This window comes from Streptomyces sp. NPDC055254, assembly GCF_053606025.1.
In genome coordinates this window covers 43,041-100,480 of record NZ_JBSGQV010000014.1, presented here as the reverse complement: position 1 = coordinate 100,480, position 57,440 = coordinate 43,041, and the positions used below count along the sequence as shown (strand labels likewise).

Genomic DNA, 57,440 nt, shown 5'->3' with positions numbered 1-57,440 from the left:
GTGGGGCCGGTGAGCCAGTGCCGGAGCCGGTGGGGCGGGACCGTTGGTGGGACGGGTGGAACCGGTGAGCGGCGCCGCCGGTGAGGCGACGCCGCCGGGTGGGGCCGGTGGTGCGGGCGCTCAGAACTGCAGGGACTTCGTCTGAAGGTACTCGGCCAGGCCGTGCGGGCCCAGCTCGCGGCCGACGCCCGACTGCTTGTAACCGCCGAAGGGCGCGAGCACGTTGAAACGGCCGCCGTTGATGTCCACCTGCCCGGTGTCCATGCGGCGCGCGAAGGCGACGGCCGTCTCCTCGTCCGCCGCCCATACCGCGCCGCCCAGGCCGTAGACGGTGCCGTTCGCGATGCGCAGGGCGTCCTCCTCGTCCTCGTACGGGAGGATCGACAGGACCGGACCGAAGATCTCCTCCTGGGCGATGGTCATGTCGGGCGTGACGTCCGCGAACACGGTCGGGGCGACGAAGTACCCGCGCTCGTGCGGCGCGTCGGGGCCGCCGGCGACGAGGCGGGCACCCTCCTCGATACCCGTGGCGATGTATCCCCGCACGCGTTCGTGCTGCTTGGCGTTGACGACCGGTCCGAGGCGGGTGGCCGGGTCGCGGGGGTCGCCGGTGACGTACTTGGCGACGGCCGCGGCGGCCAGCGCCACGGCCTCCTCGTGCTGGTCCCGGTGGACGAGCATCCGGGTGAGCGCGTTGCAGCTCTGGCCGGCGTTGTTCATGACGTGGCCCACGCCCGCCGTAACGGCCTTGGCCAGGTCGGCCCCGGGCAGGATGACATTGGCCGATTTTCCGCCCAGTTCGAGAGCGACCCGCTTGACGGCGGCGCCCGCCGTGGCACCGATCTTGCGACCGACGGCGGTCGAGCCGGTGAAGGAGACCAGGTCGACCCCTTCGTGCGCGGCCAACGCCTGACCGGCGACCGGGCCCGTACCGGTCACCAGGTTGAAGACTCCGGCCGGGACGCCCGCCTCGTGCACGGCCTCGGCGAAGAGCTGCGCGGTCAGCGGGGTGTCCTCGGCCGGCTTGAGGACGAGGGTGCAGCCGGCGGCGAGAGCGGGTGCCACCTTGGCAACGACCTGATGCAGCGGGTAGTTCCAGGGAGTGATCGCCCCGACCACACCCACCGGCTCCAGCAGCACGGTGGAGTTCCCCATCCGCTCCTCGAAGGCGTAGGTGGCGCCCAGCTCGGCGTACGAGGCGGACACCGCGACCGGCGATCCGACGTGGATCATCTCGGCGAAGCCGAGCGGGGAACCGAGTTCGGCGGTGATGACCTCGGCGATCTCGCTCTTGCGAGCGGCCAGTACGCCGCTCAGCGCTCCGATCAGGGCCGCCCTCTCGGCCGGGGGCGTGGCCGCCCAGCCGGGGAGGGCGGCCCGGGCCGCGTGCACGGCCGCGTCGACGTCCTCGGCGGTTCCGGCCGGGACCTCGGCGATGACCTGTTCGTCGGTGGGGTTGACGACCGCGATCCGCTCGCGGCCGACCGCGGGCCGCCACTCCCCGCCGATGTACATCCCGTCGTGGGCCTTCATGACGTTCCTCCCGAGCACGCACCAGCGCGTAGACCTGACCTCGCGGACACCCTACAAACTAGCGTCGGTAGTTTTCTGCGCGCCAGGGGCACGGGCATCAGATGATGCCGAAAACCATCCCTGCCGCGAGCACCACCAATGAGGTCAGAGCCGCCCATTTCACGGTGAACCGGGTGTGGTCCCCGAATTCGACCTTGGCCATGCCGACGAGGACGTACACGGCCGGAACCAGCGGGCTGGACATGTGCAGCGCCTGCCCGACCAGGGACGCGCGGGCGATTTCGAGCGGGGAGACCCCGTGCGCGGCCCCGGCCTCGGCCAGGACGGGCAGGACGCCGAAGTAGAAGCCGTCGTTGGACATGAAGTAGGTGAGCGGGAGGCTGAGCAGGCCGGTGACCAGGGCCATGTGCGGTCCCATGCCCTCGGGGATGGCGCCGACGAGCCAGTCGGCCATGTGCTTGACCATGCCCGTGCCGGTGAGCACACCGGTGAACACGGCCGCGGCGAAGACCATGCCGGCGACGTTGAGGACGTTGTCTGCGTGGGCGGCGATGCGGGCCCTCTGGTCGGGCATGTGGGGGAAGTTCACCGTGAGGGCGAGGGCGGCGCCGAGCAGGAACAGCACCGGGATGGGCAGCAGCTCCATGATCATCGCGGCGAGAAGGGCCACGGTGAGCCCGGCGTTGAACCAGTAGAGGCGGGGCCGCAGGGTGGCGCGGTGCGGGTCGAGGCCCTGGAATCCGCCGTCCTCGGCCGCGGCGACGGGAGCAGGCGTGGGGGCGGGAGCAGGCGTGGGGGCGGGGGCGACGGCGGGTCCGCTACCGGCGGAGCCTTCGGAACCGCCACCACCGGCCGATCCGCCCGGCACCCCTGCGTGCGCACCCGGCTGCGTGTCGGCCTGCGTGTCGGCCTGCGCGCGGACCTCCGCAGCGGCCTTCGCGCCGACCGGGGCGCCGGCCGCGGAGTCCGCCGTGGCGCCGGCCGGGGCGCCGGCCCGGGTGGCTACGTCGGCGGCGGGCGCACCGGCGGTGACCAGTACGGTCCGGGAGGCGCCCACGCGCCCGGGTTCGTCCCCCGTGTCCGCGGCCCCGTCCGACGGCAGCGCCAGCGTGCCGACCCGGCGGCGCTCCTTGAGTCCCAGGACGTACGCGAGCACGAACACGAAGAGCAGACCGACGGCGAGGGCCGGGATCATCGGGACGAAGATGTCGGCGGCGTCGAGCTTGAGGGCGGTGGCGGCGCGCGCGGTGGGGCCACCCCAGGGCAGGGTGTTCATGACGCCGTTGGCCGTCGCCGCGACGCCCGTCATCACCACCAGGCTCAGACCGAGCCGCTTGTACAGCGGATACATGGCCGAGACAGTGATCATGAAGGTGGTGGAGCCGTCGCCGTCGAGCGAGACGATCGCGGCGAGGACCGCGGTGCCTACGACGACCCGCAGCGGGTCGGCCTTGCAGAAGCGCAGGATGCCGCGGACGATCGGGTCGAAGAGGCCGACGTCGATCATCACGCCGAAGTAGACGATGGCGAACATCAGCATGGCGGCGGTCGGCGCGAGCTTGCCGACGCCGTCGATGACGTAGTCGCCGAGCTGCGCGCCCTGTCCGGCGAACACGCAGAAGAGCGCGGGGATGAGGACGAGCGCCGCGATGGGCGACATTTTCTTCATCATGATCAGAACCAGGAAGGTCGCGATCATGGCGAAGCCGAGGAAGGTCAGCATGCTGGGAACGTAGGCGCCGCCTCCCGGGGCCAACAAGACGTCCGACCGTGAGCAATACGAGCAAAACCCCAGCTCAGAGCAGTGGTGCGAGCTCGACCGGGAAGCCGTTGAGCACCGCCGTGCCGGACAGCGGGTCGAGCCGGGTGCCGTCGAGCAGCTGGTTGACGTTCACGCCGGGCTCGGCGGAGGCCACCGAGAGCCGGGTCCCGGGCCGGTCGTGGCCCCAGCCGTGCGGCAGGCTCACGACGCCCGTGCGCACGGCGTCGGTGACCTCGACCGGTACCTCCAGGCTCCCGCCGTCCGCGGTGACCCGGGCCCGACCACCGTGGGTGAGGCCCAGCCGGGCGGCGTCGAGGGGGTGGACCTGCAGGGTGCAGCGGTTGGAACCTCCGACGAGGGCCGGGACGTTGTGCAACCAGCTGTTGTTGGACCGCAGGTGGCGGCGGCCCACGAGCACCAGGGCGGCGGGGCGGTCGGCGAGCGTCGCGCGCAGCCTGGGGAGCTCGGCCGCGATCGGGTCCGGGAGCAGCTCGATCCTGCCGCTGCGGGTCTTCAGCACGCCCGGGAGCCGGGGCCGCAGCGGGCCCAGGTCGATGCCGTGCGGGTGCGCGAGCAGCTGCTGCAGGCAGACGTCTCCCCCTTCCGTGCCGGCCTCGGCGCCGGGAGCGGCGCCGAACAGGTCTCCGTACGGCCCGAGTCGGAGCATCAGGTCGAGCCGGCGCTCCGGGCCGTTCTCCCCGGTCAGCAGGCCGGCGAGGCGCACCGGGTCCTGCCCGTGCAGGGGTGAGCCCGGATCGGTGGTCTCCCGGGAGAGAGCCGCGCTGATGGCCAGTTCGTCGACGGCTTCCGGTCCCGCCGTGCCGTGCATGCCGGAGACGGCCAGCACCAGGCGCGCGTGGATCTCGCACTCGTCGAGCCGGTCCGGCTCCAGGGGGACGGCCGGCCGCGAGTAGCGCACCTGGTTGCGGATGGCGAAGCCGTTGAAGGCGAAGTCGTGGTGCCCGCTCTGCGAGGGCGGCGGCGGCGGCAGCACGACATGGGCGTGGCGCGAGGTTTCGTTCAGGTAGGGATCGATGCTGATCATGAAGTCGAGTCCGGCCAGGGCGGCGTCGAGCCGTCGGCCGTCCGGGGCGGACAGGACCGGATTCGCGGCGATGACGATCAGGGCGCGGATCCGGCCCTCCCCCGGGGTCTCGATCTCCTCGGCCAGGGCGGCGGTGGGCAGTTCGCTCTTGGCCTCGGGGTGGCCGCTGACCCGGCTGTGCCAGCGGCCGAGGGTGAAGCCCTTCCCGGGCCCGGCGGTTCGCGGGCGCGGTCCGGCGGCCGGGAGCGGGAAGAGGGCTCCGCCCGGCCGGTCGAGGTTGCCGGTAAGGATGTTCAGTACGTCGACCAGCCAGCTGGCGAGGGTTCCGTACGCGACGGCGCTGCTGCCGAGCCGCCCGTACACGGCGGCGGTGGGCGCGGCTGCGAGATCGCGGGCGAGGGTGCGGATCTCGGCGGCCGTGAGGTCGCAGGCGGGTGCTACGGCCTCAGGAGTGAAACTCGCGAGCGCGCCGGCGAGTTCCCCGAATCCTTCGGTCTGTTCCTCCAGCGCCCCGGGGGCGGTGAGCCGCTCGGTCAGCAGGGTGTGCGCCAGAGCGGCGAGCAGCAGCGCGTCGCTGCCGGGGCGCGGTGCGAGGTGGCGGTCGGCGAGCCGCGCGGTGCGGGTGCGGCGCGGGTCGACGACGACGAGGGTGCCGCCGCGGGCGCGCAGGGCCTTGAGCCGGCCGGGGAAGTCGGGGGCCGTGCACAGGGAGCCGTTGGACTCGACGGGGTTCGCGCCGATCAGCAGGAGGAAGTCCGTACGGTCCAGATCGGGGACCGGGATGGCGAAGGGGTCGCCGAAGAGCAGGCCGCTGGAGACGTGTTTGGGCATCTGGTCGAGCGTGCTGGCGGTGAAGAGGTTGCGGGTGCCGAGGGCCTTGACGAGCAGCGGCGGGTAGAGGGCGCCGGCCATGGTGTGGACGGTCGGGTTGCCCAGGACGACGCCGACCGACTGGGCCCCGTACTCCCGGACGAGGGAGGGGACGGCGGCGGCGATGGCGTCGTAGGCCTCGTTCCAGGTGGCCTCCTGGAGCCGGCCGTCCTTGCGGACGAGGGGGGTGCGCAGCCGGTCCGGGTCGGCGTCGAGGGCGCCGAAGGCGGCGCCCTTGGGGCAGATGAATCCGCGGCTGAAGACGTCGTCGCGGTCGCCCCGGGCGCCGGTGACGGCGCTGCCCTCGATGGTGAGGGTGAGGCCGCAGGTGGCCTCGCAGAGCGGACAGATGCGCAGGGCGGTGCGGGGCATGGGCCCTCCAGGGCGACAGGCTGCGGCTCGGGCACGCGGGCGCACTGAGCATACCGACCGGTAGGGACGGTGGGGAGGGGGTTGGACGGAGAGTCTGCCCGCGCGCGGTACGAGGCGGTGCGGGCGCGTGGCGGGCGCGCCCCTCCGGGCCGGGGCCGGCACGGGGACGGGCCGGGGCCGGCACGGAGCGGTTCAGTCCAGGAAGCGCGCCAGGTAGGCCTGCATCATGGCGCGGGTTTCGGCGACGATGCCGGGGTCGCCGTTCGGATCGCTCCGGAACGCCAGCTGGATCAGGGCGTCGGTGGCCTCGACCGCGACGAGGACCCCCCGCTCCAACGTGGCGTCCGGGGTCAGTCCGAGGTGGCCGCCGAGGAGTTCGGTGAGGCGCGCGGCGACGAGGTGGTTGGGGTCGGCCGCCGGCCGCTCCGCGGGCGGTGCGGGGACCCCGAAGTCGACGAGGGCGAAGCCGGGGACCGTGCGCTTCATGGCCAGGTACTCGTCCAGTACGGCGTCCACGACGGGCCGCCAGTCGGTGGCGGGGAGTCCGGCGAGGCGGTCGGCGATGCCGTCCGCGTAGCGGTCGAGGTTCCGGTGCGCGAGGGCGGTGGCCATGGCCCGCTTGTTGCCGAAGAACCGGTAAACGGAGCCGATCGGCACACCGGCACGCAGGGCGACGGCGCGGGTGCTGAGGTTCTCGTACCCGGTCTCGTCCAGGAGCTCGGCGCAGGCGTCGAGGATCCGGGCGAGCCGGTCGGCGCTGCGCTGCTGGACGGGAGTACGGCGCAGGGAGTGGGCGGGAGGCACGGGGTCCATCATGCCGCTCCTCCGTTCTCAGTTCAGCAGGAGGCTCAGTCCTCCGATGGTGTACGTGATCATCAGCGCGAGCAGTGGCAGTTGGCCGGCCACCGCCTTCGCGGGCGGGAAGAGCCGTACGGAGCGGTCGTGGGCGGCGACGACGCCGAGCACATGGCCGGTGACGACGGCGAGGACCTGGAGGGCGGCGAGGCCGCCGGGGGCCAGTGGTGGAGCGGATTCGGGGGCGTTGTCAGTGCCGAGTGCCATGCTTACCGTGCGTGGTCCTTCGGTTACCAGGAGGGAGAAGTAATGGGCGACGAGATAGCCGAGTGCGATCGGCACGAGTGAGTGCGCGAAGGCGGTCAGCGGGCCGGGGTGCGGGCCGCTGACGAGTCGGGTGGCTGCCGCGCAGAGGCAGTAGAGGGTGGCGACGAGGGCGACGGAAGCGAGAAGTCCGAGCGTGGCCGTGGGGGTGCGGCCGAGGGGGGAGGTCTGTACGGCGTTGATCCACGCGGGGTTGTCGGAGAAGCCGTCGTAGGCGGTGGAGCCGAGCAGGACGCAGACGGTGGCGACGAGTCCGGGCCGCTCGGGCGTCGCGTCGAGTCCGTGGAAGGGGTTGCGCAGGACCAACTGGCCGTCGTCGCGGCGGCCGAGAGGGGAGAGCCGGGCGAGGAGGGCGGAGTACACCTCGAATGCGTCTCCCTCGTCGAACCAGCGCTCGCCGAAGAGGGCGGCGAGCAGGAGCTGGAGGGCGGCGTAGACGGTGAGGGCGATCAGGAGGGTGGTGGTGGATGCGGGATCGGGAGCGACGAGTTCGAGCCAGGTGAAGCCGAACAGTCCGGCAGCGGCGGGCCATTGCCCCAGGCGGGCGGGCAGGGTGCGGACCGGCCGGCGGGGGTGGGGGCCGGGGCGGTGCGGGGCTCGGGCGAGGAGGCGGTGGAGGGTGCGGAGCGGGTTGACCAGGCGCCAGACGGGGCCGAGGAGAAGGGAGACGGGGACGAGTCCGACCCAGAACAGGACGTAGACGGCGCCGGCGGCGGGGTTGCGGGCGGGGTCGTCGGGACCGAGGAGGAGGTGCAGGAGCAGAGCCAGTGCGGCGGCGAGTCCGAGTCCGCGCAGGACGGTACGGGTGGCCGGCGCGTCGGCCACCCGCCGGACGGCAGCGGGCAGGGCGAGCCCGGAACGGTCGCCGCGGAAGCGGGAGCTGGACCAGAGCAGGCCGAGTGCGAGGAAGGAGACGAACAACGCGGCGAAGGCACCGGCGAAGGCGTAGAAGGGCGATATCGGGAGGTCGTGCCGGGACCCGATCCCGTGCGCGAGGGTGGTGAGCGGATCGGCCAGGTGAGGGACCACGTCCTGGCGTCCGCCGCCCCCGGCGCCCGGTCGGGGGCCCGGCCCGGAGGGGCTCAGCACCGACCCTCCCGAAACGATGCCCCGCACCGACCTCGCCCCGACACCCCGGACTCGGGCCCGAGTCCGGACTCCAGGACGAGGCGGGCACGGGACCCGGGCCCGCGCGGCGCGGGGCCGCGGGGCGGGGTCCTTCGGGGTGCGGTCCCCCGGGACGCGGCGATGCGGGGCGGGGTCCCCGGGGACCCGGCTTCGCGGGGTGCGGCTCGCTGGGGCGCGGCCCCCTGGGACGTGGCGTCACGGGTCACGGCTCGCTGAGGCGCGGCCCCTCGGGACGTGGCGTCGGGAGGTGCGGCTTCCTTGCACGCGGCTGCGTCGGACCTGTTCGCGCGGGGCGGGGCTTCGTGCGGCTTGGCTCTTAGGGGCCCGGCACCCTCGGGCGTGACTGCGTGAGGTGAAGCCGCACGGGGCGGGGTCACCGGACGAGGAGTTGGGTCAGGAGGAGGTCGGACTCGTGGGTCTCGACCTCGAAGAGGCCCGTGCGGTCCGCGGTCAGGATCAGGGTGGCCTCCTGGCCTGCGGGCAGGGCGAGTTCCTGGTCGTAGCCGTGGACGTGCAAGGTGTCGGCGCGGTCGCTGGTGACGCGCAGGGCAACGCGTTCGCCCCGCTTGAGCTCGGTGCGGGTGGGCGCGGGGTTGACCTTGCCGTCCCGGACACTGACGGTCACTGTCCGGTCCGCCTGTTCCGGCGCCTGCCCCGAGGCCTGCGGGGCAGGCGAGGCGGGCGGTGGGGTGCCGTTGTGGCTGTGGCCGCCGGACCGGCCCGGGGCGGGGCCGGGGAGCTGGGCCGCGTTCTCGATCGGTTTGCCGGACACCGCCCAGGCGGTGTGGTCGTCCGCGTACAGGCCGACGGTCAGGGTGCGCGCCCCCTCGGGCACCTGCGCGGCGGGCAGGTGGAACCAGGGGCCGTACAGCCGTGCCGTCTTGCGGCCGTCGATCTCCAGGTGGGCGTGGCCCGCCCCCGGGAGCGCGGCGCCGCCGGCGCTGTCGGGGGTGAAGCGGAAGTTCTGCACGTCCAGTTGGAGGTTCCAGCCGTCCTCGGAGTCCGGGCGGACCGTGAGCCGCACCTCCGGTGCGCCCTCGGCCGGGACCTCGCGGAGCCGGTGGCCCGCGCCGTCATCGGTCGCGAGCAGGGTGCCGACGGTGCCGGAAGCCTGCTCGTGGGTGGTACCGGGCTTGTGGTGGGTGGTGGCCCGCCCACCGCAGCCGGTCGCCGCGCCCCCGGCGAGGATCAGGGCGAGGGCGAGCAGCGCGGCGGTGCGGGCGGTTCGCCGTGCGGTTCTGCGGCGCACGGGCGGCGTTGTCCCGCAGACGTCGCAGGCGACGCGGCGGTCGGGACGCACGGTCACAACTGGCCTCCAATGATCGATACGGCCGGAAAGCGCGCTCCGGCCGGGCCGCCCGTGCGGGGCTCGTGCTCGGGCCGAGCCTCGCCGTTCCACCGGCCGCGCGGGCCGGACCGGAGTCGGCGACGCCGCTTGCGGCGGGCGGGTCCTGGGGCGGGCCTCCCCGTGCCGCCGGCCGGCGGGGGGGTGAAGCGGACCGGGTCGACAGGCCCAACGGGCGGCGCAGCTCGCAACGAGCGAATCCGAGGGCGCGCCCCGCCCGGCGCTCGGTGAGCCGGACGGCCGGCCCCGCCGGGCCGCCGGGCGGCCGGACTGGTCCGGGGCTCGGCGACGCCGGTTGCGGCGGGCGGGGTGGGGCGGGGGCGGTCATGCGGTGGGGGTGGTCATGCGGTGGGGGTGGAGAGGGGCGGGGTGGGAGTGGGGGTGGGAGCGGCGGTCGGGCGGGGGGTGGGGCGGGCCGAGGCAACGACGGACCACAGGACCCAGGCGACCGCCACGAGGGCCCGGACCCAGGCGGGGCTCAGGGGGGTCCAGGGGATCATCAGGACCGCCTTGTCGAAGGCGTCCAGCAGGGTCAGCCCGGCCAGTAGCAGCGTCAGGCGGGCCAACCAGGGGCGCGTGGGCCGCAGGGCCAGACCCGCGCCCGTCCACCACAGGCCGAGGAGCAGGAGCGCCAGGGCCGGTACGAAGGTGGGGACCAGCCCCGTCGTGGAACCGGCCACGTCCAGCGCCAGTCCCGCGAGGCCCAGCAGCGAGGCCGCCGTGCCCAGCCGGGTGCCGCGCAGCCGGCGCCACCACAGCACTCCCCCGACCAGCAGCAGGACCGCCGCGACGGCCAGCGCGAGCTGGGTCTCCACCCGCTCGATGCCGCGCGCGCCGTACCAGTCGCAGCCGGCCGGCAGTTTGCGCGCCTGGACGCTGTAGTCGGCGCAGACGAGGAGTTGGACCAACTTCACCGGTTCACCGACGAGCCGGGCCGAGGCTCCCGACACGTCACCGCGCCGCTCGCCGCACTGCGGCACCGTGCCGGGGCTCGAACCGTCGGGTCCGGCCTGCCAGCAGTTGCCGCGGCCCTGGCCGTCCCACCACACGTCCATGCCGTTGGGGCGACTGGCTCCGGACCGGTCCTTGCCCAGGGTGTTCGCGGCGTACCGGTTGTAGTGGGAGGTGTCGGTCTGCTTGTCCCACGCCTCCTCGCCCCGGATGAAGGCCGGGACGGCACTGAGGTAGAAGCCGGCGCGCCGGTGTCCGTACACCCAGTTGTCCTCGTACAGGTTCCAGTTGCCGCCCGCGGTGATGATGCCGGTGCCCGGTGGCATGGAGATCTGCGGGCAGACGACCCCGCGCTCGTAGCCGCGCTCGATCGGCGGCTTGGCACAGGTGCCGTCCGCGACGTGGCGGTAGTAGTCCTGGTTGTTGTCGTGGATGAGGTTCCGCTCGAACTTGGCGTGGTTCTGCGGGAGCCCCGGGTGGCCGGGGAAGGCGCTGTCCATGGAGGCGCCGCCCATGTTCTGGTCGAACTCGTTGTCGTGCACCCACACGGAGTCGCCCGCGGTGCCGGAGTAGCCGACCATGTTGTGGTGGCTGCGGCAGCCGGTGATCTCGATGGAGTAGCGCGGGACCTCGTAGCCCCGTCCCTCGTTGATGTTGGAGGCGCTGCCGGGGTAGATGCCCGAGTCGCCGTTCCCGTACGACTCGCAGTTCTTGTACAGCCCGTGGTCGCTGGCGAAGGTCAGGAAGCCGTACTCGTCGTTCCACCGGGTCAGTACGTCGTCGATGACGAACCCGTCGCCCGCCAGGACGTAGAGCGAGTTGAAGGTCGTGCGCTGCGCCGTGAAGTTGCGGAAGTAGATGCCGTTGGAGCCGTCGGCCCGGATGCCGTTCAACTTTTGGTACTTGGCGTCCACGATCACGTCGAGCCGGGTGGCTCCGGTGCCTTCTATCTGCAGGTTCGTCTTGCCGAGGATGGCGACGAGGTTCTGGTTGTGGCGGCACCGGACCTGCTGCTCGTAGCTGAGGATCTGGTACCCCAGCGAGGAGTTGGGGGCTTTCAGGGCCGCGCACTCGCCGGTCGGAGCGGGCAGCGAGGGCTCCTCCTCGTAGAGACCGGGAAGGATCGCGATGTTCATCCCGGGCCGGTCGACGGCGTCGACGGCTTCCTGGAGGTGCCGGAACCCGTTCTTCTCGCACCGCTCGTAGAGGGCGAGGTTGCGCTGCTTGAGCTCGTCCGGGAAGCCGGATATCCGGCGTTCGAAGGCGGGCCGGTCGGTCTTGCACACGATCAGGTCGGGCTCGGCCGGGCGGTACTCGGGCACGGATCCGGAGCCGTCCGGGAAGGTGACGGGGCGTTCCTCGTGGGCGCGCGCGGCGGGCGCGGCGACGAGGAGGGACAGGAACGCGAGAAGGGCGGCGAGGAGCGCCGCCGGCACGGCAGGGAACCTGCGGGTCCACGACATGCGCGTGAGAGTAGAGCATTGTTCATCTTTTGTGAGCCCCCCGTGCACGAATCCCCCGTGGCCGTCCCCAGCCGGAGCGGAAACCGGGCTGCGGCCGAGCCGCAGCCGGGCCGCTGCCCCGTCGGGGCCGGCCCGCCCCGCCCGGCGCGGGAATCTCCCCGTTGACGCGAGGGCCGCGGAATCCTACTGTCACCCATAGGATTCCTTCGACGGAGCGGGAGCAGCCCATGAGCGAGCAGGCCGGCAGCGAGCAGGCCAGGAAGACGGCGGAGGCACTGACGTACCTCACCGGCTTCGGCAACGAGCACAGCTCGGAGGCCGTCCCCGGCGCGCTTCCCCTCGGCCGGAACTCGCCCCAGCGCGCCCCCCTCGGCCTCTACGCCGAGCAGCTGAGCGGCAGCGCCTTCACCGAGCCGCGCACGCACAACCGCCGCTCCTGGCTCTACCGGATCCGCCCCTCCGCGGCCCATCCTCCCTTCGCCCGGATCGACAACGGGGCCCTGCGCACCGCGCCCTTCACCGAGGCTCCGGCCGACCCGAACCGGCTCCGCTGGAACCCCCTGCCCGACCCGGCCCCCGGCACCGACTTCCTGGCCGGCCTGTGGACCCTCGGCGGCAACGGCGACGCGGCCCAGCGCGCCGGCATGGCCATCCACCTCTACGCCGCCGACACCTCCATGACCGACCGGGTGTTCAGCAACTCCGACGGCGAGCTGCTGATCGTCCCCGAGCGCGGCGGACTGCTCCTGCGCACGGAGTTCGGCCTGCTCGCCGCCCGCCCCGGCGAGGTCGCCCTCGTTCCGCGCGGCGTCCGCTTCCGCGTGGAGCTCCTCGACACGGAGGAGGGCCCCGCCCGCGGCTACGTCTGCGAGAACTACGGCCAGCCCTTCGAGCTGCCGAACCTGGGCCCGATCGGCGCCAACGGCCTCGCCGCCGCGCGGGACTTCCGGGCCCCGGTGGCGGCGTACGAGGACCCGGCCGCCGGCGAGCGCCCCACGGAGGTGGTCAACAAGTTCTGCGGCAACCTCTGGGCCGCGACCTACGACCACTCCCCGCTCGACGTCGTCGCCTGGTACGGCAGCCACGTCCCGTACGTCTACGACCTGCGCCGCTTCAACGTGCTGGGCTCGATCAGCTACGACCACCCCGACCCGTCGATCTTCACCGTCCTGACCTCGCCCTCCGACACCCCCGGGCTGGCGGGCGTGGACTTCGTGGTGTTCGCGCCGCGCTGGCTGGTCGGCGAGGACACCTTCCGCCCGCCGTACTTCCACCGCAACGTGATGAGCGAGTACATGGGCCTGATCGAGGGCGCCTACGACGCCAAGGCCGAGGGCTTCGTCCCCGGTGGCGGTTCGCTGCACAACATGATGTCCGCGCACGGTCCGGACCGGGAGACCTTCGACCGGGCGAGCGCCGCCGAGCTGAAGCCCCAGAAGATCGAGGACGGCCTGGCCTTCATGTTCGAGACCCGGTGGCCGATCGTCTCCACCTCCCAGGCCGTCGGCGCGGAGCACCTCCAGCGCGGCTACGACGACGTGTGGAGCGGCCTGCAGCGCCACTTCCGCGCCTGACCCCGCTCCGCATAGCCTGCATCAGCCGCACGCCACCCCTGCCCAGCCGTTCGGAGAACCATCCGTGACCGCCTTCGCCCCCGACTCGCTGGTGCTGAACCGGAAGCTGCCCCTCTGGTACCAGGTGTCACAGTCGTTGCGCGCCTCGATACTCGGGCGCACCCCGGACGACTCGCTGCGCCTGCCCACCGAGGAGCAGCTGGCCGAGCACTACGGGGTGAGCGTGCTGACCATGCGGCAGGCGCTCAAGGAACTGGAGGGCGAGGGGCTGATCAGCAGGCACCGGCGGCGCGGCACGTTCATCGAACCGGGCGCGCTGCGCAGCGCGCCGGTGCGGCTGCTGGGCTCGGTCGACGCGATCGTGGCCCAGCAGTCGGGCGAGCGCACGACGGTGCTGGGCCATGGCCGGACCGCCGTGTCCGGGGAGCTGCTGGAGTACTTCCCGGACACACCGGAAGTGGTCACGTACCGACGGCTGCGGCGCGACCCCGAGAGTGGGGAGCCGACCAACTGGGCGGAGAACGCGGTCCTGCCGGAGTTCGCCGCCGCGGTGGAGCCGGCCGATCTCGAACGCTGGCCGATGACCAAGGTGCTGCGTGACGTGGTGGGCGTGCGCATCAGCCGGATCACGGACACGGTCGAGGCCCGGCTCGCCGACCCGGAGACGGCCGAGCTGCTCCAGGTCCCGCTGCTCAGCCCGATCCTGCACTACACGGGCGTGACCTACGACGAGGACGGCCGGGTGGTGGACGTGGCACGCATCCGGTACCGGGGCGACCGGTTCTCCTTCACGGTGACGGTCGACGCGCACTGAGCCCGAGCGCGGGCGGGGACCTGCCTCGCATCGCACCGACCGGCGGAACGTTCAAGCGCCGCACCGGCCCGCCCCGGCAGAACACCTCAAGCGGTGCCCGGTGTCGCCGCCGTCGCGGCCCGGCGCGAGGCGGTTACTCCTTCGGCTCGTCGCCCTCCGTCCGGCGCTCCCCCTCGGCCTCCGCCCCGCGCTCGCCCTCGGCCTGGGACGGCGTGGTCCGCATCGTGTCGGGGTGCCGCTGCTGCTTCTGGCGCTCGTCCATGTCCTCGTCCAGCCGCTCGCCCTCGGCCTGCGACGGAGTCGAGTATTCGTCGTACTGACTCATGGCCGTCTCCTCGGTCGGCACGCGTGCGCGTCCGCGCACCCGCCTCTACAAGGAGCGTAGCTCTTCGGCCTCGGGGCGGCCCGGCCGTCGGGCCCGTCGCTACCATCGGCCGGGTGAGCGCTGACGCACCCGTGCCGAACCCGCTGCTGGACGATCTGATGCCCTGGGCCGTGGGCGGTCTGCGCCTGGGCCGGGACTGGGTGGCCGCACCCGATCCGGGGACCCTGCGCGCCCGCTGGACGGCGCTGACCGGCGCCGAGGGAGCCGAGCGGGACCGGCTGTTCCGGCCCAGTCGCAGCCGTACGCCGGCCGCGGGCGCGGCCGCGCTGCCGGGTCGGCGCCCGGCCGCCACCGCCCGCTTCGCGGACGCCCCCGGGCCCTTCCCCGACCCCGTCCGGGTGCTCCGCGACCCCTTCGACGAGCAGTGGCTGCTGCCCGACCAGCGGTTGATCGACAGGGCCCGTCCGGAGCTCTGGCGGGTCCGGGACGAGCACCAGCTGTATCTGGTCGAGACCCCGGACCTGCTGGTCACCTCCCACCTCCCGGCCGGCCGGCTCGGCCGGATCCGCCCGCTCCACCGGCGCCCCGGCGGCGCCGAGCCGAACCTCGCCCCCGGCCTGCTGCCCCTGCTCGGCGGGCGCCACGGCGGCCGGGTCACCCCCGAGGACGTGCTGTGCTGGATCCTCGCGGCGGGCCGATCCGGCCCCCGGGGCCACGAGGTCCCGCTCGCCGCCGACCCCGAGCGCTGGCGGGCCGGGCTGGAGCTGGGCCACCGGCTGCTGCGCGTCCAGCTGCGCGGGGCGCGCGGCGGTGAACCGCCGCGGTTGCCCGGGGGCCGCCGGCCGTACGTCCGCTCCGCGGTCACGGCGTGGCCGCGTGCCCTCGACTACGACGCCGAGAGCGAGACCCTGACCCTCGGGAGCGGTACCGTCTCCCCCGTGCCGCCGGGTGCCTGGGCGTACGAGGCGCTGGGCGCACGGGTGCTGGAGGCCTGGTTCGCGGCCCGTGTCGCGCACCGGGGACCGGACGCCGACGGGCTGGAGGCGCTGGGTCCGGACCGGTGGCCGCAGCACTGGACCTCGGAGCTGGCGGCCCTGGTGACCACCCTGGCCCTGCTGGCGGACCTGGCTCCCGAGCGGGCGGCCTTCGAGCCGGGCCCCGCCCTGCCGGTGGCCGAGCTGCGGGCGGCCGGGGTGCTGCCGCCGCCCCGCTGGGCCCGGCGCCCGGCCTCGGTGCTGGACCACCAGGAGGAGGGCCCGGGCGGGCAGTTCGCGCTGCTGTAGCGCGCCCCGCCCGCACACCGCCCGGTCCGCGGCGGTCCGCCGTCAGCCCCAGGCGTTCAGCAGCCGGGCCAGGGAGCGGTCGAAGACCGCGCTCATGTCCAGTCCCGCACCGGGCACGGACTCGACGGCCGGCGCCGCCACCGGAGCCCCTCCCCCCGCCGGCCCCGCGTCGGGAGCCGGTGCGGGCGCGCCCGTGAGGGCCGCGGTGAGCCGCGGGTACTGCCCGGTGGCCAGGCGCGACCCGAGCCAGGCCGCCCGTACGGCGTGCTCCTCGGCCTCGCTCCACGGCAGCGAGCGGGCCCGCTCGGCCAGCGCCAGCTCGCCCGCCACGTACGTGGCCACCGTGCCGTTGACGGCCGCGACGAGCTCCAGCTTCTCCCCGTCCGGCGCCTCCAGCGGAGCGAGCAGGGCCAGGCTGTGCTCCAGGTAGCGCAGGGCGTTGGGGCCGAAGCCGTAGACGGGGCTCAGCAGCCGGGGCAGCCACGGGTGCCGGTGCATCAGTGCCCGGGTCTGGCGGGCGAGCGCGAGCAGGTCGGCCCGCCAGTCACCGGTCGGCGCGGCCAGTTCGTACTCGGCGCTGACGGCGTCGACCATCAGCTCGTACAGGTCCTCCTTGCGCGGCACGTAGTTGTACAGGGACATCGTCCCGGCGCCGATCCCGGCCGCCACGCGCCGCATGGAGACGGCCTCGATCCCCTCCGCGTCGGCGATCCGCACCGCCTCGGCCGCGATCGACTCGCGGCTGTGCGCGGGCCGGGGCCCGCGACCGGCCCGCTGCGGGCGGGCCCAGATCACTTCGGGTTCAGCGGGGCGCCCGCTGGGTGTCATCGCTCATCACCTTCGTCCGTCTCGCCCACCATCCTAGTTACGTACGGCGTACGTAGTGAGGTAGGGTGCGCTGCATGACAACTACGTACGCTGTACTTAGTGAAGGTCTGGAGAAGAGCTACGGTCAGGTCCACGCCCTGCGGGGCCTGGACCTCGCCGTGCCCCAGGGCACGGTCTGCGGCCTCCTCGGCCCCAACGGCGCGGGCAAGACCACGGCCGTCCGGATCTTCACCACCCTCTCGCCGCCCACCGGCGGCCGCGCCCTCGTCGCGGGCCACGATGTCGCGCGGGAGCCGGCCGCCGTCCGCCGCGCCATCGGCGTCACCGGCCAGTACGCCTCCGTGGACGGGGATCTGACCGGCCGTGAGAACCTCCGGCTCTTCGCCCGGCTGACCGGACTGCGCGGCTCCGCGGGCCGGGCCCGCGCCGACGAGCTGCTGCAGCGCTTCGGTCTCGGCGACGCGGCCGACCGGGTGACCGGGACCTGGTCCGGCGGCATGCGCCGGCGCCTCGACCTGGCCGCCGGCCTCATCGTCCGGCCCCAGGTGCTGTTCCTCGACGAACCCACCACCGGGCTGGACCCGGCGGCGCGGGACCACATCTGGACGGCGGTACGGGCGCTGGCCGACGAGGGCACCACGGTGCTGCTCACCACCCAGTACTTGGAGGAGGCCGACCGCCTCGCCGACGACGTGGTGGTCGTCGACCGCGGCCGGGCCGTCGCCACCGGCACCCCCGGCGAACTCAAGGCGCGGATCGGGGCCCACGCCGAGGTCACCGTCCCGGCGGCGGAGGCACTGGCGGGCGCCGCCGCCGTGCTCGACCGGCTCACCGGCGGGCGGCCCGTGCTCGACGCAGAACGCCTCACCGTCGGCGTGACCGTGCTGGACCCGGGGCTCACCCTGCCGCGGATCGTCCGGGAGCTCGACGGTGCGGGCGTCCCGGTCACCGACGCGAGCCTGCGCCCGCCCACCCTCGACGAGGTGTTCCTGCGCCTCACCCGGGTCCGCACCGCCGACGGGACCGTCCCCGCCACCGCCACCGCCGCGAAGGAGCACGCCGCATGAGCACCCTGCTGACCGACGGGAGCGCCGTCCTCGTCCGCCAGTTGCAGAAGGCCCGGCACGCCCCGGCCCTGCTGATCCTCACGCAGACGATGCCGATCACCATGCTGCTGTTCTTCGGCTACGTCTTCGGCAGCGCGCTCGCCATGCCCGGTACCGAGTACCGCGAGTTCCTGGTGCCCGGACTGCTCGCCGCCACCGCCGCGAACGGCTTGATGACGGGCCTGTTCACGGCCGCGCAGGACGCACACCGGGGGGTGATGGACCGGTTCCGGACCCTGCCCATGAGCCGCAGCGCCGTCCCGCTCGGACAGACCGGCGCCGACCTGCTGACCACCGGGGTCTCGATGGTCCCGCTGATGCTGGTGGGGCTCGCCATGGGCTGGCGGATCGAGAGCGGACTGCCCGGCGCGCTGGCGGCGCTCGGCGTGCTGCTGCTGTTCCGCTTCGCCACCGCCTGGGTGGGCACGTACCTGGGGCTGCTGAGCCGGAGCGAGGAGGCGGCGGGCCAGCTCGGCGGCGCCACCTTCGTGCTGCCGATGCTCTCCAGCGCCTACCTGCCGACCGACGGACTGCCCGGCTGGCTGCGCGGCGTGGCGGAATGGAACCCGATCAGCGCGGTCGCGACCGCCGTCCGCGCACTGTGCGGGAACGCCGGCGGGCAGGCCGCCGCCGGGGCGGCCTGGCCCGCCGCGCATCCGGTCGCCGGGGCGCTGCTGTGGTCGGCGCTGCTCCTGGCGGTGTTCGTCCCCCTGGCCACCCGCCGGTTCGCGCGCGGTCGGGGCTGAGCGGGCCGCAGGGGTCCGGCCGTCGCGCACGACACCGAGGCTTCCGCCCCCGGCGTTCACCCCCACGGGGTGACAGGAGCCGCCGGACCGGGTAGGCACGGCTGTCATGAGCACTGACACGCACCAGCCCGAGCCCCTCCCCCTGGACGGACTCACCGTCGTCGCCGTCGAACAGGCCGTCTCGGCCCCCTTCGCCACCCGCCAGCTCGCCGACCTCGGCGCCCGGGTGATCAAGGTCGAGCGCCCCGACGGCGGCGACTTCGCCCGCGCCTACGACACCGCCGCGCACGGCCTGGCCTCGCACTTCGTCTGGGCGAACCGGGGCAAGGAGTCGATCGCGCTCGACCTGAAGGACCCGCGCGGGCTGGAGGTCCTGCACGGCCTGCTGGCCGGCGCCGACGTCTTCGTGCAGAACCTCGCGCACGGCGCCGCCGCCCGGCTCGGGCTCGACTCGCAAGCGCTCTGCGCCCGTTACCCGAGGCTGGTCGCCGTGGACGTGTCCGGCTACGGCGCGCAGGGCCCGTACGCCCACAAGCGCGCCTACGACATGCTCGTGCAGTGCGAGGCGGGGCTGGTGTCGGTGACCGGCACCCCGGAGCAGCCCGTCAAGGCGGGGATCCCGGCCGCGGACATCGCGGCGGCCATGTACGCCTTCTCCGGTGTGCTCGCCGCGCTGCTGCGGCGCGGGACCACCGGGCGCGGGGGCAGGGTGGAGGTGTCCATGCTCGACGCGCTCGCCGAGTGGATGGGGCACCCGCTGCACCACACGATGCACGGCGGTCGGCAGCCCGTGCGGACCGGGCTGGCGCACGCGGTGATCGCACCCTACGACGCCTACCCGACGGCCGACGGGGATCGGGTGCTGCTGTCGGTGCAGAACGACCGCGAGTGGCGTCGTCTCGCCGAACAGGTACTGGATGTACCGGAGTTGGCGCGGGACCCGGCGTACGCGACGAACGCGGCGCGCACCGCGAACCGCGAGAAGACCGACGCGGTGGTCGCACGGGCGCTGGGCCTGCTGGGCGCGGACGAGGCGATCGGACGCTTGGAGGCTGCGGGCATCGCGTGCGCGCGGCTGAACTCGGTGGCCCAACTGGCGGGGCATCCGCAGCTGGCGGCGCGCGACCGCTGGCGGGAGGTGGGTTCACCGGCCGGTCCGCTGCGGGCGCTGCTGCCGCCCATCGGACTGCCGGACAGCGCGGCACCGCACATGGGTGCGGTGCCCGCGCTGGGCGAGCACACCGGGGCCCTGCTGCACGCCCTGGGGATGTCGGACGAGCAGATCGCAGCACTGCGCCGGGATGGTGTGGTCGCGTAGGGCCGGGGAGCCGGAGGTGCCGGGGCCGCAGGTGAACGGCCTCGTCGCGGGGGCAGTTACGAGCGGCGGCTGCCGAAGAGCGTGCGACGCAGGCGACGCAGCGGCGCGAAGAGCGAGACGCGCGCGCTCCGGCTCCGCAGGCGGTGCGTGTGGTCGCGGGAGGTGAGCTCGCGCATCAGCAGCGTCGCCTCGGCGGCCTCCCGGTGCGGGACGGCGGGTCCGCCCAGCACGGCGAGATGGCGGTCGAGGCGCGAGCTGGTCGCACCGCTGCCGCAGGTGATGGCAGGCACGCGAGGCGGCCTGCTGCGCATTGCTATCTGTTCCATGTTCTCTCCCCACCCGTACGAGGGCACCCGGCCCGGGCAGGTTAACCCTATCGCCCCCGCGTCGCCCCCGGGTATCCCGGTGGTGTGAATTACCCCTGTGGCGACGGGGAGTTGACGGTTACTCAGCGAAGTCGACCGTTACTCTCCGCACAGGTTTCGAGAGGCTCGGAACTGTCGGTGCAAGTCACGTCACGACGGGCGCCACTTCCCGCCCGCTGCGCTAACTTGGAGTGATCGACCGGTGACCCGAGGGTGCGCGGGGGCGCACAGGGGCACGCCGCGCCGGGACACGCGGAGGGGGCTCGTGTGAGTGGGATGGGGAGTGACGTGCGCGACACCGGCGGGGAATCGGGGGCCGATCGTGTCATATCGGGCCGCTACCGACTGCTGGAGCCGCTCGGCCGCGGAGTGACGGGCCTCGTGTGGCGCGCCCGGGACGAGGTCCTGTCCCGCGACGTCGCCGTGAAGGAGGTACGGGCACCGGCGGGGCTGGAGGCGGCCGAACTCCGGCGGATGTACCGGCGGCTGGAGCGGGAGGCCTGGGCGGCGGCCCGCATCTCGCACCGCGGGGTCGTCACGGTCCACGACGTGGCCTCCGAGGACGGGCGGCCCTGGATCGTGATGGAGCTGGTGCGCGGGCTGTCGCTGGCCGAGGTCCTGGAGGCGGAGGGCCCGATGCCCCCGCAGCGGGCCGCGCACATCGGGGAGCAGGTACTGGCGGCTCTGCGCGCCGCGCACGACGCGGGGGTGCTGCACCGGGACGTCAAGCCGGGCAACGTACTGCTCGCCAACGACGGGCGGGTGCTGCTGAGCGACTTCGGGGTCGCGGTCCCGGAGGGCTCCCCGGGGTCGACCGCCGCGGGCGGGACGGCGGGCTCCCCCGAATTCCTGGCGCCGGAGCGGGTGTCGGGGGGCGACCCCGGGCCCGGATCGGACCTGTGGGCGCTCGGGGTGCTGCTGTACCTGGCCGTCGAGGGGGTCTCGCCCTTCCGCCGGGCGACCCGGTCGGACACGCTGCGGGCCGTACGGGAGGGCGGAGCGCCGGCGCCGCGCAGGGCCGGGCCGCTGGGACCGGTGCTGGAGGGGCTGCTGCGCAAGGACCCGGACGGGCGGCTGTCGGCGGCGGAGGCGGCCGGGATGCTGCGGGTGGTGGGCGCGGGCGGCGCCGTACGGGCCTCGGGCGGACCGGTGTCGGGACCCGGCGCCCCGGAGGCGGACCCGCCCCGCCCGCCCGAGCGGGGGGACGGGAACGGGAGCGACGGGGACGGCGGGGGCCGCGCCCGGCGCGGGGTACGGGGGAACGCGCCCGCGGAGCCCGCGCCGCCCCCGCGCCCGCCCGCCGGGGACGCGGGACGCGATCCGGCGCCGCGGCCGGGACGGGCGGTGCTGGTCCTCGCCGTCGGGGTGGTCTTCCTGCTGTTGGCGGTGGGCGCGCTCGGCTGGCTGCTGCTGGGGTAGGAGACCCCGGCAGGGGTCTCCTCCTCGTCCGGTCCCGCGGAGTCCCGCGGCGCCGTCCGTTCAGGCGGCGTTGGTGAAGACCGGCAGGTAGCCGCTGGACTGTCCGGCGGCGGTGGGGTGGTACGACTCGCCGATGTTCAGCCAGTTGACGCTGTGCAGCCACGCGCTGCCGGAGCAGATCTCGTGGCCCGTGAAGGCTCCGGCGACCGAGGCGAAGGTGAAGCCGTGGTCGGCGGCGCGCTTGGCGATGGCGGCGTTGAGGTGATCGGCGGCGCCGTTGATGGCGGCGCGCTCGCCCTCGGTGAGGCCGGCGGTGCAGGTGCCGTTCAGCTTGTAGAAGCGGGGGTAGCCGAGGACGACGACGCGCGCGTTCGGCGCGCGGCTGTCGATGGCGTTGTAGACCTGGTCGAGCTGGCCGGGCAGGGTGGAGTCGACGTACGCCTTGGCCTGGTTGACGCGGCCGACGCAGGTGGACTCCGACTGGAGCACACAGGTCGTCATGACGTCGGAGAATCCCGCGTCGTTGCCTCCGACGGTGACGGAGACCAGGTCGGTACCGGAGTTCAGCGGGGCGAGCTGGCCGCTGAGGACATCACCCGTACGGGCGCCGGAGCAGGCGGTGAAGGAGAAGGTCTGCGGGGCGTGGGCGGCGGCCCACAGGGCCGGGTAGGCGCGGGGGGTGCGCTTGCAGTTGCCGCTCCCGCTGTCGTAGTTGCCGGCGCCGACGCCGGAGGAGTAGGAGTCGCCGAGGGCGACGTATCCGAAGTCGGCCTGGGCGGCGGCCGCCTGGCCCGCGCCGAACAGGGCGGCGCCCGCGGCGAGTAACAGGGACGAGGTCAGGGCAGCGAAGCGCGTCAGTCTCATGCTCATGGGGATGCGGCTCCTTGTGGGGGTTACTCCTGAGTCCGTGGTACAAGGAGCCGGGGACGTGTGGAAGTGTCCATGCCAAGAATGTTTCGCGGCGGGTTGCGGTCCGAACCTTCACGCCCTCACGCGTTTGAAGAGGGACTCCCGGCACTCGTTCCGGGGAAACACGGGTGCACGGGCGCACGGTGTGCCGGATCATGGGCGCCATGCCAGCCAACCCGCATGACGCGCTGCCGATCCGGCTCAACGTCGACGACAGCGATTCACCGTCGGACGTCGTCGACGCGCTGTTCCTCGGCCGGTTCGCGTCCGGCGAGCAGCCGTACTCGCACAGCGTCTCGATCGACCGGGTCAAGGCGGGGGCCAGCCTGCTGCCGCCGGGGGCCAGCGTGTTGCGCTCGGCGCGCGACAGCGACCGCAGCGCCGTCCTGGCCGAGGGCGAGGGCTGGACCATGCTCGTGTCCCGCTGGAGCCGGGGCGCGGACGTCACGGTGACGGCGGTCAGCGACGACCTCGCCGCGGACGTGCTCGGCGAGGCCACCGCGGGGGTGCAGGACGACCCCGAACCGCAGCCGGAGAACGTGACGATGGGCTTCTGGTACGTCTCCCCGCGGCGCGGCCCGTACCGGACCACCCGCCAGATCGCCGCGGGGACCTGGGCCGAGGTGCGGCCCAACTACACCGCGCCGGTGGCCGGGGCGATGGACCGGCTGATGAAGGTGACCCCGGACGACATCGCGGGGCGGCTGCTCCTGCTGCACGGCCCGCCCGGCACCGGCAAGACCTCGGCGCTGCGGACGCTGGCGCGCTCGTGGCGGGACTGGTGCCAGGTGGACTGCGTCCTGGACCCGGAACGGCTGTTCAACGACGTCGGATACCTCATGGACATCGCGATCGGCGAGGACGAGGGGACGGCCAAGGGGCGGTGGCGGCTGCTGCTGCTGGAGGACTGCGACGAGCTGATCCGCGGCGAGGCGCGCCACACGGCGGGGCAGGCGCTGTCGCGGCTGCTGAACCTGACGGACGGTCTGCTGGGGCAGGGCCGCAACGTCCTGGTCGGCGTCACCACCAACGAGGACCTGGAACGCCTGCACCCGGCGGTGGTCCGGCCGGGCCGCTGCCTGGCCCGCATCGAGGTCGGCCGGCTGACCCACCGGGAGGCGGTGGACTGGCTGGGCACGGACGAGGGGGTGTCCCGCGAGGGTGCCAGCCTGGCGGAGCTGTTCGCCCTGCGGCGCGGTACGGGGCCGGCGGCGGTGCTGCCGCCGCAGCCGCACACGGCGGAGGCCGGCCTGTACCTCTAGCCTCCGGCGGTGGGCGGGGGTACGGGCGGCGGGGGCTCCGGGCGGGGGCGGCCGCCGGTCGGGGACGGTCCCGGTAGCGGGGCCGCCGGCTCTGCCCGGACCCGCGCCTCAAACGCCGGCGGGGCTGGATTCGCCCGCGCCCTCGGATCGCCCGGCCCCTCGGGACCGCCGGGCCGCGGACCGTGCTGGGGGTGTTGCCCGTTACTGGGCGGCGTACCGGGCGCGGAGGGCTTCCGTGGCCGCGGCGAGGGCTTCCGCGCGGGTCAGGCCCAGCCGTTGGGCGCGTTCCGCGTACGTCTGGGCCGCCGCGGCCGCCTCCCGGGAGGCGCCCTCGCCGGCCGCCGCGACGAACGTGCCGTTGCGGCCGCGCGTCTCGACCACCCCGTCCGCCTCCAGCGCCCGGTACGCCTTCGCCACGGTGTTGGCGGCGAGCCCCAGGTCCTCCGCCAGCCCCCGTACCGTCGGCAGCTTGAAGCCGGCCGGCAGCCTGCCCGACCGGGCCCGGTCCGCGATCTGCGCGCGCAGCTGTTCGTACGGGGCGGCCGAGCCGGCCGAGCCGTCGATGGCGATCTTCAGGTTCGTCGAGGTCACGGGGGTGATTGTCCCCCATCGGCGGCTAATTGGGAGGCGCCGGGCACGCACCCGAACGTAGCGTCGTCCCCATGACCGTTCTCATCCGCGACCTCCGCCCGGGCGACCCCCGGGACGCGGAGGCCGTCGTCCGCGTGCGCCGCGCCGCGCTGCCGTTCGTGATCACCACCGGGAAGTCGGTCGCCTTCGAGGTGTCCTGCGCCCACCCCGACAAGCACTACCGCCTCCTCGTCGCCGAAACCGGCGACGGCTTGGTCATCGGCACCGCCCAGGTCGGCATCGCATACGACAGCCCCGAGCCCGGCCTGTCGTTCGTCAACGCGTACGTCGACCCCGCGCACCGGGGTCTCGGCGCGGGCGTCCTCCTGCTCCGCGCCGCCGAGGAGCACCTCGCCGCCCGGGGCGCGACGGACACGTACGCCTGGGTGCTGGACGAGCCCGCCCACCGGGCCTTCGCCGAGCGGCGCGGCTACCGCCCGGGGCGCTCCGCGCACTTCCTCCGGCTGGACCTCGCGACCGCCGCGCTGCCCCCGCTGCCGGGCGCCCTGCCGCCCGGGGTCGAGGTGCGGCCGGGCTCCGCCTTCGCCGCCGACCCGCGCCCGCTGTTCGAGGCCGACGCGGAGACGACCGCCGACGAACCGGGCGACGTCGGGGCCGAACTCGACGACTACGAGGACTGGCTCCGGCACACCTGGCGCCACCCGTCACTCGACCGGGACCTGACCGCCGTCGTCCTGGTCGACGGCGCCGTGGCGGCGTTCAGCGCGGCGGAGACGGACGGGGCCGCCCGCTACGGCTCGGCCATGACGGGCACCCTGCGCGCCTTCCGGGGGCGGGGCCTGGCCAAGCTGGCCAAGACGGTGTCGCTGCACCGGGCCCGCGCGGCCGGGTACACGGAGGCGTTCACCGGGAACGACACGGGCAACGGGCCGATGCTGGCCATCAACAAGGCGTTCGGGTACGAGGTCTGCGCGACAGAGACGCGCTGGACGAAGAAGCTGGGGGCACGATGAGCGGGCAGCAGTTGACCGTCGTTCTGGTCAAGGCGGGACGCGTCAAGATCCGGTATCCGGCGGCGGCCGTCGCCGACGACGGCGACCGGATCTCGGTACGCGCCCCCTGGGCGGCCGAGGGAGTGCGGGACTTCGGTTTCGTGCGCTTCGAGCCGGGCGACGTGTTCGTGGAGCACTTCTGGCGGACGCGCTGGTACGCGGTCAAGGAGGTGTGGACCGGCGACGGCGTCCTCAAGGGCTGGTACTGCGACGTCACGCGCCCGGCGGTGATCCGCAGCGGCGAGATCCTCGTGGAGGACCTGGACCTCGACCTGTGGGTCTCGGCGGACGGCTCCCGCGTGCTGCGGCTGGACGAGGACGAGTTCGCCGCGAGCGGCCTCGCCACCAGCGACCCGGAGGCGGCCGCCCAGGCCGTGCGCGCCCTCGACGCCCTGGACGACCAGGCCCGCACCCCGGCCGGCCTGCCCGCCCTCCTCGCGTAGCGGGTCGCGCGACGGCGGTCGGGGGCGTCAGTCCTCGTCGAAGTAGCCGGCCTCCACTTCGAGTGCGAGCTTCTGCAGCACCTCGATCGCCGTGACGTCCGTCCGGCCGTCGTCGTGCGCGATGGCGAGGCTGGTGAAGGCCAGGCTGAAGCCGGCGACCATGGTCTGCAGGGCGGGACCGAGCGCCTCCGCGACCAGGCGGGCCACCTGCTGGGGGGAGGCGTCGGCCGGCACGCTGATCGAGGGCAGCATCTCGTTCAGCAGGTTGGTGACCACGCTCGTCTCCGTGTCGGGGCCGGAGTCGTCCTCGCCGGCCTCCGCCGCTCGGCGGATCTCCTGGGCCTCCGTGAGGATGCCGATGACTCGCTTGAGGACCTCAGCTCGCTGCATCCTCGGAGGGTAGCCCCACGGCGGCCGACAACCCGGCTTCCTGAGCCCCCTCTTACCCCTTCCTTAAAGGGACCCTAAGGATCGGCCGCGGGGGCGCCAAGGGGGTGGTGGACGGGGCGGCGGGGGCTAGCTTGGCGGGGCCAGGGAGGACTGGAGGCGGTGCCGGGACCCGTTGGGGACGGCGCCGCCCAGCTCCTCCCCATGGCGCGCCCCTGCCTCGTGCCCGAAGGAGATCCACCGTGCCCGCACGCCGCACCCCCGCCACCACCGCCCGCACCCTGACCCGTGTCGCCGCCGCCGGCCTGGCCCCGCTCGCGGTGGCCGCGTACGCCGCCGTCCCCGCGGTCGCCCACGGATCGATGACGGACCCGGTCAGCCGGGTGGCGGCGTGCTACGCGGAGGGCCCGGAGTCGCCGAAGTCGGCGGCGTGCAAGGCGGCGGTCGCGGCGAGCGGGACCCAGGCGTTCTACGACTGGAACGAGGTGAACATCGCCAACGCGGCGGGCCGGAGCAAGGAGCTGATCCCGGACGGGCAGCTGTGCTCGGCGGGCAACAGCAAGTACAAGGGACTCGACCTGGCGCGCGCCGACTGGCCGGCGAGCCCGCTGGCGGCCGGCCCGCACACCTTCCGCTACAAGGGGACCGCGCCCCACCGGGGTTCCTTCGAGCTGTACGTGACGAAGGACGGGTACGACCCTTCGAAGCCGCTCGCCTGGTCGGACCTGGAGGCCGCGCCGTTCGCGAAGGTCACCGACCCGGGCATGCAGAACGGTGACTACGTGTTCTCCGGCACCGTCCCGAAGAAGTCCGGCCGGCACCTGGTCTACAGCATCTGGCAGCGCTCGGACAGCCCGGAGGCCTTCTACACCTGCTCGGACGTTGTCTTCGGCAAGGACAGCGGGGGCAGCGGGGGCAACGGAGGCTCCACCGGCGGCAACGGCGGTACGGGCGCCAAGCCGAGCGCCGGTCCCGGCACGAAGCCGGGCACCGCGGCGCCGAGCACCGCGCCCGGGACGGAGCAGCCGGCCACCCCGCCCGCCGAGCAGCCCTCCGCCCCGACGGACCAGCAGATCGCCGACGGCGCGGCCAAGTCCTCCGTGGAGCACTACGGCCACGGCGACAACGACCCGAAGACCAACGGGAAGGCCGCCGCCGTCCCCGTCGGTGCGCAGGGGCCCGCGCAGGGCGAGAGCCTCGCGGAGACCGGCGGCAGCAGCGCCACCCCGGTCATCGCGGTCGGCGGGGCCGGCGTCCTCGTCGTGGGCGCGGCCGTGCTGTTCGGGCTGGCCCGCCGTCGTGCGACGACGACGGGCCGGCACGGCGGCTAGTGCTGGGACCGGCAAGGTCCACCGGGTCGCGACGCCCGGCACGGCACCTCGCGGTGTGGCACCGGGCGGACCGCCCGCGCGTCGTCAGTCGAAGACCGACGCGCAGGTGGTCCGTTCGGCGTGGGCCGGGTCGAGGGCGTTGAGCGCCTCGTGCCAGGCGATCCGGTCGGTGAGTCCGATGGTGACGTGCTCGGAGAGGTCGACGGCGCACAGGTCCTGGAGCACGACGTTGCGCACGTTCGGCCCGTCGAGGAACTGGCTCCGGTACGGCGTGACCACCTGGTCGTACTTGGTGGCGATCACCGTGTACCGCACGCCGGGCACCGTGTCCCCGCCCTCGTTCAGCTTGGTCAGGAAGGCGGATCCGGCGATCTGGTCGGCGAGGCCCGGGGTCGCGGAGCTGATCAGGTCCTCGGCGCCGGGGAAGTACGGCAGCAGCTTGGTGAGACCGAGCAGGGTGGTGCCGTGGTTGTCGGGGGCCAGTCCGATCAGGGCGTTGACCTTGTCGGCGCCGCCGAGGAACTTCAGGTAGTAGCGGGGCATCATGCCGCCCTGCGAGTGCCCGATGATGTCGGTCTCGGCGGAGCCGGTGGCCGCGAGCACCCTGTCGACGAAGACGTCGAGCTGGCCGGCGGACTTGTCGATGGGGCCGAGCCCGTTGAAGAAGGGCACGCCGGGCAGTTGCCCGTAGTCGAGCGAGTAGACGCAGTACCCGCGGTGCGCGAGGTACGGCGCGAGGCCGAGCCAGTTGTCGACGGAGTTGCCGAAGGTGCCGTGCACGAGCACGACGGGGCGCGGGTGCGCGGCGGACGGTTTGCAGGACCAGTTGTTCCAGCCGCTGCTGGGAGCGGACGTCGCCTGTGCGGCGCCGGTGGGGGCGACGAGCGCGGCGGCGGTGAGGACGAGGACGGCCAGCGGGCGGAGCAGGCGTCTCCAGGGCAGCATCGAGTGATCTCCTCGCGGGTGGGGTCAAGGGGAGGGGTGTGGGGGTTCGTCCCGTGATCCGGATCACAAGGGGGAGCTGCTGCCGCTAAATTACGGGCGGGTAGCAAGACTGGGAAGTTACGCGTCGGTAAAAACTCGCGTGTCTCGCGCCCGGCCGCCCGGCGGACCTACGCGGCGAGCGTGCCGCGGGCGATGACGTGCGGCCCGAAGCGGACCCGGACCCGGTCCGTGACGGCCTCCAGGCGGCGCGCCTTCTCGTCCTGCGGGTCGAAACTCAGCTGCCGCGCGGCCCCTTCGGCCGGGGCCAGCCCCTCGGCCCGCAGGGCCAGCGCGCGGACCCGGGCCCGCTGGAGGCCCAGCCCGGTGTACAGGGCGTAGGCGACTTCGGTCAGGGTGTCGGAGTGCGCGGTGGCTTCGGCCAGGGTGCGGGTCCGGGTGAGCACGGTGCGGTCGGCGCAGCGGACGCTGAGCGTCAGGGTGCGGCAGACCTGCCCCCGGCCGCCTTGTGTACGAAGTCTCGCGCCGAGCTCCTCGGTCAGCGAGAGCAGCGCCCGCCGGTGCCGTACGGGATCCAGCTCGTCCCGGTCGAACGCCCGCTCGGCGGCCACGGCGGGGGCGGCCGCCCCCGGCCGGACGGGGGTCCGGTCGATCCCCTGGGCACGCTCGTGCACCTCGCGGCCGAGCCGGGCACCGAGGATGCGCCGCAGGGCCGCGGGCGGGGCCGCGGCGATCCGGCCGACGGAGTCCAGGCCGTACGAGCACAGGGTGCGGGCGGTGCCGGGGCCGACCCCGTCGAGGGCGGTGGCGGGCTTGCCGGCCAGGAACTCCCGTACGGCGTCGGGCTCGGCGGGCACCACCAGGGCCCCGCCGGGACGGGCCTCCCGGACGGCAGCCCGGGCCAGCATGGGGTTCCCGGCCACCCCGGCGGTGCAGTCCACGCCGTGCAGCGCCAGGGCCCGGACCCGGACCACGGCGGCCAGCCGGCCGGCGTCGCAGCCGAAGTACCGCAGCGCGGCCCGGATGTCGGCGAGGGCGGCGTCGGGGGGCAGCGCCTGCACGTCCGGGGTGAAACCGCCGAGCAGCGCGAGCACTCCGGCGTACTCGGGGGCCCCGACCGGCAGCCCGTCGGGCCGGTGCAGCCGCAGGCACATCACCGCGGCTCCCGGGGCCGCACCCGTGCTCGCGCCCGCACCGGCCGCAGCGGCCGCCGCGCCCGCGCTCCCGCGCGCGCCCGCACCCGTACCCGTACCCGCGCCGGCCCTCGCGCCCGTACCCGCGTTCATCCCGCGCTCCCGGGGCTGGAGTGCCAGAGCTTGCGTCCGGTCGCGGGGCCCTCGCCCGGCGGCCGCAGGTCGGCCCGGGGGTTCGTCTCGTACCCCGTGGACAGCCGGATCCGCCGGCCCCCGCCCGGCTCCGCCGCCGGCTCGCCACCGCCCTCGCCCTCGCCCGCCCCACCGCCGGCCCGGCCACCGGTGGCGGCCAGCCGCGCCGCGACCGCGTCGAGGCCGCCGGTCGCCCGCAGGTCCACCAGCTCCGCCAGGTTCCACGCCGCCGCCCCCACCACGCTCAGGCTCTGCGGCCCCCGCCGCTGCACCACACCCCGTACCAGCAGCAGGAAGGAGTGGAAGACGGTGTGCGCGCACGCCTCGTGGCTGTCGTCGAAGAAGGCCAGGTCGACCAGGCCCGTGCCGTCGTCCAGCGTCGTGAAGACGACCCGCTTCCCGGACCGGATCGGGGGGGTCCGGGTCGCCGCCTTGGCGCCCGCGACCAGGACCGTCTCGCCGTGCCCGACGTCCCGCAGCCGCCGGGCCGCGACCACTCCCAGCTCGGCCAGGAAGGCCTGGTGGTCCCCCATCAGGTGCCGCGAGGCGTCCGTCCCGAGCACCCCCAGCTCGGCACTGAGCCGCTCCGCGTCGGTCAGGTCGGGCAGCCCGATGGAGGCCGTGTACCGGCCGCCCTTCAACGGGAGTTGCGGCCCGCGCACGCCGGCGGAACGCTGCGCGCCGTGCAGTTCCGTCAAGTGGAGCAGCAGGTCGCGCCGGTTGGCGCCGAACGCGTCCAGCGCCCCGACCTGGGCGAGGCGTTGTGCCACCGGGCGCCCCGGGCGCGCCCGGTCCCAGAAGTCGCGCAGGGAGGCGTAGGGCTGCCCGGACTCGATCCGGCCCGCCTCGGCCCCGCTGATGCCGTGGACGTCGGACAGGCCCAGCCGCAGCCCCCACACCCGAGCCTCATCGGACACCAGTTCGATACGGTGGGCGGCCGCCGACCGGTTCACGTCCAGCGGGAGCACGGGAACGCCCCGCCGCCGTGCGTCCGCCAGCAGCAGCCGCTTCGGGTACATCCCCGGATCGTGGGTCAGCAGCCCGGCGTAGAACGCCGCCGGGTGGTGCGCCTTCAGCCACGCCGACTGGTAGGTGGGCACCGCGAAGGCCACCGCGTGCGCCTTGCAGAATCCGTCGCTCCCGAAGGCCTCCACGATCTCCCAGGTCCGCCCGATCACCTCCGCCGGGTACCCGCGCCCGCCCGCCGCCTCCGCGAACCAGACCTTGATCCGCTCCTGCGACCGCGGGTCGGACAGCCCGCGCCGCACCCGGTCCGCCTCGTCCCGTCCGCAGCCGGTCATCACGTGCACGATCTCGATGATCTGCTCGTGGAAGACGACCACTCCGTACGTCTCGCGCAGCGCGTCGGCCAGGTCCGGGTGCGGGAAGCGCACCGGCGCCCGCCCGTGCCGGGCCTCGATGAACGGGCGCACCATGTCGGCGGCCACCGGCCCCGGCCGGAACAGCGAGATGTCGGTCACCAGGTCGTCGAAGGTCGACGGCTGGAGCCGGCTCACCAGGTCGCGCCGGCCCGGTGATTCGATCTGGAAGCAGCCCAGCGTCTCGCCCGAGCGGATCAGCTCGAAGGCGGCCCGGTCGCCCGGCGGCACCTGCGCCGGGTCGTCCAGGTCGAGTTCCCGCCCCGTGCCGCGCCGGATCTCGGCGACCGCGTGCGCCAGCGCCGACTGCATCCGTACGCCCAGCACGTCCAGTTCGAGCAGCCCGAGGTCCTCCACGTCGTCCTTGTCGAACTGGGACATGGGGAAGCCCTCGCCGCTGGTGGGCACCACCGGAGTGCGGGCGAGCAGGGAGGCGTCGGAGAGCAGCACCGCGCACGGGTGCACGGCGGTCCCGCGCGGCAGCGCGTCCAGCGCCTCGACGAGCTCCCACAGCCTCCCGTACGACTCCCCGCGCACGTCGCGCAGCTCCGGGAGCTCCTCCAGTGCCGCGCGGGCGTCGCGGGCCCGGATGTGCGGGAAGGCCTTGGCGAGGCGGTCGACCGCGTCGGGATCCATCGACAGGGCGGCCCCGACGTCGCGGACGGCGTGCCGGACCCGGTAGGTCTCGGGCATGGCGACGGCGGCGACGCGCTCCGCGCCGAACCGGCCGATGATCCGCCGGTAGACCTCCGGCCGGCGGGCGGACTCCACGTCGATGTCGATGTCGGGCAGGACGCGCCGGCGCCTGGAGAGGAAGCGCTCCATCAGCAGGCCGTGCGCGACGGGGTCGGCGTGCGCGATGCCGAGCAGGTGGTTGACGAGGGAGCCGGCGCCGGAGCCCCGGGCGGCCACCCGGATGCCCATGTCCCGTATGTCGTCGACTACTTGGGCGACCGTCAGGAAGTACGAGGCGTAGCCGTGGTGGGCGATGACGTCGAGCTCCTCGTGCATCCGCTCCCAGTACGCGCGGTCGTCCGCGTAACCGCGCAGCACCATGCCTGCCGAGGCGCGGGAGGCGAGGACCCGCTGGGCGCTGCGGTGGACCGCGCCGACCAGCCGGGCCTCGGGGAAGTGCACGGAGCCCATGCCGAGGTCGCCCTCGGGGTCCACGGCGCAGGCCTCGGCGGTGTGCCGGGTCTCGGCGAGCAGGCGGTGCGCGTCGGCCGGGCGCAGACCGGCCGCCCGGGCGACCGCGTCGGCGGCCTCGGCCATGGCGGCGGGCCCCTTGAGCCAGCGCTCGCCGGTGTCCAGCGGCCCGCGCGGGTCGACGGGCACGAGGCGGCGGGCCGCGTCGAGGACATCGGCGACGCGGCCCTGGCCGGGGTCGGCGTAGCGGACGGCGTTGGTCAGTACGGCCCGGACGCCCTGCTCGGCGGCGAAGCCGACGGTACGGGCGGCGAGCCGGAGCGAGCCGGACCCGGTGCCGGCGCGGCCGTGGTGGACGGCTTCCAGCCGCAACCGGTCGCCGTAGATCTCGCGCCAGGGGGCGAGCAGCCGGGCGGCCCGGTCGGGGCGGCCCGCGGCGAGCGCCCGCCCCACCTCGGAGCCGGGCCCGAGCAGGACGAGGACGCCCTCCCCGCGCAGGGCCTCCCAGGGCAGCACCGGCCGGGCTCCGGCGGTCCGGGCGGAACGGCCCGACCGGGGTTCCTCCTCGGGGGACGCGGTCGCGACGGGGGCGGCTCCCGCGTGGGCGGCGGTGACCAGCCGGCACAGCTCGGCCCATCCGGCCGCCCCGTCCCGGGCCAGGAAGACGGCCCGCGGAGCGGACTCGTCGACGAAGGCCCCGCCCCTGCCGGGGTTGCGCCGCCAGTGGTGGGCCCCGCCGGAGCCGGCGCCCGCACGCGGCCCGGCGGTCCCTTCCGGGCCGCCCGTACCGGGTCCGCCCGTACTGGATCGGCCCGTCGCGCCGGAGCCGGCCGGCCCGGAACCGCCCCCCGGCCGCCCGGACCGACCGACCGTACCGGAGCCGCCGGCCCCGCAGCCCGCGGCCGCGGCGCCACCGGGGCCGAACCCGCCCGCCGCGGTCGGCACCGCCAGGTCCGCCCCGAACAGGGGCCGGACGCCGGTCTCGGCGCACGCCTTGGCGAACCGCACCGCACCCGCCAGGGTGTCGCGGTCGGTCAGGGCGAGGGCGTCCATGCCCCGCTCGGCGGCACGCTCCGCCAGCCGTTCCGGGTGGGAGCCTCCGTAGCGCACGGAGAACCCCGAAACGGTGTGCAGATGCGTAAAACCAGGCACCCGCGGCCTCCTGCCTCGCTCGGTCCGAACAGCTCCCCCGTCCTCTCCCCGTCTCCCACCATAGAGCAATTCGAATACGTGTGCGAAACACATGTTCGAGCATACGGCGGTCATCCATTCGGCCCGCCCCTGCTGCGTCGCGCTGCCGGTCCGTCGAGCGTGGGGGGCATGACCCAGCCCACCGAGAGCACTGACGCAGGTCCGTCCGGCGGCTTCCTCGCCGAGATCAAGGACGCCGTGACCACCCGGGCAGCCCTGCTGGTCCTGGGAGTGCTGGCCCTTCAGCTCGCCTTCATCACCTCCTACATCGGGGCCTTCCACCACCCGAAGCCCCACGAGATCCCGATCGCGGTGACCGCTCCCCTCGCCCCGGTCGCCGAGCGGACCGTGCGGCAGCTCGACGCCCTGCCGGGCAAACCGCTCGACGCCCGCGCGGTCGAGGACGAGGCCGCGGCGGTCGCCCGGATCCGCGACCGGGACGTGGACGGCGCGCTGATCATCGACCCGGCCGGCACGACCGACCGGCTGCTGGTCGCGGGAGCCGCCGGGGCCTCGCTCGCGCAGGCGATCGAGGAGGTCGTCGGCCGGGTCGAGAAGAGCCAGGGGCGCAGCGTCGTGGTCACCGACGTGGCCCCCTCGGCCGCCGGCGACGGACGCGGCCTGAGCGCCTTCTACCTGGTCGTCGGCTGGTGCGTGGGCGGCTACCTGTGCGCCGCGATCCTCGCCATCAGCGCGGGCGCCCGGCCCGCGAACTCCGCCCGCGCCGCCATCCGGCTCGGCGCGCTCCTCGTGTACGCCGTCGTCGCGGGGCTGCTCGGCGCGGTCATCGCGGGCCCGGTGCTCGACGCGCTGCCCGGCTCGCTCATGGGTCTGTGGGGGCTGGGCACCCTGGTGGTCTTCGCGGTCGGCGCCATCACCCTGGCCTTCCAGGGGCTGGCGGGCGTGGTCGGCATCGGCCTCGCGATCCTGCTGGTCGTGGTCCTCGGCAACCCGAGCGCGGGCGGGGCCTACCCGTACCCGCTGCTGCCGCCGTTCTGGAGCACCATCGGCCCGGCCCTGCCGCCGGGCGCCGGTACGTACGCCGCGCGATCCATCGCCTACTTCGAGGGCAACGACGCGGGCGGCCCCATGCTGGTGCTGTCCGCCTGGGCGGTCGCCGGCGCGGCGGTCACACTGGCCTGCGCGGTGTTCCGCCGGGGCCGGGCCGGAGCCGCCGCGGGCAGCGGGCCGCCCGATGACGCGCCCTCCGTCCCCCGCTTCGCCGGTACCACCGGCGCGGAGGGCGCCGCGGGCACCGAGGGGGCGGACGCCCGGTGATCCGATCACGCATCATCGAGAGGTGATCACCACTCTGGCGGTGGAGAACTACCGCTCCCTGCGCAAGCTGATCGTCCCGCTGGGCCGACTCACCGTCGTGACCGGCGCGAACGGCACGGGCAAGTCCAGCCTCTACCGCTCCCTGCGCCTCCTCGCCGACTCGGCGCGGGGCGGCGCGATCGCGGCGCTGGCCCGGGAGGGCGGGCTCCCGTCGACGCTGTGGGCGGGGCCGGAGAAGGTCGGGCGCGCGGTGCGCGAGGGGCACCGGCCGCTCCAGGGCACGGTTCGTAGCGAGCCGGTCAGCCTGCGGCTGGGCTTCGCCGGGGACGAGTTCGGCTACGCGGTGGACTTCGGTCATCCGGCGCCGGTCCCGAACTCCCTCTTCGCCCTGGACCCGGAGATCAAGCGCGAGTGCACCTGGGCCGGGCCGGTGCTGCGACCGGCGGCGCTGCTCTCCGACCGGGCGGGGCCCGCCGTACGGACGCGGACGGCGGACGGCGGCTGGCACCGTACGCAGAACGCCCTGCGCCCCTACGACTCCATGCTCAGCGAGCTCGCGGACCCCCAGCTGGCCCCCGACCTGCTGGCCCTGCGGGAGCGGATGCGGTCCTGGCGGTTCTACGACCACGTCCGCACGGACGCGGGGGCACCCGCCCGGACCCCGCGCATCGGCACCCGTACGCCGGTGCTCGGCGCCGACGGCTCCGACCTGCCGGCCGCGCTCCAGACGATCCGGGAGATCGGCGACCACGCCGCGCTGGACGCCGCCGTCGAGGCGGCCTTCCCGGGCACCCGGGTCTCCGTCACCGACCGGGACGGCCGGTTCGAGCTGGAGCTCCACCAGCAGGGCCTGCTGCGCCCGCTGGGCGCGGCCGAGCTCTCCGACGGGACACTGCGCTACCTGCTCTGGGCGGCGGCCCTGCTGACGCCGAGGCCGCCCGCGCTGATGGTCCTCAACGAGCCGGAGACCAGCCTGCACCCGGACCTCCTGGCCCCGCTGGCGGACCTGATCCTCACGGTGAGCCGGGACACCCAGACGGTGGTGGTCACGCACGCGACCCCGCTGGCGGACGCCTTGGCGGCGGGCACCCGCCGGCACCGCGTGGACCTGCGGACGATCACCCTGCTGAAGGAATTCGGCCGCACGGAGGTGGCCGGCCGCGAGGGCCCGCTGGACGAACCCCTCTGGTACTGGCCCCAACGCTGACGACCCCCGGCGGGAGCGCGGCGGTCCCCCCGCACTCCCGCCGTCGGTCCAGCACTCAGGACGCACCGCGCGCATGACGCACCGCCCGCACAACCCGCCGCCCGCTCCCGGTTCGCAGGGATTTCCGCCGGAAGTGCGCCCTACCGCGCTCCTGCCCCGACGCGCACAATCAGCCGTGACGACCCGATACGACCGTGAAGGAGGGAGCGCGTGCGCAATCAGGTGCGCACCGCGGACGGACGCGCTCTGACGGTGGAGCGCCGGGGCGACCCGGACGGCAAACCGGTGTTCCTGCTCCACGGCATGCCCGGCAGCCGGCTGGGCCCGGCCCCCCGGGGCATGGTCCTCTACCAGCGCCGTATGCAGCTCATCGCCTACGACCGGCCCGGCTACGGCGGCTCCGACCGCCACCCGGGCCGCACGGTCGCGGACGTGGCCCACGACGTGGCCGCCGTGGCCGACGCCCTGGGCCTGGACACCTTCGCCGTGGCCGGCCGCTCCGGCGGCGCTCCGGGCGCCCTGGCCTGCGCCGCCCTGCTTCCCGACCGGGTGACCCGGACCGCGGCGATGGTCGGTCTGGCCCCCCGGGACGCCGAGGACCTGGACTGGTTCGCCGGCATGGCCGCCTCGAACGTACGGGAGTACACCACCGCCTCCAACGACCCCGAGGAGTTGGCGGCCCGGCTGATACCGCGCGCCGCCGGCATCCGCGAGGACCCCGGACGGCTGCTGGACGAGCTGCGCCGGGACCTGACCGCCAACGACCGCATGATCGTCTCGGACGCCGGTCTGCGGTCGATGCTGCTGCGGAACTACCGGGAGGGGCTGCGCCATTCGGCGTACGGCTGGATCGACGACGTCCTGGCCTTCAGCCGCCCCTGGGGCTTCGACCCGGCGGACATCCGCTCCCCGGTGCTGATCTGGCACGGGGAGCTCGACGTGTTCTCCCCCGTGGGCCACTCCCGTTGGCTGGCCCGGCGCATCCCGGGCGCCACCACCACCATCGACCCCGCCGCCGCGCACTTCGCGGCCCTGCGCGCGCTGCCCGACGTACTGAACTGGCTGCTCCGCGACCTGCCGGCGCCTCCGCTCAGCGAACCGCAGCCGGCCTAGGCGCGCCGAGACGGGATCGGGACGGGGCGCCGGGAGACCCTCTGACGGCCGCGACGGCCGCCGGGGAGAAAAGGATCTTGCCTTCCGGCGAACGGCCGGAATACACCCCTTCAAGCATTGCGCCACCCTTTCCGCAGAACGGTTGACCAGGCGTCATGTCTCGGTTGCCAATAGGATGTGGCCGAGTAAAGTCCACGCTTGACAGCAGCGCGTCGTTGTTGTCATTCACATGCCCATTCCACATGGCTTCCCCCCGAGGACGGTGTCGTGAACACTTCCGCAACCCCCCCGACCAGCACGGTCAAGGCCCGCCGGGTCCCGCTCGACCGGATCGACGTCCGCAGCGCGTCCGCGACGGCGACGCTCGGCCGCGTGCTGCCGACGGAATCCGGTCGTTCCGTTCAGTCACCGATCTTCAACTCCGCGCTCTGACGCCGAAGTAGGCGCTCTAGACTGGTGGAATGACCGGCCTGATCGCATTTCGCGAGATCGTCCTGAAAGTTCACAGCAGATGCGATCTCGCTTGTGATCATTGCTATGTCTACGAACACGCAGATCAGAGCTGGCGAGCCCGGCCGAAAGTGATCTCCCCCGAGGTGGTCGCCCACACCGCGTCGCGGCTCGCCGAACATGCCCGTGACCATGCACTCCCCTCCGTCACGGTGATTCTCCACGGAGGGGAACCCCTGCTGGCGGGCCCCGCCCGGCTCCGTCTCGTCTGCGAGGAGTTCACCCGGGCGCTCGCCGGGACCGCCGCCCTCGACCTGCGGATCCACACCAACGGCCTCCAGCTCAGCACGCGTTACCTCGACCTCTTCGACGAGTTCGGCGTCCGGGTGGGCGTCAGCCTGGACGGGGACCGGTCGGCGAACGACCGCCATCGCCGCTTCGCGGACGGCCGTACGAGCCATCCACTGGTGCTGGCCGCCCTCGCACTGCTGCGCTCCGCCCCCTACCGCCACCTCTACCAGGGTCTGCTCTGCACCGTGGACGTGGCCAACGACCCCGTGGCCGTGCTGGACGCGCTCGTCGAACTGGAGCCGCCGCGGGTGGACTTCCTCCTCCCGCACGCCACCTGGCAGACCCCGCCGGTCCGCCCCGACGGCGCCCCCGACGCCTACGCGCGCTGGCTGCTGCGGGTCTTCGACCACTGGGAGCGCCGCGGGCGCCCGGTCCCCGTACGGCTCTTCGAATCCCTGTTCTCCACCCTGCGCGGCGGGCCCAGCCTCACCGAGTCCCTCGGGCTCGCGCCCACCGACCTCGTCGTCGTCGAGACCGACGGCACCCTGGAGCAGGTGGACTCGCTCAAGAGCGCCTTCGAGGGGGCCGCCGCCACCGGCTTCAACGTCTTCGACCACGCCTTCGACCAGGTCGCGGCGCATCCCGGGGTACGCGCCCGGCAGCTGGGTCTGGCGGGCGTCAGCGCATCGTGCCGGCGCTGCCCCGTCGTACGCTCGTGCGGAGGCGGCCTCTACACCCACCGGTACCGCGAGGACGGCGGGGTCGGCGCAGTGGGCGCGGGCGGCGGCAGCTTCGACCACCCCTCCGTGTACTGCACCGACCTGCGCGAGCTCGTGGACGGCGTCGAGGGCCGCACGGCGTCCCGCGAGACCGCGCCCGAGCTCGCGGACCCGGCCGAACTCGCGCGCTCCCAGGCCGAGCTGACCCGGGTGCTGCTCGCCCGGCTGCACGCGGACCTGGCCGCCGACCCCGAATGGGCCCGGTCCTGGGAGCTGCTGGCGGCCGTGGAGGGTGCCGGGGAGCGGGGCGCGGGCGCGCTGGACGCCGTACTGGACCACCCCTTCACCCGCACCTGGGTGCTGGCCGCCCTGGAGGCGGTGCGCGCGGGGACCTCCGCCCCGGCCGGGCCGGGCCCCGCTGCCGGGGCGGCCCGCAGGCTGACCGCGCTGGCCGCCGCCGCCGTGCTGCGCGGCGGGCTGGACCTGCCCGCCGAAGTGGCTTACCGGGACGGCGAGGTGTACCTGCCGACCCTGGGCCTGCTGCGGCTCGGGGAGCCGGCCGCGGCCGGCCGGGCCACGCTGCGCTCCACCGGTGACGGGTACGCGGCCCGGGACGGGCGCACCGAGCACCGCTTCGGGCCGGCGGCCGGGGACGCCCGCTGGCAGCCCGTACGGACCTGGTCGCCCGGGCCCGACGCGGCCCCGGTGGCCTTGGAGGACCTGGACCCGGACCGCAACTGCTTCGCCCGCCCGCCCAGGCTCCGGCTCGGCGCCGGCGAGGCCGAGGAGTGGCGGGGCCGGCTGGACGCGGCCTGGGCGCTGCTGCACCTGAGCGTGCCCGGGTTCGCGCGCGCGGCGGGTGCCGGGCTGACCACGCTGACCCCGCTCGCGGGGGGCCCGCGGGCCGGTGACTGGGGCGAGGCGGGCCGGCACGGGCCGGGGGCGCTGGGGGTCCCTTACACGGGAGGGGTGCGCGAGACCGCGCTCGCGCTGCTGACGGGTCGGCGGCGGGCTCGGCTGCGGGAGCTGACCGAGGTGGCCGACCTGTACGCGCTGGACGGCGAGTGGCAACACCGCTCGCCGTGGCGGGAGCACCCGGTCCCGGTGTCCCGGCTCCTGGCCGACGTGCACGAGCGGGTGGCGGTCGAGGCGTACCGGCGGGCCACCTCGGCCCCCGAGCCGGGCGGCGCGGACCGGATCCACCAGGCCCTGGACCGGCTCGCGGAGGCGGCCGAACTCACCGTCACGGGCAAGCGGCTGGTGGCGGAGCTGCGCTGGGAGCTCAAGGCGGTCGACGCGTGAGGCCCCCGGGCTCCGCGCCGGCCCGCCCCCTCACCCCGCAGCCTCCTGCCGCCGGGCGGCCGCGCAGCGCCCTGGGCCTGGCGGTCCAGCTGCGGCTGCTCGGGGTGCGGCCGGGCGCCCGGCTGCTCGTGCACGCCTCCCTCGGCGGGACGGGGCTGCGCGCCGAACGGCTTCGCGACGCCCTGACCGGCGTTCTCGGCCCGCGCGGCACCTTGGTGGTCCCGGCGTTCACCCCGGAGAACTCCACCACCTCGGGCGCCCACCTGGCCCTCGTCGAGGGCTTGGCCGAGCCGGAGGTGCGGGCGTTCCGCGACCGGATGCCCCCCTTCGACCCGGCGAGCACCCCGAGCCAGGGCATGGGCGCTTTCGCCGAGGCCGTCCGCACCTCGCCCGGGGCCGCGCGCAGCGCCCATCCGCAGACCTCGTTCGCCGCTCTCGGCGGGGACGCGGAACGGCTTTGTTCCGGGCACCGGCTGGAAAGCCATCTAGGAGAGGAGTCCCCCCTGGGCAAGCTGTGCCGGCAGGGAGGACAGGTACTGATGATCAATGTGGGCTTTTCCTCCTGCACCGCTTTCCATCTCGCGGAGTATCGAATTCCGAAGCCCCCCTTGCGCATGTACGAGTGTGTGGTGAAGGTGAACCTTCCGGGGTGGCGGCGAGGGCAGGAGCCGGGGGGAGAGTGGACCGCCTACGAGGACGTCGCGCTGGACGACAGCGATTTCGCGGTGATCGGCGGCGCGTTCCCGGATTCGCGGGTACGCAGGGGGCGGGTGGGAGGGGCGCCAGCCCTGCTCTTCTCCGTTCCGGACGCCGTGGATCACGCCCTTGGGTGGATGACCGAAAACAGATGCTGATTGACTGAACGACGAGGGGATGTAGCGAAGCAGCTCCGGAATGATGTTTCTTCGCTCGCATCTTCGGGACGGGGGGCGTGTGCCCGCATCAGTGCAGCCGTACTTTTTTCTCAGTTATGCGCATACACCGAGATTCGGGGCCGGGGGGCCAGACCCCGACATGTGGGTGGAGCGCCTCTTCCGCGATCTCTGCAGCCATGTCATGGCGCTGACGGATCTGCCCGCCGGCTCCGACGCGGGTTTCATGGACAGGGAGATACGCAGCGGCGAGGGCTGGTCGGAACGGCTCGGTGCGGCGCTCGCCACCTGCCGGGTCTTCGTGCCCCTTTTCTCGCCGCGGTACTTCGCCAGTGAGATGTGCGGGAAGGAGTGGTTCGCCTTCACGCAGCGGCTCATCCACCGGAGCGCGATCAGCAACGAACCGGCCGACGCCATCGTGCCCGCGTTATGGGTGCCGGTGCCGCCGGCCCAACTGCCCGGGCCCGCCGAGCGGTTGCAGTTCAACCACAACACCTTCGGCGAGCGCTACGTCACCGACGGGCTGTACGGCCTGATCAAGCTGCGCGGGTACGCCGAGCAGTACGAGCGGGCCGTCTACGAGCTCGCCAAACGCATCGTCCGGGTGGCCGAGTCCGTCCGCCTGGAGTCCTCCCGGCCCGTGGACTACCGGGTGGTGCCGAGCGCCTTCGGGCCGCCCGGCAGCTCGGCGGCCCGCACCCTCCAGGTCACCGTGGCGGCCGCCTCCCGCCACGACCTGCCGGAGGGCCGCAGCCCGGAGTACTACGGGGACAGCGCACTGGAGTGGAACCCGTACCACCCGGTCTCCCAGAAGCCGATCGCGTACGTCGCGGAGGACCTGGTCCGCTCCCTCAACTACCGGACCACGATGGCTTCCTTCGACGACGAGGCGGGCCACTTCGACAGCAAGCAGCCGCCAACCCGGCCCGAGATCCTGATCGTCGACCGCTGGGTGGTGGAGGACGAGCACCGCCGCCAGCGGCTGGCCGCCTTCGACCAGGAGTCACGGCCGTGGATCAACGTGGTCGTGCCGTGGAACCGGTACGACCACCAGAGCCGCACGAAGGAGTCCGAGCTGGCCCGGCGGCTGGAGGACACCATGCCCGTCAAGATGAGCCAGGGCAGGGCCGCCTCCCGGGCCGCCGCCAACGGCGTGGCCAACATGGAGACCCTCGCGCAGATCCTGCCGAAGGTGGTCGAGGCCGCCGCCCAGCAGTACCTCAGGCACGCCCAGGTGTACCTGCCGGCGGGCAGCACCCCCACCGAGCGGCCCCGACTGCTCGGGCCGATGGGGATGGGCGGGCCTCCCGTGCCGCCACCGGCTCCCTTCCCGCCCAGCGCGAACCGGGCGCAGCACACGCGCTCCGCCGACGCCGACCACACCAGCAACGACACCGACCGGGGGGACGCGGATGACAGCGAGTCGTGACAGCAGGGACGGCCACGACGGCCGTGACGGACGTGACGGCCGCATCGTCACCTTCTACTCGTACAAGGGCGGTACGGGCCGCACCATGGCGCTGGCCAACACCGCCTGGATCCTCGCGGCGAACGGCAAGCGGGTCCTCGCCGTGGACTGGGACCTGGAGGCCCCCGGCCTGCACCGGTTCTTCCACCCCTTCCTGGACCCCTCCACCCTCGGGGCCACCACCGGGGTCATCGACCTGATCAGCGAGTACGCCTGGGCCGCGACCAGCCCGGTGCAGCGCGCCGACGACTGGCACAAGGACTACGCGCGGATCCAGCCGCACGCCGTCTCGCTCACCCCGGAGGTCCTCGGCTGGGAGTTCCCGGACGGCGGCACGCTCGACTTCGTCTCCGCCGGACGGCAGAACCGCGAGTACTCGGCCACCGTCTCCACCTTCGACTGGGACAACTTCTACGACCGGCTCGGCGGCGGCCTGTTCTTCGACGCATTGCGCGCCGACATGAAGCGGAACTACGACTACGTCCTGATCGACAGCCGCACCGGTCTGTCCGACATCGCGGACATCTGCACCGTCCACCTCCCGGACGTCCTGGTCGACTGCTTCACCCTGTCCGACCAGTCCATCGACGGCGCCGCCTCCGTCGCCCGGCAGATCGACGAGCGGTTCAACGAGCGCGGCATCAAGATCTACCCGGTGCCGATGCGCATCGACGAGGGCGAGAAGGAGAAGGCCGACGCCGGCCGGGCGCTCGCCCGGATCAAGTTCGACCGCTTCCCCGGCGGCCTGGTCGGGGACGAGCTCACCGCCTACTGGGGCGCGGTGGAGATCCCGTACCGGCCCTACTACGCCTACGAGGAGACCCTGGCCACCTTCGGCGACGAGGCCGGGCTCACCAACTCCCTCCTCTCGGCCTTCGAACGGCTCACCACCGTGGTCACCGAAGGTGAGATCACCTCCATGCCGGTCGTCGGAGAGGAGGTCCGGCTGCGGATCCGGGACGCCTTCACCCGCCGCCGCCCGGCGCTGCCCGCCGACCTGTTCCTCTCCTACGTCGCCGAGAACCGGATGTGGGCCGACTGGATCGAGTCGGTGCTCACCCGGGCCGGCTTCCGCGTCGTCCCCAAGGACGTCTCCGCCGAACGTGCGCCGGCCGCGTCCCCGGGCGCGGGCGACACCCTGGGCGGGGCCGGGATCAGCGTCGACACCGCCGCCCGGACCGTGGTGCTGCTCTCCAGCGCCTACCTCAAGTCGGCCCGCGCCGTGGACGTCTGGAACCGGGCCGCGGCCGAGGATCCGACCGGGGGGCGGCGCCAGCTGGTGCCGCTGCGGGTGGGCGACGTACGGCTCGCCACGCCCTACATCGACCGCAACCCGGTGGACCTCTTCCGGCTCGACGAGGTGCACGCCACGACCGCCCTGCTGCGCGCCGTGGAGCGGCCGATGGCCCTGCCCGACAGCGTGGCCAGTGCCTCCCAGCCCGGCCCGCGGTTCCCCGGGACCGTTCCGAAGATCTGGAACGCGCCGCCCCGCAACCCCGGTTTCACCGGTCGCAGCATCGTGCTGGAGCGGATGCGCGACCAGCTCGGCGGCGGCATGGCCGTGGTGCTGCCGCAGCCGCAGACCCTGTACGGGCTGGGCGGCGTCGGCAAGACCCAGGTCGCGCTGGAGTACGTGCACCGGTTCATGGCCGACTACGACCTGGTGTGGTGGATCTCCTCGGAGCAGACCGACGACGTGGTCGCGGCGCTCGCGGAACTGGCCGTGCGGCTGGGGGCGCAGACCGGCGAGGACATGGCGGCGGCCTCCCAGGAGGCGATCGACCTGCTGCGGCGCGGGGTCCCCTCCTCGCGCTGGCTGCTGGTCTTCGACAACGCCGACGACCCCGAGACGCTCAAGCGGTTCTTCCCGCCGGGCGGTCCGGGGCACGTGCTGGTGACCTCGCGCAACCAGTCGTGGTCCCAGTACGGCGACGCGCTGCCGGTGGACGTCTTCCTGCGCGAGGAGTCCATCGAGCACCTCCAGCGGCGGGCCCCCGGGCTCAGCAAGGAGGACGCCGAGCAGGTGGCCGTCGTGGTGGGCGACCTGCCGCTGGCCGTCGAGCAGGCGGGTGCCTGGATCGCGGAGACGGCGACGCCGGTGTCCGCGTACATCGAGCAGCTGAACCAGCAGGCGGCCCGCGTACTGGCGCTGAACCAGCCGCCCGGGTACCCGGAGCCGGTCGCGGCGACCTGGAACGTGTCCATAGAGCGGCTCCAGTCCCGCTCGCCGGCCGCCGTCCGGCTGCTCCAGCTGTGCGCGTTCCTCGCCCCCGAACCGATCTCCGCGAACCTGCTCTACAGCAAGGAGATGATCGACGCGCTCAAGCCGTACGACTCCTCGCTCCAGGAGAAGCTGGTGCTCGGCCGGGTGATCCGGGAGATCGGGCGGTTCGCCCTGGCCAAGGTCGACCAGGTCAGCAACAGCATCCAGGTGCACCGCCTGGTCCAGGCGGTGATCCGGGCCCAGTTGAGCGAGGAGGAGCAGCGCGAGGCCCGGCACGCGGTCCACCGGATTCTGGCCGGGGCGCGGCCGGACGACGACGAGCCGATCGACAATCCGGAGACCTGGCCCCGGTTCAACACGATCTGGCCGCACCTGACCCCGTCGGAGGCCCGGTTCTGCCGGGAGCCGGAAACACGCCGGCTGCTGATCGACCGGGTCCGCTACCTGTGGAAGCGCGGTGACTTCAAGGCCGCGTACCAGCTCGGCGAGGAACTGCGCGAGTCGTGGAAGGAGCAGCTGGGCAACAACGACCTCCAGTACCTGTACCTGCGCTTCCACCTCTCGAACATCCTGCGCTCGCAGGGGCGGTTCGTGGAGGCCAAGGAGCTCGACGAGGTCACCCTGGAACGCCAGCGGGCCGTGCTCGGGCCCTCGCACCCGCACACCTACATGACCATGAGCGGCCTGGCCAACACCCTGGGGGCCCTCGGCCAGTACGGCGAGGCGATGGAGCTGGCAACGCACGCGCACGAGGGGTTCAGCCAGATCTTCCACGAGGCGCACCCGCGTACCCTCGCCGCGGCGAACAACCTGGCGCTGAACCTGCGGCTGGTGGGCCAGTACGCCAGAGCCCGCGAGATCGACCAGGAGGTGTACGACCTGCGGACCGAGGTGCTGGGGCCGGAGCACCCGTACACCCTGTCCTCCGCCCAGAACCTGGCCCGCGACCTGCGCGAGGTGGGGCGCTACGAGGACTCGGTGCAGCTGCTCAGCCGGACGTACGAGATCTACAAGCGGACGCTGGGGCGGGCCTTCCCCGGCACCCTGGCGGCCGCGAAGAACCTGGCGGTGTCGCTGCGCCGGGCCGGGCAGCTGGAGGACGCGCTGCGGCTCACCTCGGCGACCCGGACCCGCTACCGGGCCAAGTACACCTCCGTCAATCCGGACCTGCTGTCCTGCGAACTGAACCTGGCCTCCGACCTGTTCGCGACCGGCGACCCGGGCGCGGCGCGGGACCTGGCGCAGGAGGTGGTGGACGAGTACATGAAGGTGCCGGGCGAGCGGCACCCGTACACCCTGGCGGCCGTGAACAACCTGGCGGTCTTCCACTGGGGCACCGGCGCGGCCGAGACGGCGGAGCCGATGCTGCGGCAGACGATCCGGCTGATGCGGGACGTCCTCGGCGACAACCATCCGCACACCGTCTTCGCCCACCTCAACCTGGCCAACGCCCGGGCCGACCTGGGCGATCCGGAGGGCGCCCTGGAGCTGGAGCGGCTGTCCGTGATGCAGCTGCGCGAGGCGCTGGGGCCGCACCATCCCGAGACCCTGGCGAGCGCCTCCAACATGGCGGTCAGCCTGGACTCGATGGGCCGCAAGGAGGAGGCGGCCCGGGTCCGCGGCGAGGCGGTGGCCGAGCTGACCCGGCTGCTCGGCGAGGACCACGGGCTGACCCGCTACGCCCGCGACGAGCGGCGGGTCCACCGCGACCTGGAGCCGCTCGCCGTGTGATCCGACCGCGGGCGGCGGGGCCGCACGGCCCCGCCGCCCCTTCACCGACCCGGCCCGACAGCAGGGGGCGCTGTGACCGACAGCATGACCTTTCGACACGAGGACCTGCCGACCCTCTTCCACCACACCGACCAGGCGGCGATCACCCGGCAGCGGGAGTCGACGCAGGCCACCCGCGTCCAGCTGGCGCTGCTCGTCACGGCCGCCGCGGCCGCCGCCCTGCCGCCGGGCCCCGAGGTGGGCTCGCTGCGCGTGTTCGGCCTGCTGAGCGTGCTCGGGTACGCCGGGGTGCTGGCCGTGGGCATCCGGGCGACCCGGCGCCGGGCCCGCCCGCAGTGGCAGCTCAACCGCAGCGCGGCGGAGTTCATCAAGTCCCTGGCCTGGCGGTACGCCGTGCACGGGGCGCCGTTCGGCAGTGACGGCGACGACCCGCAGGCCACCTACCGCACCCGGCTGGAGGCGGGCCTGGACGAGCTCCGGAAAATGGGCTGGGAGGATCCGCGGGCCTCCGGGGCCGTGCCCCGGGGCGGGGAGATCACCGGCGCGATGCAGCGGCTGCGCGGGCTGGACTACCGGGTGCGGCGCGAGACGTACGTCCGGGACCGGCTGATCGAGCAGCGCAACTGGTACCGCCGCCGGACGGAGGTGTCCCGGCGGGCGACCGCCCTGTGGTCGTGGACGATCGCGCTGCTGACCTGCCTGGCGCTGCTGTTCGCGCTGCTGGAGACCTTCGGGTCGGGTCCGGGGGCGCAGCTGACCGGCCTGCTGAGCGCGGCGGCGGCGGCCGGTATCGCCTGGAACGAGGTGCGGCGCCACCATCCGCTGATCGAGGCGCACACCCTGATCGAACAGGACCTGGCGGCGATGATGGTCGTGATGCAGACGACGATCACGGAGTCCCAGTGGCCGTCCGCGGTGTACGAGACCGAGCGGTACGTCTCTCCGCAGCACACGGACTGGCTCGCCCGGCACAGCAGTTGACGCGGCCCCTGCGGGGGGGGCGCCCCGGGGCCGGTCGGCTCAGTCCCGGGTCACGCCCTCGCGCCAGATGACGGTGACCGGCTTGCCGAGCGCCCGCGCGTAGGCGACGATCTCGGCGGTGCCGCCGTGTCCGCGCGCGGGGAGCCCGTCCCAGACGGCGACGAGCCGGTCGCAGGAGCCGGCGATGAACGTGCCGGCCGCGTAGTAGGCCTCGTCCGTGGAGCGCGTGAAGTCCATCCGGACCTCCTGCGTGGCCCGGTGCTTGAGCCGCTGGTAGCGGGCCAGGGCGCCGGCGTCCTCGAAGGACTCCTCGTAGTCCCCGCTGGGGATCACGACGGTGAGGTCCGCCCCGTGTTCCAGGGCGATCGCGGCGAACAGCTGGTCGGCTCCCTCGGCGAGGCTGGAGAGCGCCTCCAAGGGGCCCTCGTGGGCCTCCAGCACGGCCCACAGGCTGCTCTCCACATGAGCGAGCAGCTCGTCCGGAATGGACCGGTGTCCGGTCACGCCGATGCGCTTCATACGGAACCTGCCTCCCCCGTGGACGCCGCCACCCCGGACATCCTCCCAGAAGGCGGAAGGACGTCCAGGGGTGCGGCGGGGGCGCATGGGTCACCGTCAGTAGACGCTGACCCCGTAGGCGTTCAGGGCCTCGACCACGGGCTGGAAGTACGTGGTGCCGCCCGTGGAGCAGTTGCCGCTGCCGCCGGAGGTCAGGCCGACGGCGCGGGTGCCCGAGTAGAGCGGGCCGCCGCTGTCGCCGGGCTCGGCGCACACGTTGGTGCGGATCATGCCGTAGACCACGTCGCCGCCGCCGTAGTTGACGGTGGCGTTGAGGCCGGTGACGCGGCCGCTGTGGGTGCCGGTGGTGGAGCCGCGGCGGGTCACGGACATGTTGACCGTGGCGTTGACGGCGCTGGTGATGTCCTGGCCGCCGACGGTGCCCGGCGGGACCGGGGTGTTGCTGGCGTACTTGACCAGGCCGTAGTCGTTGTTGGGGAAGCTTGAGCCAACGGTGGAGCCGAGCACGTTGGTACGGGCGGAGTTGGTCCACCAGGTCGTGGCGCCGTCGGTGCAGTGCCCGGCGGTGAGGGCGTAGTAGTTGCTGCCGCTGCGCACGTTGAAGCCGAGTGAGCAGCGCCAGCTCGACGCGTAGATGGCGTCGCCGCCGGAGGCCAGCTTGGTCAGCTTGCCCGGCGTCCGCTCGATGCGCAGGGCGCCGGCGTCGGCTCCGGCCTCGCGCTTGATTCTCGCGAGGTCGGCGGCGGAGACGGTGGAGTCGGCCGTGACCACGAGGGTCCCGGTGGCGGGGTCGGTGTGCCAGGCGGTGCCCGCGACGTCGGCGCGCAGGACGGATGCTCCGGCCGAGGCGAGCCGGGCGGCGCTGAATCCGTCGTCCTGTCCGTCCGAGTTCGCGACGGCGGGGGTGGCGAGTGCGGCCGCGGCGGCCAGGCCGGTGGCCACCGCGAGCAGCCGGGTACGGGTGATGCTCTTGTTCCTCACTTCTCGTCCTCCGGGAAGGTTGGGGGCCCGGCGATCGTGGGGGTGCCGGAGCCCGTGAGGCGCAGTCGGGGGCACGGGGAGCGCATCATTTATGCCGTGACCCTGACAAGCACTCTCGGGAGTGTGGGGGTGTCAGATACCGGTCGCAAGGGCGCCTTTCAGCCGCCGTTCGCCCGCCGCCACCTCGAAGGGCAGCATGTTGCCGGGCGGCGGGAAAGGACAGATGAAGTGGTCGGCGAAGGCGCAGGGCGGCAGCAGGGACCGGTTGAAATCGACGGTGACGGAGCCGTCCGGCGCCGGGGTGCCGGGCCGCAGGAAGCGGAAGCGGTAGCTGGAGCGGCCGCCCGTGGCATCGCCGAAAACCGCCCAGAGACTGCCGTCCTCCTCGTCGACGGCGACCTGGAGGGTGTGCTCGGTCCCCTCGAACCGGAAGCTCAGCTCGCCGCCGAGGTCGAGTCCGCGCGCCCGGCCGTCGGCGTTCTCCACCTGGACCGTCCGGTCCTGCGCGTACCGCCGGAAGCGCCCGGGCAGCGCGAAGGCCGGGTCGTAGGCGCTGGCTTCCATCCCGGCGTACGCCCGGCGGGCGGGTGAGCCGGGGTCGAAGACGCGCACCGCCCACTCCCCCTCGCGGCGGATCACGGCAAGCCTCAGTTCTCCCGCCGAGATCCGGGAGCGCGAGGGCGGGGTCTCGTCGGCCGGGACCACGGCCTCGCCGGCGAAGGGCTTTCCGTCCAGGTACAGGGAGTCCTCCGCGGTCGCCGTCAGGGCCACCCCGTCCTCGGTCGCGCGCCAGTGGCCCGGAACGGCCGGAATTCGACCTTCCGGGTGGTCGGCGAGCCAGTGCGTGCCGATCAGTGCCAAGGGGCCGTAGGGGGCGGCCACGGTGGCCTCCCGGTGCTCGTGCCAATCGCGCCAGGAGGCGTGCGGGTCTTGCGCGTCATCGTTCATGCCGCTCAACCCTTCCACACGGGTCCGGACGGGAATCCAGGAGTACGCCGTCCGGACCTGTGGAATCCGACGGGGGCTCAGCAGCCGTCGCAGGGACAGCAGCAGCAGTCGCCGCAGCCGCAGTCACAGTTGCAGTTGCAGTTGCCGCAATCGCACCTTTCGCACCAGGGCTTCTTCTTCTCCCGGGACCAGGGACCCTCGTGCTCGGCGCAGCAGAGCCGGCAGGTGCAGAACAGCCCGATCGCCACCGCACAGCCGGCGAGCAGTCCGCGCCGGGGCTTCTGCGGGGGCCGGCCGCCCCCGTTACCGCCACCACCGCCCGGCCCCATGGGCGGGGGCAGCCCCGGGCCGCCCGGGGCCGGCGGGGCGCCGGGGGCGTAGGGGTTGCCGCCGTAGGGATCGCTGCCGTAGGGGTTCCCGCTCGCCACCGGCCCGCTGCCGTACGGGCCGCCGCCGTGCGGGGCTCCTCCGTAGGGTCCGCCCCCGTACGGGCCGCCCGCGTACGGATCGCCGCCCTGCCCCGAGGAGGCCGCCGCGGCGTGTCCGTGCCCGCAAGAGGTGGTTCCGAAGGCCCGGTCCACGGAGGTGCGGAGCTCGTGCACCAGCAGCCGGTGGGCGAGGCCGGCGTCCGCGAACTCGACCTCGCGCAGCGCCAGCCTGATGCCGTGGAGGGCGTCGTCGCACAGCCGCCGGGCCTCGGTGAGCGTGGTCCCGGTGGCGGTGAGCGGGTTCCAGGCGCCCGCCGCGGCGTCCGCGCCCTGGTCCTCGACCGCGTCCAGCAGGTGCGCCAGCCGCCCGAAGTAGCGGCCCGCCTCGGCGAGCGCGGGGGCGTTGCCCGGCCGTCCCGCCAAGTGCGCGGTATGGGCGAAGGCGGCGGCCGTGGCGGTCTCCGTCGGCTCGGTGACCACGAGCACGGGCGTGCCGGGGCCGGCCAGGGTCTCGATGCCCGCCTGCCGGTCCACCGCGTCGACGAGGACGGCCGTGTCGAAGCCGAGCGAGGCCCCGGTGCGGGCGCCGGCGCGGTCCCAGCCCCGAGCCACCTTGCGCGCGGCGGCGGCGATCGGGGCGCGGGCCAACAGGCCGTCCCGGTCCGCCACGTGGTCCCGGACCTTCGCGGAGGCCAGGACCAGCGAGACGGCGGCCGCCAGCCGGGCGCCCTCGCCGTTGGCGACCGGGGCGGTGCGCATGCCGCGCAGCGGGCAGGGGCCGGCGGTGCGGCGGGCACCGGGTGCCGGGCCGGACTGAGCTTCCGTCAGAACGGATACGAGCAGACCATCATAGTTGGTGACGATCCGGGCGAACTGTCCGTGATCGCCCCGAAGTGCCAGGCACAGCCCGCAGAGATGGGCCATCCACTCCGTCTTGAACCGTTCGCCCAGCCGGTGTGTGCAGGGTCTGACGATGCCGAACAATTCAGTTCCCCCGTGTGTCGTACGCGTGCCTGACGGGCATCGTATCGAGCCGCTCACATCACCCGTACGCCCCCATCGCTCACCCGCACGGAGGCACTGGTCGTATTTTCACTCAGTCAGCAGTGGTAGCCACCAGGATCCTTGACCGTGCAACGGATGTTCTGCACCAGTACCGTCACGAAAACCCTGCGCGGCGACTATCCACTTGGCGCGTTGTCAGCATCATGGACGACCATAGGGGCAGCGGAGAGAAGAGAACTGACCGCGGTGAGAGGAGGCGTCCATGGGTTCGGTGCGCAAGGCGAGTGCCTGGCTGGGTCTCGTGGAGGACAGCGACGACGAGCGTTACTACGACGACGACTACGCGGAGGCGGCTCAGGGTTCGGTGTCCGGCCCCGGCGACCAGTGGGTCACCGACCCCCGGGTCAGGGTCGCCTCCGAGTCGGCCGTCGAGCAGGGCCGCCGGATCGCTACGGTCACCCCCGACGGCTTCCGTGACGCGCGGGGCATCGGCGAGCTGTTCCGCGAGGGCGTCCCGGTCATCGTGAACCTGTCCTCGATGGACCCGGGCGACGCGAAGCGCGTGGTCGACTTCGCCGCCGGGCTGACCTTCGGCCTGCGCGGCTCGATCGAGCGGGTGGCGACCAGGGTCTTCCTGCTGACCCCGGCCGACACCCAGATCGTGAGCGGCGAGCCCGGCGGCCGCTCGCGCGACTTCTTCAACCAGAGCTGAGCAGGGCCCTCACCGGAAGGCGTCCAGCCCGGTGAGCGCCTTGCCCAGCACCAATTGGTGCATCTCGACGGTGCCCTCGTAGGTGAGGACCGATTCGAGGTTGGTGGCGTGCCGCATGACGGGGTATGCGAGGGAGATCCCGTTGGCGCCGAGTACGGTCCGCGCGGTGCGGCAGATCTCGATGGCCTCGCGGACGTTGTTGAGCTTGCCGAAGCTGATCTGCTCCGGCCGAAGGGTCCCCGCGTCCATCCGCCGGCCCAGGTGGTGGGCGAGCAGGATGCCCTTGTGGAGCTCCACGGCCATGTCGGCGAGCTTCGCCTGGGTGAGCTGGAAGCCGCCGATGGGCTTCCCGAACTGCTCCCGCGTCCTGGCGTATTCGAGCGCCGACTCGAAACTGGCGCGCGCGGCGCCCATGGACCCCCAGATGATCCCGTACCGCGCGTGGCTGAGACAGCCCAGCGGCCCCTTGAGCCCGGTGACGCCCGGGAGCACCGCGTCCGCGGGGAGCCGTACGTCGTCCAGAACGAGCTCGCTGGTCACCGAGGCGCGCAGCGACCACTTGTGCTTGATCTCCGGTGCGGAGAACCCGGCCGTGTCGGTGGGCACCGCGAAGCCGCGGATCCCCTCGTCGGTCTGCGCCCAGACCACCGCCACGGCGGCCACCGACCCGTTGGTGATCCACATCTTGCGGCCGTTCAGCACCCAGTCGCCGCCGTCGCGCTTGGCGTACGTGCGCATGGCGGCCGGGTCGGAGCCGACATCGGGTTCGGTCAGGCCGAAGCAGCCGATGAGTTCGCCGGCCGCCATGCCCGGCAGCCAGCGCTGCTTCTGCTCCTCGGAGCCGTACTTCCAGATCGCGTACATGGCCAGCGACCCCTGTACGGAGACCAGCGAGCGGATGCCGGAGTCGGCGGCCTCCAGCTCCAGGCAGGCGAGGCCGTACTGCACGGCACTGGCGCCCGCGCATCCGTAGCCCTCCAGCGACATGCCGAGCGCCCCGATCGAGCCGAGCTCCCGCGCCAGCTCGCGGATGGCGGGCAGCTCCCCGCTCTCGTACCACTCGGCGATGTGCGGCAGCACCCGGTCGGCGGCCCAGCCGCGGACGGTGTCCCGGACGGCGAGGTCCTCGGGACCGAGGAGCTCGTCGAGCCCGAGCGGATCGGTGGGTACGAATGACGGCACGAGGGCCTCCCGGCGGCCTGAGACGGTCGATGCCGAGCCGAGCCTTCCCGGCCGACAGAACCTAGCAGCGCAAGTTTTGCACTCCCCCGCCCTCCGTATCCAGCTCCGCCGGACACCACTCCCGTCCCACCGGACACCATTGCAGCCCCGCCGGTGTTCGAGGCGCGCGGTGCCCTGGACGGCGCCCCCGGCAACGGCGGCGCGCCCACGCGTCAGCCCGCGTGCTCCACCGAAGACGGGCGCGGCTCCCCGCCCACCGGCGCCGCCACACCACCGCGGGACCCGGACGACTGCGCGGGCAGCGAAACCGGCGGAGCCCCGGGCCCCGCCGGACCCGCGTCCTCCTCCATGGCCCGCGGCAGCTTCAGCGCCATCACGGCCCCCGCCAGCAGCAGCCCCGCGCTCACCACCAGCGTCACGTGCAGCCCGTGCACGAACGAGAGCCGGGCCGCCGCGTACAGCGACTCCCCCGCCGGCCCCCCGAGGTGCGCGGCGATCTGGTAGGCCTCGCCCAGGGAGTTCGCGGCGCGGGCCGAGTCGCCCTCCGCCACCCCCGGCACCTTCGCCAGCCCCGGCGCGTACGCCGCGTTCATCACGCTGCCGAGCAGGGCGATGCCCATGCCCGCGCCGAGCTGGTACGAGGTCTCGCCGATGGAGGCCGCGCCGCCCGCGGTGGCCACCGGGGCCTCGCTCAGCATCGACTCGTAGGCGGCGAACAGCGTGGTCTGGAGCCCGAAGCCGAGCAGGACGAAGCCGACGGTGAGCAGCACGGGCCGGTCCTGCTGGCCCATGAGCGTCAGCAGGAGCACGGCGAACGCGGTCAGCAGGAAGCCGAGCGAGACCATCGTGCGCGGCCCGACCCGGGCCAGGGTGTACGAGCCGGTGGCGCCGGCGGCCATGGCGGCGAAGGTCAGCGGCAGCAGCCGCAGGCCGGTCTCCAGTGGGCTGAGGCGCAGGACGAGCTGGAGGTACTGGACGGCGATCAGCTCCAGGCCGACCAGCGCCAGCATGGCCAGCACGATGCATCCGACGGAGGTCGAGAAGGCCGCTCGGGAGAACATCCGCATGTCGATCAGCGGGTACGGCCGCCGCTTCTGCCGCCGCGCGAACAGCACGAGCAGGGCCGCTCCCAGAGCCAGCGGCACCAGCGCCTGGACGTCGAGCAGGTCCCGCTCGGCGCCCAGCTGCTTGACCCCGAGGACCGAGCCGAGCACGCCGGCGGCGGCCATCAGCGCGCCGAGCACGTCCCAGGGCCCGCCGGTCGATCCCTTGGACTCGGGCAGCAGCCAGCGCCCCAGCGGCAGGACGAGCGCCATCAGCGGGATGTTGATGAGGAAGACCGAGCCCCACCAGAAGTGCTGGACCAGGAAGCCGCCGAGCACGGGTCCGCCGGCGGCGCCGACGGCGGCGACGGCCGTCCAGATGCCGATGGCGAGCGCCCGCTCGCGCCGGTCGGGGAAGACCTGGCGCAGGATCGACAGCGTGGCGGGCATGATCATCGCGCCGCCGATGCCGAGCAGGGCGCGCGCCGCGATGAGCACCTGCGCGCTGTCGGCGAGGGCGGCCAGTGCGGAGGCCGCACCGAAGAGCCCGTAGCCGAGGAGCAGGATGCGGCGCCTGCCGACCCGGTCTCCGAGGGTCCCGAAGAGGATCAGCAGCGCGGCGCAGACGAGGGGGTAGGCGTCGACGATCCAGAGGAGCTCGATCGAGCCGGGGCGCAGGTCTTCGGTGACGGAGGGGACGGCGACGTGGAGGATCGTCGCATCGAGCGCGACGAGCACCAGGCTGACGCAAAGCACCGCCAGGACCACCCAGCGGTTGGATCCGCCGGAGGCCGCGCCGATCCGCTGCCAGGGGGAAGGGGTCCTGTCGACGGCCGCGTTCGTCCCCGACATGCATGTACCTCCCAGATGATCCCTCGCACTCGGCGGACCGGCGTCGTGTGGAGCCACGGGGGGTGGTGCGGTGTGCGGCGTCCTGCGGGATCCGGCATCGACACGCGAGTGAGCGATCAGCGTACGCGAGTTCGCCTGCCCGGTACGTGGTCCACCTCTCATCCCGACTCCGACCGCCGTGTGGTGTGTGCCACTCTCGCGCCGCCGCCCCCGGCGCGCCCTTCCCCCACGTACACGCGCGCTCACGGCCTGTGGTTCTCGACCGCGGCCACCTGCCGGGGCCACCGATAATCATGCCCGTGGAAGATCTTGGATTTCGCCGGGCCGCGCCCGCGCTGGCCGCCTTCGCGGCGGTCCGGCTGCTCGGGCTGACGGTGCTGGCGGCATGGGGGGCGGCGGCCGGGAGCAGCCCCCGCACGCTGCTCTCGGCCCGCTGGGACTCGCTCTGGTACGCCCGCATCGCGGCGGAGGGCTACGGGTACGAGGTGCTCCTCCCGAACGGGGACGTCCACTCGAACCTGGCCTTCTTCCCGCTGCTGCCCTGGCTGGAGCGGGCGGTCGCCGCCGTGACCGGACTGTCGTACGGCTCCGCGGGCCTGGTGGTGTCTGCGGTCGCCGGACTCGCGGCGGCCTGGGGGGTCTTCGCGGTGGCCGACCTGCTGTACGGGCGCCGGGCCGGGGTGCTGGCCGTCGCGGCCTGGGCGGCGCTGCCCGTCGCCGTCGTGCAGTCGATGGCGTACAGCGAGTCGCTGTTCACCGCGCTGGCCGCGTGGGCGCTGTACGGGGCCCTGCGCGGCCGGTGGATCACGGCGGGGCTGCTGGCCGCGGGGGCCGGGCTGACCCGGCCGGTCGGGGCCGCGGTGGTCGCGGCGGTGTGGGTGGCCGTGCTGCTCGCCGCGCGCCGGGGCGATCGGTCGTGGCGGACGGCCGCGGGCGCGCTGCTGGCTCCGCTGGGCGCGGGCGCGTACGTGCTGTGGGTCGGCGCGCACACCGGGGACGGCCTGCTCGGGTACCTGGACGTGCAGGCCGGCTGGGGCAACGGCTTCGACGGCGGCCTGGCCTTCGCCCGGTTCGTCGGGGCGAAGCTGGCCTCCTCCGCGTTCCCCGCCGGGCTCGGGCTGATCGCGGGTGTCGTGCTGGTGCTCTGGCTGTACGCGCGGTGCGTGCGGCAGCGGCAGCCCGCGCCGCTCCTCGTCTACTGCGGGATCGTCGTGGCGCTGGCGCTGTGCGCGTCCGGGTACTTCGGGTCCAAGCCCCGGCTGCTGCTGCCCGCCTTCCCGCTGATGCTGCCGGTGGCGGTCGCGATGGCTCGGTGGAGCACCGGCCGGGCAGCCGCCGTGCTGGGCGCCGCGGCCCTGGTCTCGGCGGTGTACGGGGCGTTCTGGCTGAACGGTTCGGGACCGCCGTAGCCGCGGCCGGCCGCCTTTCGGTAGAGGAAATGGCGTATCCGGATAAAGTGCGGGTAAGCGTGCGAAGCAATTGTCAGGACGATGGGTCAGGTCCGGTCCAACCACTGCCGAAATACCGGGAATTAAGTCACCCGTGAGACCTACTCCACATCACATGGTCATCACAAAGCCCGCGATTCGCGCGGGCCGCCCATCGGCGCGCGGTAACGTCGATTGAGTGCGTACCGACCAAATCCTGACCCGTCTGGAGCGGGTCTTCGCCCGGCTGGACCGGGAACCGGAGCGACCGGCTCATCTGCAAACCCCGCGGATGAGCCGGCACCGCGTCGTACTCCTGGGATCGACCCTCGCGTTCTACCTCGCCATCGTGGTGGCCGTACTGACCACGTCCTGGCTCGTGCGCCTGGACTGGCAGATCATGTTCTTCCGGCCCTACGAGCAGTGGCCGCAGCTGCACGCCTTCCTGGACTACCTCGTCGTCCTCGGCCAGCGCGGGCCCACCGCCGTGATGGTCGCCGCGTGGCTCGGCTGGCGCTCCTGGCGCCAGCACACCCTCCGCCCGCTGATCACCCTCGGCGTGGCGCTGCTGCTGCTCAACGTCACCGTCGGGTCCGTCAAGCTCGGCCTCGGCCGGCTCGGGCCGCACTACGCCACCGAGATCGGCTCCGCCGAGCTCTTCGCGGGCGGCGATATATTTCCTTCCGGCCACACCGCCAACGCCGTGGTGACCTGGGGGATCCTGGCCTACTTGGCCTCCACCGCGGCCACCCGCCGGGTGCTGTCCGTGGTGTCCGCGGTCGTCTCGCTGAGCGTCGGCGCGACCACCGTGTACCTCGGTACGCACTGGGTCAGCGACGTCCTGCTCGGCTGGTCCGCGGGACTGCTGATCCTGCTGGCGCTGCCCTGGTTCGAGCCGCTGATCGCCCGCGCCGAGGCCTACGTCTTCGAGCTGCGCGCCCTGCTGCGCCGTCGCGCGGAGACCGGCCGGATGCCCGCACCGGTCGCCACCGCGCTCGCCCCGCTGCTCTCCGCCGGCGGCAAGTGGCGGCTCCAGCGGGCCGCCGCCGACCCGGCTCGCGAGCCGGCCCGCGAGCCGGTCGCGCCCGCCGCGGAACCCGCCCCGGACGGCGCGCCGGGCCCCGTACCGGCCGTCGTCGTACCCGCCGTCCACGCGCCGGGGTCCCGACCCGCCGCGCACCTGTCCGGCAGGCCGCACCTGATCCGGTCCGAGCGGACCCCGCTCACCCCGACCGGCAGCCGCCGACCGGCGCACGCGGAACGGGCCGGCGCCCGGGGCCCCGCCCCCCGCCCGGTCACCGGCGGCTGACGGGGCGTCCGGCGGGGACGGTACGCACCACCTCACCCCGCACCACGGAGGCGGGCCGGGTCATCGACCCGGCC

General features: G+C 73.9%; 45 protein-coding genes. 23 read left to right on the top strand and 22 right to left on the bottom strand.

Annotated features, from left to right (window positions below; genetic code table 11):
• Positions 1-120: 120 nt before the first annotated feature.
• The 7 genes from ACWFQ8_RS16635 to ACWFQ8_RS16605 form a co-directional block, all read right to left on the bottom strand.
• Positions 121-1,533, bottom strand: a complete 1,413-nt coding sequence (locus ACWFQ8_RS16635; protein ID WP_453786939.1) for an aldehyde dehydrogenase family protein — start codon at positions 1,531-1,533, stop codon at positions 121-123.
• Between the two features lie 97 nt (positions 1,534-1,630).
• Positions 1,631-3,256, bottom strand: coding sequence for a CitMHS family transporter (locus ACWFQ8_RS16630; RefSeq protein WP_453786938.1), 1,626 nt, complete (start codon positions 3,254-3,256; stop codon positions 1,631-1,633).
• Positions 3,257-3,329: 73 nt separating this feature from the next.
• Complete coding sequence (locus ACWFQ8_RS16625) at positions 3,330-5,582, bottom strand: molybdopterin oxidoreductase family protein (RefSeq protein ID WP_453786937.1); 2,253 nt, start codon at positions 5,580-5,582, stop codon at positions 3,330-3,332.
• 192 nt (positions 5,583-5,774) lie between these two features.
• Positions 5,775-6,395, bottom strand: coding sequence for a TetR family transcriptional regulator (locus tag ACWFQ8_RS16620; protein ID WP_453787000.1), 621 nt, complete (start codon positions 6,393-6,395; stop codon positions 5,775-5,777).
• A gap of 18 nt (positions 6,396-6,413) precedes the next feature.
• Positions 6,414-7,730 carry a hypothetical protein gene (locus ACWFQ8_RS16615; protein WP_453786999.1) on the bottom strand — a complete coding sequence of 439 codons (1,317 nt, stop codon included), beginning with the start codon at positions 7,728-7,730 and terminating at the stop codon, positions 6,414-6,416.
• Positions 7,731-8,202: 472 nt separating this feature from the next.
• On the bottom strand, positions 8,203-9,078 hold the full coding sequence (locus tag ACWFQ8_RS16610; protein ID WP_453786936.1) for a hypothetical protein: 876 nt from the start codon (positions 9,076-9,078) through the stop codon (positions 8,203-8,205).
• A 437-nt stretch (positions 9,079-9,515) separates the two neighbouring features.
• A complete protein-coding gene (locus ACWFQ8_RS16605) occupies positions 9,516-11,588 on the bottom strand; it encodes a right-handed parallel beta-helix repeat-containing protein (RefSeq protein WP_453786935.1) in 2,073 nt (690 codons plus the stop codon).
• A gap of 227 nt (positions 11,589-11,815) precedes the next feature.
• On the opposite strand from ACWFQ8_RS16605, the gene hmgA reads away from it, so the two are divergent.
• Both hmgA and ACWFQ8_RS16595 read left to right on the top strand, forming a co-directional pair.
• The gene (hmgA, locus tag ACWFQ8_RS16600; RefSeq protein WP_453786934.1) at positions 11,816-13,162 is read left to right on the top strand and encodes a homogentisate 1,2-dioxygenase; all 1,347 of its coding nucleotides are present in this window, start codon (positions 11,816-11,818) and stop codon (positions 13,160-13,162) included.
• A 64-nt stretch (positions 13,163-13,226) separates the two neighbouring features.
• Positions 13,227-13,976: a GntR family transcriptional regulator gene (locus ACWFQ8_RS16595; protein WP_453786933.1), complete on the top strand. Its 750-nt coding sequence runs from the start codon at positions 13,227-13,229 to the stop codon at positions 13,974-13,976.
• A 133-nt stretch (positions 13,977-14,109) separates the two neighbouring features.
• Here the strand turns inward: ACWFQ8_RS16595 and ACWFQ8_RS16590 are convergent, their stop codons facing one another.
• Positions 14,110-14,301: a hypothetical protein gene (locus tag ACWFQ8_RS16590; protein ID WP_453786932.1), complete on the bottom strand. Its 192-nt coding sequence runs from the start codon at positions 14,299-14,301 to the stop codon at positions 14,110-14,112.
• Positions 14,302-14,459: 158 nt separating this feature from the next.
• Between ACWFQ8_RS16590 and ACWFQ8_RS16585 the strand changes: the two genes are divergently transcribed.
• Entirely contained in the window at positions 14,460-15,584 is a 1,125-nt protein-coding gene (locus tag ACWFQ8_RS16585; protein ID WP_453786998.1) for a type ISP restriction/modification enzyme, read from the top strand.
• Positions 15,585-15,626: 42 nt separating this feature from the next.
• On the opposite strand, the gene ACWFQ8_RS16580 is transcribed toward ACWFQ8_RS16585, so the two are convergent.
• Complete coding sequence (locus tag ACWFQ8_RS16580) at positions 15,627-16,412, bottom strand: TetR/AcrR family transcriptional regulator (protein ID WP_453786931.1); 786 nt, start codon at positions 16,410-16,412, stop codon at positions 15,627-15,629.
• Positions 16,413-16,486: 74 nt separating this feature from the next.
• Between ACWFQ8_RS16580 and ACWFQ8_RS16575 the strand changes: the two genes are divergently transcribed.
• The 3 genes from ACWFQ8_RS16575 to ACWFQ8_RS16565 all read left to right on the top strand — a co-directional run bounded on the left by ACWFQ8_RS16575 (position 16,487) and on the right by ACWFQ8_RS16565 (position 19,582).
• The gene (locus ACWFQ8_RS16575) at positions 16,487-17,479 is read left to right on the top strand and encodes an ATP-binding cassette domain-containing protein (protein WP_453786930.1); all 993 of its coding nucleotides are present in this window, start codon (positions 16,487-16,489) and stop codon (positions 17,477-17,479) included.
• Entirely contained in the window at positions 17,476-18,264 is a 789-nt protein-coding gene (locus ACWFQ8_RS16570; protein ID WP_453786929.1) for an ABC transporter permease, read from the top strand. Before ACWFQ8_RS16575 ends, ACWFQ8_RS16570 begins: the two co-directional genes overlap by 4 nt.
• A 106-nt stretch (positions 18,265-18,370) precedes the next feature.
• Positions 18,371-19,582 (top strand): CaiB/BaiF CoA transferase family protein, encoded by a 1,212-nt coding sequence (locus tag ACWFQ8_RS16565; RefSeq protein ID WP_453786928.1) that lies wholly within the window; start codon positions 18,371-18,373, stop codon positions 19,580-19,582.
• Between the two features lie 56 nt (positions 19,583-19,638).
• Here the strand turns inward: ACWFQ8_RS16565 and ACWFQ8_RS16560 are convergent, their stop codons facing one another.
• Positions 19,639-19,908: a hypothetical protein gene (locus ACWFQ8_RS16560; protein WP_266876723.1), complete on the bottom strand. Its 270-nt coding sequence runs from the start codon at positions 19,906-19,908 to the stop codon at positions 19,639-19,641.
• A gap of 327 nt (positions 19,909-20,235) precedes the next feature.
• Here ACWFQ8_RS16560 and ACWFQ8_RS16555 point away from each other — a divergent pair, with 327 nt between their 5' ends.
• Positions 20,236-21,366 carry a serine/threonine-protein kinase gene (locus ACWFQ8_RS16555; RefSeq protein ID WP_453786927.1) on the top strand — a complete coding sequence of 377 codons (1,131 nt, stop codon included), beginning with the start codon at positions 20,236-20,238 and terminating at the stop codon, positions 21,364-21,366.
• Positions 21,367-21,426: 60 nt separating this feature from the next.
• Here ACWFQ8_RS16555 and ACWFQ8_RS16550 read toward each other — a convergent pair whose 3' ends face one another.
• Positions 21,427-22,230, bottom strand: a complete 804-nt coding sequence (locus tag ACWFQ8_RS16550) for an SGNH/GDSL hydrolase family protein (protein ID WP_453786997.1) — start codon at positions 22,228-22,230, stop codon at positions 21,427-21,429.
• A 209-nt stretch (positions 22,231-22,439) separates the two neighbouring features.
• On the opposite strand from ACWFQ8_RS16550, the gene ACWFQ8_RS16545 reads away from it, so the two are divergent.
• Positions 22,440-23,537: a DUF5925 domain-containing protein gene (locus ACWFQ8_RS16545; protein WP_453786926.1), complete on the top strand. Its 1,098-nt coding sequence runs from the start codon at positions 22,440-22,442 to the stop codon at positions 23,535-23,537.
• Positions 23,538-23,738: 201 nt separating this feature from the next.
• Here ACWFQ8_RS16545 and ACWFQ8_RS16540 read toward each other — a convergent pair whose 3' ends face one another.
• On the bottom strand, positions 23,739-24,128 hold the full coding sequence (locus tag ACWFQ8_RS16540; RefSeq protein WP_453786925.1) for a GntR family transcriptional regulator: 390 nt from the start codon (positions 24,126-24,128) through the stop codon (positions 23,739-23,741).
• A gap of 71 nt (positions 24,129-24,199) precedes the next feature.
• Here ACWFQ8_RS16540 and ACWFQ8_RS16535 point away from each other — a divergent pair, with 71 nt between their 5' ends.
• The gene (locus ACWFQ8_RS16535) at positions 24,200-25,141 is read left to right on the top strand and encodes an N-acetyltransferase family protein (protein WP_453786924.1); all 942 of its coding nucleotides are present in this window, start codon (positions 24,200-24,202) and stop codon (positions 25,139-25,141) included.
• Positions 25,138-25,623, top strand: a complete 486-nt coding sequence (locus ACWFQ8_RS16530; protein WP_453786923.1) for a DUF402 domain-containing protein — start codon at positions 25,138-25,140, stop codon at positions 25,621-25,623. The genes ACWFQ8_RS16535 and ACWFQ8_RS16530 overlap by 4 nt, the downstream gene beginning before the upstream one ends.
• 27 nt (positions 25,624-25,650) lie before the next feature.
• Here the strand turns inward: ACWFQ8_RS16530 and ACWFQ8_RS16525 are convergent, their stop codons facing one another.
• Complete coding sequence (locus ACWFQ8_RS16525) at positions 25,651-26,013, bottom strand: hypothetical protein (protein ID WP_453786922.1); 363 nt, start codon at positions 26,011-26,013, stop codon at positions 25,651-25,653.
• Positions 26,014-26,252: 239 nt separating this feature from the next.
• On the opposite strand from ACWFQ8_RS16525, the gene ACWFQ8_RS16520 reads away from it, so the two are divergent.
• Entirely contained in the window at positions 26,253-27,341 is a 1,089-nt protein-coding gene (locus tag ACWFQ8_RS16520) for a lytic polysaccharide monooxygenase auxiliary activity family 9 protein (protein ID WP_453786921.1), read from the top strand.
• An 84-nt stretch (positions 27,342-27,425) separates the two neighbouring features.
• Here ACWFQ8_RS16520 and ACWFQ8_RS16515 read toward each other — a convergent pair whose 3' ends face one another.
• From ACWFQ8_RS16515 to ACWFQ8_RS16505, 3 genes are all read right to left on the bottom strand, one after another.
• Positions 27,426-28,286 carry an esterase/lipase family protein gene (locus ACWFQ8_RS16515; RefSeq protein ID WP_453786920.1) on the bottom strand — a complete coding sequence of 287 codons (861 nt, stop codon included), beginning with the start codon at positions 28,284-28,286 and terminating at the stop codon, positions 27,426-27,428.
• A gap of 167 nt (positions 28,287-28,453) precedes the next feature.
• Positions 28,454-29,437 carry a DNA polymerase Y family protein gene (locus ACWFQ8_RS16510; RefSeq protein ID WP_453786996.1) on the bottom strand — a complete coding sequence of 328 codons (984 nt, stop codon included), beginning with the start codon at positions 29,435-29,437 and terminating at the stop codon, positions 28,454-28,456.
• A gap of 128 nt (positions 29,438-29,565) precedes the next feature.
• The gene (locus ACWFQ8_RS16505) at positions 29,566-33,285 is read right to left on the bottom strand and encodes a DNA polymerase III subunit alpha (protein WP_453786919.1); all 3,720 of its coding nucleotides are present in this window, start codon (positions 33,283-33,285) and stop codon (positions 29,566-29,568) included.
• Positions 33,286-33,453: 168 nt separating this feature from the next.
• On the opposite strand from ACWFQ8_RS16505, the gene ACWFQ8_RS16500 reads away from it, so the two are divergent.
• The 9 genes from ACWFQ8_RS16500 (at position 33,454) to ACWFQ8_RS16460 (ending at position 46,960) form a co-directional block, all read left to right on the top strand.
• Positions 33,454-34,602, top strand: a complete 1,149-nt coding sequence (locus tag ACWFQ8_RS16500) for a DUF3533 domain-containing protein (protein ID WP_453786918.1) — start codon at positions 33,454-33,456, stop codon at positions 34,600-34,602.
• Between the two features lie 22 nt (positions 34,603-34,624).
• Complete coding sequence (locus ACWFQ8_RS16495) at positions 34,625-35,809, top strand: AAA family ATPase (protein ID WP_453786917.1); 1,185 nt, start codon at positions 34,625-34,627, stop codon at positions 35,807-35,809.
• A 210-nt stretch (positions 35,810-36,019) separates the two neighbouring features.
• On the top strand, positions 36,020-36,922 hold the full coding sequence (locus ACWFQ8_RS16490; RefSeq protein ID WP_453786916.1) for an alpha/beta fold hydrolase: 903 nt from the start codon (positions 36,020-36,022) through the stop codon (positions 36,920-36,922).
• 267 nt (positions 36,923-37,189) lie between these two features.
• On the top strand, positions 37,190-37,354 hold the full coding sequence (gene fxsA, locus ACWFQ8_RS16485) for an FxSxx-COOH cyclophane-containing RiPP peptide (RefSeq protein WP_384536721.1): 165 nt from the start codon (positions 37,190-37,192) through the stop codon (positions 37,352-37,354).
• Between the two features lie 29 nt (positions 37,355-37,383).
• Positions 37,384-39,684 carry a radical SAM/SPASM protein FxsBH, inactivated beta-hydroxylase extension form gene (gene fxsBH / locus ACWFQ8_RS16480; RefSeq protein ID WP_453786915.1) on the top strand — a complete coding sequence of 767 codons (2,301 nt, stop codon included), beginning with the start codon at positions 37,384-37,386 and terminating at the stop codon, positions 39,682-39,684.
• Positions 39,681-40,538, top strand: a complete 858-nt coding sequence (locus ACWFQ8_RS16475) for an aminoglycoside N(3)-acetyltransferase (protein ID WP_453786914.1) — start codon at positions 39,681-39,683, stop codon at positions 40,536-40,538. Before fxsBH ends, ACWFQ8_RS16475 begins: the two co-directional genes overlap by 4 nt.
• 43 nt (positions 40,539-40,581) lie before the next feature.
• The gene (locus ACWFQ8_RS16470) at positions 40,582-41,985 is read left to right on the top strand and encodes a TIR-like protein FxsC (protein ID WP_453786995.1); all 1,404 of its coding nucleotides are present in this window, start codon (positions 40,582-40,584) and stop codon (positions 41,983-41,985) included.
• Entirely contained in the window at positions 41,969-45,979 is a 4,011-nt protein-coding gene (gene fxsT / locus ACWFQ8_RS16465) for an FxSxx-COOH system tetratricopeptide repeat protein (RefSeq protein WP_453786913.1), read from the top strand. The genes ACWFQ8_RS16470 and fxsT overlap by 17 nt, the downstream gene beginning before the upstream one ends.
• Positions 45,980-46,063: 84 nt before the next feature.
• Entirely contained in the window at positions 46,064-46,960 is an 897-nt protein-coding gene (locus ACWFQ8_RS16460) for a DUF4231 domain-containing protein (protein ID WP_453786994.1), read from the top strand.
• Between the two features lie 39 nt (positions 46,961-46,999).
• Here the strand turns inward: ACWFQ8_RS16460 and ACWFQ8_RS16455 are convergent, their stop codons facing one another.
• The 4 genes from ACWFQ8_RS16455 to ACWFQ8_RS16440 form a co-directional block, all read right to left on the bottom strand.
• A complete protein-coding gene (locus tag ACWFQ8_RS16455; protein ID WP_453786912.1) occupies positions 47,000-47,479 on the bottom strand; it encodes a hypothetical protein in 480 nt (159 codons plus the stop codon).
• 96 nt (positions 47,480-47,575) lie between these two features.
• Positions 47,576-48,460, bottom strand: a complete 885-nt coding sequence (locus ACWFQ8_RS16450; protein WP_453786911.1) for a S1 family peptidase — start codon at positions 48,458-48,460, stop codon at positions 47,576-47,578.
• 132 nt (positions 48,461-48,592) lie between these two features.
• Positions 48,593-49,408, bottom strand: coding sequence for a DUF1684 domain-containing protein (locus ACWFQ8_RS16445; protein WP_453786910.1), 816 nt, complete (start codon positions 49,406-49,408; stop codon positions 48,593-48,595).
• A 77-nt stretch (positions 49,409-49,485) separates the two neighbouring features.
• Entirely contained in the window at positions 49,486-50,820 is a 1,335-nt protein-coding gene (locus tag ACWFQ8_RS16440; protein WP_453786909.1) for a DUF5685 family protein, read from the bottom strand.
• 283 nt (positions 50,821-51,103) lie between these two features.
• Here ACWFQ8_RS16440 and ACWFQ8_RS16435 point away from each other — a divergent pair, with 283 nt between their 5' ends.
• Positions 51,104-51,553 carry a cell division protein SepF gene (locus ACWFQ8_RS16435; protein ID WP_453786908.1) on the top strand — a complete coding sequence of 150 codons (450 nt, stop codon included), beginning with the start codon at positions 51,104-51,106 and terminating at the stop codon, positions 51,551-51,553.
• 9 nt (positions 51,554-51,562) lie between these two features.
• Here the strand turns inward: ACWFQ8_RS16435 and ACWFQ8_RS16430 are convergent, their stop codons facing one another.
• Positions 51,563-52,735, bottom strand: coding sequence for an acyl-CoA dehydrogenase family protein (locus tag ACWFQ8_RS16430; RefSeq protein ID WP_453786907.1), 1,173 nt, complete (start codon positions 52,733-52,735; stop codon positions 51,563-51,565).
• A 212-nt stretch (positions 52,736-52,947) separates the two neighbouring features.
• Complete coding sequence (locus ACWFQ8_RS16425; RefSeq protein ID WP_453786906.1) at positions 52,948-54,630, bottom strand: MFS transporter; 1,683 nt, start codon at positions 54,628-54,630, stop codon at positions 52,948-52,950.
• A gap of 293 nt (positions 54,631-54,923) precedes the next feature.
• Between ACWFQ8_RS16425 and ACWFQ8_RS16420 the strand changes: the two genes are divergently transcribed.
• The gene (locus ACWFQ8_RS16420; RefSeq protein WP_453786905.1) at positions 54,924-56,039 is read left to right on the top strand and encodes a glycosyltransferase family 39 protein; all 1,116 of its coding nucleotides are present in this window, start codon (positions 54,924-54,926) and stop codon (positions 56,037-56,039) included.
• A 217-nt stretch (positions 56,040-56,256) separates the two neighbouring features.
• A complete protein-coding gene (locus tag ACWFQ8_RS16415) occupies positions 56,257-57,366 on the top strand; it encodes a phosphatase PAP2 family protein (RefSeq protein ID WP_453786904.1) in 1,110 nt (369 codons plus the stop codon).
• Positions 57,367-57,440: the final 74 nt, after the last annotated feature.

Bases quoted from the DNA above. Each gene is read 5' to 3' on its own strand.
- ACWFQ8_RS16635 (WP_453786939.1), bottom strand. From the start codon at position 1,533: ATGAAGGCCCACGACGGGATGTACATCGGCGGGGAGTGGCGGCCCGCG.
- ACWFQ8_RS16630 (WP_453786938.1), bottom strand. From the start codon at position 3,256: ATGCTGACCTTCCTCGGCTTCGCCATGATCGCGACCTTCCTGGTTCTG.
- ACWFQ8_RS16625 (WP_453786937.1), bottom strand. From the start codon at position 5,582: ATGCCCCGCACCGCCCTGCGCATCTGTCCGCTCTGCGAGGCCACCTGC.
- ACWFQ8_RS16620 (WP_453787000.1), bottom strand. From the start codon at position 6,395: ATGGACCCCGTGCCTCCCGCCCACTCCCTGCGCCGTACTCCCGTCCAG.
- ACWFQ8_RS16605 (WP_453786935.1), bottom strand. From the start codon at position 11,588: ATGTCGTGGACCCGCAGGTTCCCTGCCGTGCCGGCGGCGCTCCTCGCC.
- hmgA (WP_453786934.1), top strand. From the start codon at position 11,816: ATGAGCGAGCAGGCCGGCAGCGAGCAGGCCAGGAAGACGGCGGAGGCA.
- ACWFQ8_RS16590 (WP_453786932.1), bottom strand. From the start codon at position 14,301: ATGAGTCAGTACGACGAATACTCGACTCCGTCGCAGGCCGAGGGCGAG.
- ACWFQ8_RS16585 (WP_453786998.1), top strand. From the start codon at position 14,460: ATGCCCTGGGCCGTGGGCGGTCTGCGCCTGGGCCGGGACTGGGTGGCC.
- ACWFQ8_RS16580 (WP_453786931.1), bottom strand. From the start codon at position 16,412: ATGACACCCAGCGGGCGCCCCGCTGAACCCGAAGTGATCTGGGCCCGC.
- ACWFQ8_RS16575 (WP_453786930.1), top strand. From the start codon at position 16,487: ATGACAACTACGTACGCTGTACTTAGTGAAGGTCTGGAGAAGAGCTAC.
- ACWFQ8_RS16570 (WP_453786929.1), top strand. From the start codon at position 17,476: ATGAGCACCCTGCTGACCGACGGGAGCGCCGTCCTCGTCCGCCAGTTG.
- ACWFQ8_RS16565 (WP_453786928.1), top strand. From the start codon at position 18,371: ATGAGCACTGACACGCACCAGCCCGAGCCCCTCCCCCTGGACGGACTC.
- ACWFQ8_RS16560 (WP_266876723.1), bottom strand. From the start codon at position 19,908: ATGGAACAGATAGCAATGCGCAGCAGGCCGCCTCGCGTGCCTGCCATC.
- ACWFQ8_RS16550 (WP_453786997.1), bottom strand. From the start codon at position 22,230: ATGAGACTGACGCGCTTCGCTGCCCTGACCTCGTCCCTGTTACTCGCC.
- ACWFQ8_RS16545 (WP_453786926.1), top strand. From the start codon at position 22,440: ATGCCAGCCAACCCGCATGACGCGCTGCCGATCCGGCTCAACGTCGAC.
- ACWFQ8_RS16535 (WP_453786924.1), top strand. From the start codon at position 24,200: ATGACCGTTCTCATCCGCGACCTCCGCCCGGGCGACCCCCGGGACGCG.
- ACWFQ8_RS16530 (WP_453786923.1), top strand. From the start codon at position 25,138: ATGAGCGGGCAGCAGTTGACCGTCGTTCTGGTCAAGGCGGGACGCGTC.
- ACWFQ8_RS16525 (WP_453786922.1), bottom strand. From the start codon at position 26,013: ATGCAGCGAGCTGAGGTCCTCAAGCGAGTCATCGGCATCCTCACGGAG.
- ACWFQ8_RS16515 (WP_453786920.1), bottom strand. From the start codon at position 28,286: ATGCTGCCCTGGAGACGCCTGCTCCGCCCGCTGGCCGTCCTCGTCCTC.
- ACWFQ8_RS16510 (WP_453786996.1), bottom strand. From the start codon at position 29,437: ATGTGCCTGCGGCTGCACCGGCCCGACGGGCTGCCGGTCGGGGCCCCC.
- ACWFQ8_RS16500 (WP_453786918.1), top strand. From the start codon at position 33,454: ATGACCCAGCCCACCGAGAGCACTGACGCAGGTCCGTCCGGCGGCTTC.
- fxsBH (WP_453786915.1), top strand. From the start codon at position 37,384: ATGACCGGCCTGATCGCATTTCGCGAGATCGTCCTGAAAGTTCACAGC.
- ACWFQ8_RS16470 (WP_453786995.1), top strand. From the start codon at position 40,582: ATGTTTCTTCGCTCGCATCTTCGGGACGGGGGGCGTGTGCCCGCATCA.
- fxsT (WP_453786913.1), top strand. From the start codon at position 41,969: ATGACAGCGAGTCGTGACAGCAGGGACGGCCACGACGGCCGTGACGGA.
- ACWFQ8_RS16460 (WP_453786994.1), top strand. From the start codon at position 46,064: ATGACCTTTCGACACGAGGACCTGCCGACCCTCTTCCACCACACCGAC.
- ACWFQ8_RS16455 (WP_453786912.1), bottom strand. From the start codon at position 47,479: ATGAAGCGCATCGGCGTGACCGGACACCGGTCCATTCCGGACGAGCTG.
- ACWFQ8_RS16445 (WP_453786910.1), bottom strand. From the start codon at position 49,408: ATGAACGATGACGCGCAAGACCCGCACGCCTCCTGGCGCGATTGGCAC.
- ACWFQ8_RS16435 (WP_453786908.1), top strand. From the start codon at position 51,104: ATGGGTTCGGTGCGCAAGGCGAGTGCCTGGCTGGGTCTCGTGGAGGAC.
- ACWFQ8_RS16425 (WP_453786906.1), bottom strand. From the start codon at position 54,630: ATGTCGGGGACGAACGCGGCCGTCGACAGGACCCCTTCCCCCTGGCAG.
- ACWFQ8_RS16420 (WP_453786905.1), top strand. From the start codon at position 54,924: ATGCCCGTGGAAGATCTTGGATTTCGCCGGGCCGCGCCCGCGCTGGCC.